The following is a 57,671-nucleotide window of genomic DNA, read 5'->3' as shown; positions in this document are numbered from 1 at the left end:
TCAGCAATCTGATGACGAGGATCGTCTTCGACGATGCTCTGTGCCAGATCATCTTTTCGACTCCGAGTCGCTTGGGCTGCTCTGTCAGCTGGTGTCGGAGTTCATCGTCGTCGTCTCCCCGTCGTCGTACATCCTGCGTCGGGTCTGCTCTGCTGCCCTTGAGGAGGAGCCCTTGTCATCCTTCGGCAGGAGGTGACCGGCAGCACGTGCACACTGCCCGTCAACCCATTGCAGGCCGGCGAGTGATACCAGGCTCCTCCGCGAGGAGGACACGTTTCGTCTCCCAGGTGGACGCTGAGAACGCCCGACCATCTCTAGCTTGCTTTGTGGCCGGTTGCGTTCCGGCTTCAAGGGCGTTGCGCGGCAACAACGCTGACCAGCTGGGAGTTTGCTTGTGTTGTGGTCGTGCGATCGCCTCCTTCGGTTGCCCGTCGTGACCGCGGTGAGCGGGCTGGCGGCGATGATCAGCCTTACGCTGAGGGCCGATCATCGTCGATGGGCCGGGCTGGGAGTTGACGTGCGGCGGGTGATGGTGTGGCTGAGGTCGCGGCCGGTGGCGTTCGACCTGGCCCTGGTCGCGTTCTTCGCATGGGCGGCGTTGCCGTACGCCGTTCTGGACCGGTCTCCGTTGTGGCTGCAGGCGCTGATGATCATCGGACTGGTCGGTCCTCTGCTGATCAGGCGCCATCATCCAGGCACAGCAGCGACGATCGTGCTGGCCACGATCGTGGCGGAGTTGGTGACGTCACCGTGGGGCTCGTTCGTGCCGACGGTGAACCTCACCCTGGCGCCGATCCTGTACTCGGTGGTCGTCTACGGCAGGCGGTGGCAGGTGTGGCCGGTGCTCGCCTGCAGCGCGATCCTCGTCGCCTGGTGGGCGGCGTCCGTTGATTTCAGTGGTGAGTCGTGGCGGCAGTCCACCGCCATGATCGGATTCGTGGCGATGTTGCTGCTCACCTGCTGGCTGCTGGGAGAGTTCGTCTCCGCCCGCCGGGCGTATCTGCGCGCGGTGGAGGACCGGGCGGTTCGCGCCGAGCGGGAGAAGGAAGCGCTGGCACGTGCCGCGGTGGCTGAGGAGCGCACCCGGATCGCACGGGAGATGCACGACGTGGTCGCCCACGCGGTGAGCATGATGGTGATGCAGGCCGAAGGCGCTCGGATGTCTCTGGTGAGCGGCGGCGATCAGGTCGAGCAGGCGTTGCGCGACATCAGCCGCGGAGGTCGCGACGCAATGGGGGAGTTGCGGCACATGCTGCACCTGCTGCGTCAGGAGCCGACCGGGACCACACCACAGCCCACGGGCGCCGATCTCCGCGGCGCGGTGGACTCGATTCGCGCCGCCGGTCTGGACGTGGAACTCCACGAGCGTGGCGGACCGGAGGGTGTGTCGACAGGGCTCGTCGTGCAAGTCGTCCGAATTGTGCAAGAGGCGTTGACCAACGTCCTCAAACACGCTCTTCCTCCCGCGTCGGCTGAGGTGGTGGTCGACTGGGGACCTGTCACAAGCGGTCGGGAGGTGCGGTTGCGAGTGCGCAACAGCGCCGGCACAGCGGCAGGACAGCCGCTGGTCGACCTTCCTTCCGGTGGGCACGGTTTGCCCGGTATGCGGGAGAGGGTGTCGATGTACGGAGGCACACTGCGCACCGAGCGAACCGCGGACGGAGGGTTCGTGGTCGAGGCCGTGCTGCCGGTCGGTGGCGCCAAAGCGGGAGGGGTCAGCTGAGCATGAGCCAGGCACGCGTGCTGATCTGCGATGACCAAGAGCTCATGCGCAGCGCTCTGCGCATGATCGTGAACAGCCAGGACGACCTCGAACTCGTCGGCGAGGCCGCCGACGGTGCGCAGGCGGTGCGACTGGCGGCTGAGCACCGTCCGGATCTGGTGTTGATGGACGTCCGAATGCCGGTGCTCGACGGTGTGGAGGCCACTCGACGTGTGTGCGAGGTGAGTCCGAACACCAAGGTGCTCGTGATCACCACGTTCGACCTGGACGAGTACGTGGAGCAGGCGCTCCGCCATGGCGCGAGCGGCTTCCTGCTCAAGGACGCCACCAGTGAGGAGATGCTGGTCGCGATCCGCGCTGTGCTGCGAGGCGACGCGGCGATGGCTCCCGCCGTGGTTCGCCGCTTGGTCGAGCGGCACCTCAGCACTCCGGTGGCGCCACCGCCCGACCCGCGCCTGCACCGCTTGACCGACCGGGAACGCGAGGTCTTCGGTCTGCTGGCCAAGGGCGCCAGCAACGCCGAGATCGCGGATCAGCTGTTCCTGGGGGAGACGACGGTCAAGACGCACGTCAGCAGGGTGCTGTCCAAACTGGACTTGCGTGATCGAGTCCACGCTGTGGTCCACGCCTACGAAAGTGGCTTCGTACGCCCTGGTGAGTGAGCGTTCTCGTCAGTTCGGGGAAACGTCCTCCGGCAGGATGACTCAGTATCCGTCCGCCGGCGGTCATCACGGACTCGAGGACTGACGCGATCGGTATCGTCCACGCGAGACCGTTGTCGTCATGAACGCGACACAGTGGAGGACGTTCACCGAGGCGGCTTTGCGATCGCCGCGGTTGGTTGGCGCTATCGCTCCGAGCTCTTCGCAACTCGCGGAACGGCTCGCCACGGTCGTCCCCGACCGCGGACACCCGGTTGTGGTGGAACTCGGACCAGGTACCGGCGCCGTCACCAAGGTGATCGCCGCAAGGCTGGGTGGTCGTGGCCACCAGATCGCCGTTGAAGCCGACACCGGGATGTTGTCCTTCTTCCGACAGCACCACCCCGGGGTCTCCGCACACCACGCCGATGCCGCGGACATCCAGACCGTGCTGGAGGTCGAAGGCCACGAGCACGTCGATGCGGTGATCTCGGGACTGCCGTGGACCCTGTTCGGCCACGCCAAGCAGCAGCTGTTGCTGGAACGGATCACCGAGGTGCTTGCACCAGAAGGCGTGTTCACCACGTTCGCCTATCTGCAGGGACTGGCCCTACCCGCAGGCAGGCAGTACCGCCGTCTGCTGCAGCGGACGTTCGGAGAGGTTCTGCCCACCAGGACGATCTGGGCGAACATGCCGCCGGCCATCACCTACGTGTGCCGCAGGCCCCGCCGATGACTCGCACTCGCTGGTGCGCCTGTTTGCTGTTCACACCCCTACCGGCGATCCTCTGCCTCGCAGCCGGCATCGGCCGTCCCAGCACCGGCAGCGTTGTTGTCGGCCTGCTGGTGCTGGTCTCCGCTGTGGCGCATCTGGTGCCTGTTGCGGTCGCACGATCAGCTCGTGCCCAGCCGTACCGGCTTCGTTCGCCCGTTGCGCGGCGTTCAGGGTGACCCTTCCTCCGGCCGGAGGAGATACCGAAATCCGGTGTCCTCCTCCGAGAGGATCCAGTGAAGCCTTGAGCCCGACGCGTCGGCAGGCGCAAAGGCACAGGCTTGTGTCATGTTCACCGACTGGGCGCAGACCTTGGCAACGTTTCCGCCGCACATCGTCATGCTCGTCGCCGCGGGCTTGCTGTTCGTCGAGACGGCGTTGCTGATCGGTGTAGCGATCCCGGCGGAACTGACGCTGCTTGTGTTGGGGCTGCTCAGCTACGAGGGCGTCGTGCCACTGGTGTGGTGTCTGCCGATCTGCATCGCGGCCGGCATTTCCGGTGATCAAGCGGCTTACTGGACCGGACGACTCATCCGAGTCAAAGCACCTCGCGGCCGATCGGTGAAGCTGCGTGATTATCGGACACGTGCCGAGAACCTGTTGCTGAGGAGGAAAAAACTCGCGATCTTCCTCGCGCGCTGGATCCCGTTCGTTCGCACTTGCATGCCGGTCACTGCGGGCATGTCCAAGATCGACCCCGTCACGTTCACGGTGTTCGCCGCGGCCGGCGTCATCACCTGGATGCCGGTCACGATCCTCCTGGGGCATCTCGCGGGCGGTTCCCTCGAGGTCGCGGCGAACTGGGCGGGTCGGGGAACGGTGACCCTCTGCGCCGTGGCATTGGTCGTGGTCGTCATCGCAGTCGCATACCGCAGGAGAACTCGTCGATCCAGTGTGGACGTGGTGACGGTCGTACGTCTGACGGCCTCCGTTCAGGGCAACCGGCGTCGTCTGCACGCAGGACTTGAAACGAATTGCCTTGCCGGTGCATCCATCGCTCGCCCCTCGGTCGTACCTGGTGTGACATCCGCTCTCGACGAGGGGAACGACCTTGAGCAGTCGGCTGATCCGCATTGTCTCCGCAGCCGCCGTGATGGCGGCCGTCACCGTGGGCACGGCCTCGCCCGCTTCTGCCCAGCAAGCCTCGCAAGTGTCCGTGGTGCACGGAATTCCGGGGCAGCCGGTCGACGTCTACGTCAACGGGAAGAAGACGCTGGAGAACTTCCAGCCTGCCAGTGTCGCGGGACCACTCGAACTCGCCGCGGGCACGTACGACGTGGCGCTGACCAAGCCGGGTGAAGCCGTCGGTAGCCCGATCCTCCAGAACAAGTCACTCGCCGTACCGGCCGGGAAGAACCTTTCCGTCGCCGCGCACCTGGACGCGTCGGGCAAACCGGTGCTCACCGCATTCGTCAACGACACCGCGATGATCGCGGCCGGAAAAGCGCGCTTGGTGGTTCGCCACACCGCCGCGGCACCCGCGGTGGACGTGCGGGCCGGTGGCAAGCCCGTCTTCACGGGCCTGACCAACCCCAACGAGGTCAAGGCCGACCTACCGGCGGGAACGGTCAACGCGGATGTCGTGCTCGCGGGCACGACGACTGTCGCGATCGGACCGAAGGACGTCGACCTGAAGGCCGGCACCTCGACCGTCGTCTTTGCCATCGGGTCCGCCGAGGGCAAGACGCTGGGACTGGCCGCACAGACGATCTCCGGTCTCGGAGGAGCGCCGAGCGGGATGCCCGCGGGACGCGGTCCCGTTGAGGACGGCGGCTCGGTACCGCCGCTCCTGTTCGGTGGTCTGATGGTGCTCGGGCTTGTCGTGGTCACCCGTCGCGTAGTCAGGAACGGTTCGCTGTGAAGCGTTGGGCCGGGTTGGCGGCCGGAGCCGTCGCCGGCGTCGCCGTGGTGGTCATCTGGTCCGCGAACTCGGGCTCCGACACCTTCGGCGCTGACGCCGTACGCGACCTCATGACCGCCGGCTCGGCCCCGCCGTCCACGACGGTTCCGTCAGTTCCTGTGCAGCAGGGACTTGCGGCTTCTCGTGCCCCGGTGGAGCCGGTCGAGCTCACCATCGCCACGATCGGGCTCACCGCACGCGTCGTCCCGACCGGCGTGGACGACAAGGGCGAGTTCTCCGTTCCGCCCAGCGTCGACGAGGTCGGGTGGTACCGGTTCGGCCCAGGGCTCGGTGAGTCAGCCGGATCGGTGGTGATCGGCGGCCACGTGGACGACGCCACGTCCGGGCCCGGCGCCTTCTACCGGCTTCGTGACCTGGTCGCGGAAGACCAGGTCACGGTGGTCGGGCAGGACGGGACGACGCGGGTCTTTCGCGTGGTGGCGAAGGAGCAGGTGCCCAAGAAGGGCCTGGACCTGACGCCCTACTTCTCCACGGAGGGCTCGGTTCGCCTCACGTTGTTCACCTGTGGCGGGCAGTTCGACGGCGCGGAGCGTTCCTACGCGGACAACATCATCATCACCGCGGTCCCGATGTGACCAGCATCAACGCACGAATCCTGGTCTGATCACTTCTGCATCACCGTCTTACGACCAGCAGCTTGCAGCACAACGGTGCCGGTACGCGCTGATGACGAGTTTGCGCATCCCGCCTCTGCTCGTCGGACCGGCACCCACCGCAAACGACTGCGTTGGTCCGCCGGGTTCAAGCGGGACGGACATCCCGAGGGTCGTTGAGCCGCTCTTCACGAGTTCATGACCGAGTCGAGCAGGTTCCTGGCGATGTCGCGCAGTTTGATGTTCTCGTGCTGTGATCGCTGCACGAGCATGTCGAAGGCCTCGTCCGCCGAGCACTTGTGCACGGCCATCAGAACGCCCTTCGCCTGGTCGATGACGGCACGTGTCACCAGGGCTCGTTCCAGCGACTGGATCTGGTCGTGGAGACGCTGCGAGTGCTGTGCGCTGGCGATGGTGGCGGACGCGGTCGTGGTGAACAGGCGCATGAGGCCTTCGTCGAACGGGTCGAAGGCCTCGGCGGTGCGACTGTAGACGTTGATCGAGCCGAGGTGCTGTGCCTCACCGCCGTCCCCCGACGGCAACACCACTGGTACCGACAGGTAGGCGCGGATGTCGTGGCTTGCCGCGGCTGCTTCGAACTCCGGCCACTCGTCCTGGTGTTCGCCGACGACCGCGCGGACGGCTTCCAGGGTGCGGGCGGACTGCATGCACGGGCCGCGGTCGGCGCTGAACTGCTTCTCGTCGATGTCGACGAGAATCGGGTCCGTAGCGGCAGCGGTGCGGGGTTGCTGCTGTGTCATGACGGTGAGGGTCACCGCGTCGGCGTCAGCGATCGCGTTGATCGCGGTTTCCGTCAATTGCTGCAGCGCGTCGTCGGGCGACTCGTCGCCGGTGAGGGCGGCTCGCAACACCTCGAGCGCGTCGGCGGTTTCGTCGAGGCGCTCGAGAGGATCGGGACGGTCGTCGTCGACCGATCCACCAGATGGTTGCGCAGAGTCGTGCGCCTCGCCGGCCATGCCGAGCACCCTTCGTTGGGAGAAACCCAGGGGCGCCAGCTGCTCGACGCACGTCCACCGCATGATACGGCTGTCGGCAACCTCGCATTGGAACAGCGATGTGACGAGCGCGACCGGCCCGGCACCGGGTTGCTCGACGTCTCGCGCCGGGACCGGCCGAACCACCCGAAAGCGGGCCTACCGTGCTTGCGCGCGCGTCACGGTGACTTTGCTGTACCCGATCATCTAACTTTCTCGCCTGAGGGACATCCGGTGATCATGGATCACCGCGTCTCGCGGCTTCAAGCTTCGACACCGTGCTGGAGTCCAGCTCTCACAGCGCCTGGAGGCATTCGGTTTCGTTGCGGCGGAAGACGCCGACAGCGCTTTCGAGAGCGGGGCTACCAACCTGTTCCCTCCTTATGGTGCCTTCGGCGGGAGTACCAAAGGATGGGAACGGGTCTGACCAGCGGTTATGTGTCGGCAGTCTAGTGGTGGAGTCATCGTTCGGCCTATCCGCGCCCGAGTAGTAGTACCTGGGGACGGGTCGTCGGACCCGTCCCCGCGGCAGGCGATCCAACTCCATCTGAGCGACGGTCGTTCCTCGGAATCAGCCTGCGCCACGACCACTCGACGTGCTCGGTGTCTCCAACTGCTTTTTCAGGACCCGGGCTTCACGGTCGGGAACTCGCGGATCCTGCACGGCCCCAATGGGTACTGCGTGGAGTTCCCGGAGAACGCGGACGGCACCTTCGCTCCCGCCGAGCACTTCCGCGCCTCGCTGACGAAGACGCCCGAGGGCGGCTACGTCGTCACGTTCAACGACTCCGGCGAGCGGTGGCTGTTCACCGGCAAGGGCTGGTTCGTCTCGCAGACCGACCGCAACGGCAACGCCAACACCAACCGCTACCGGCCGGACGGGTCCCTGGCGTCGATCACCGACTCACAGGGCCGTGTCACCACGTTCAACCGCGACGCCCAGGGCCGGGACTCCTCGCTGACCGACCCGACCGGGCAGACGTTCGGCAACTACGTCTCCGACGACGATCTGATCAGCGAACTCACCGACCGGGCGGGGAACAAGGTCAAGTTCGGCTACGACACCGACCGGGACCTGCTGACCTCCGTCACCGACGGCCGCGGGAACACGTGGAAGCTCGAGTACGACCCGGAATACTCGCAGATCAGCAAACTCACCGAACCGACCCGTGACGGCACCGGCGCGTCCACCATCTACGCCGACGACGGCGTCGACAAGACGAAGGTGACCGACCCGAACCTGCACAGCTCGGTGCACGAGTTCGAGTCGCCGGGGCGGCAGAAGAAGGCCACCGACGCCCTCGGCCACGCGCAGTCGCGCACCTGGACGGCCAACAGCGACGTCAACGTCACGACCAACGGGTTGCAGCACTCCACGACCTACGACTACGACCCGCAGCAGAACCTGATCGGAACGAAACTCGCGACCGGTGCGAAGAACGTCGTCGGCTACACCGACTCGGCGCACCCGTACCTGCCGACGCAGATCACCGACGCGTCGGGCAACCAGGTGACCCGGACCTATGACGGCAACGGCAACGTGACCAGCATCCGCTCGACGGGCTTGAACGCGGACCTCGAAGTGCTGCGCTACACCGAACGCATGGGACTGGTCGAGTCCAAGAAGGACGGCAAGCAGGCCGAGACGACCTACGAGTACGACGACTACGGCAATCTGACGAAGGTCGTACCGCCTGCTCCGGCCAGCCGACGACATTCACCTACGACGCGCTCTCGCGCGTTGACAGTGTGACCGACGGCAACGGCAAGAAGATCGTCTACGGCTACGACAAGCTCGACCGCGTCACGACGATCACGCACAACGGCATCGTGTTGCAGTCCAACGGCTTCGACGCGAACGGCAACCTCACCAGGACACAGACACCCGATGCCACGAGGGTCTTCGACTACGACCCGCGCAACCTGCTCGAGAAGGTCACGCGTGGCAGCGAGGTCGTGTCCTACACCTACGACAAGGCGGGCAACGTCAAGACGCTGACCACGCCGACCGGTGTGGCGAAGTACGACTACGACGAGGCGAACCGACTCAAGACGTTGCAGGACTCCTACAGCGGCACGACGACTTTCGGCTACGACGACGCCGATCGGCGCACCTCGACGACGTTCCCCGGTGGCGCCGTGCAGACCACGGGCTACGACAACTCCGGGCGCCAGACCTCGGTGACCGTCACCCGGCCCGGTGGTGGTGAGCTGCTGAAGACCACCAACCGCTACACGAAACCCGACGGCGCCGACACCGACAAGATCCAGAGCAAGACCAGGGGCAGCAGCACCCGCGCGTTCACCTACGACGGCGCCGGCAGGCTCAAGACCGCGCCGGGCACGACCTACAACTACGACAACGCCACGAACCTGCTCGCCGGCGAAGGCCGCACCTTCACCGTCAACGCCGCCGACCAGGCCACCAAGGCGAATGACGCGACCGTGGCGTTCGACGGCGCCGGCAACCACGCGTCCACGACCAACCCGGACACGCGGTTCACGTTCAGCCCCACCAACCAGGTCCTCACCGGCCACGCCGGCACAACCCAGGTGCTCCACGTCCGCTACGACACCAGTGACCAGACCCAGCCCAGGACGATCACCGAGACCGCCGGCGGCAACCAGGTCACGCACATCCTGACGCACACCGCCCTGGGCGTCACCGAGACCGTCGACAACGGCAAGCGCTCCAGCTACACCCGCGACACGCAAGGACTGCTCATCGGACTGAAGGACGGCGCCGGCACCCGGTACGGGGCGATCACCGACCATCAGGGCAGCGTGCTCGGCTTGGTCGACACCTCCGGCAACCTGGTCGCCGAATACGACTACACCCCGTACGGGGCCGTCACAGCCACCGGTGCCGCTGCAGGCGCGAACCCGTTCCGCTACATCGGGGTCTACCAACTTCAACAAGGCCCGTACCTGATGGGCTATCGCGTCTACGACAGCTCCATGGCCCGATTCCGCTCACCGGACCCGACCGGCCAGGAGACCAACCCGTACAACTACGCCAAGGGCGACCCGGTCAACCAGAGCGACCCCACCGGTGCCTACAGCGGGGCAGACCTCGGCCAGGATGTTGGCGCGGGCCTGGCAGGAATCGGCTCCGCCATCGTCGTCGGCGCAGCCTGCGCCGTCACCGCTGGAGTGGGGTGCCTCGTCGGCGGCGCCGTCGTCGGAGCGACGTTCGGCGCCCTGGGCGGAGGAGCGGGTGCCGCGATCGGCGGAGGTGACTCAGGCAAGATCCGTGATGCCATGATCAGCGGTGCGGTCGGTGGCGTGATCGGTGGTGTCAGCGGAGGCCTGGTGGGCAAGGGAATCAGCAAGCTCATTTGATCGGATCGTGAGGAGTGAGATGGATCCGAGGATTCGCAACGGCCTGGTGGCCATGTTCCTGACGAGTGCTGCTGGAGTGGCCACCCTGCTGCTCGAATGGCCACTGGTCGTGCCGATCGTGTTGTTCCTCGGCGCATGTTTGGCGGGCGCGTACGTGGTGAAGCAGTCGCTGCGCCACCGCTGATGCAAGACCGGAAGGGGCACCGATCGGCGTGGCCGGTCGGCACCCCCTTCCGGTGGTCTCAACCAGGAGAAACCGACTTGATGAAGCTAAAGCTCCCGCTAACAGGTCCTTGTTGAGGCCAGTGGCGGCGGCATTTTCGCTGGCGGTTGGTGATCTCGATATGTGTCGCCGCCCTGGCCGGACCTCGGGGAGGGCACCATCCTGCGCGAGGCTGTGAATCCCAGGCTGCTCGTCTTCCTGCCCAGGTGTACTCGACGCTGGCGGGTGGGTTGGTCTCGGGTTCGGCGTTGAGCCGGGCCAAGAGGTCGGCGTTGGGTCAGCGGCGAGGCCACGATGGAACGTGCAGGTCGGAAAGGGAGAAACGCGGCCTTGCCAGTGACCACGGCCGCCGAATTCGGCCCGCTCGTCGCAACATGACTGACGCGAACTTCTGCGACTCCCGGCCACGCTGACGGTCGGCAGCGCTAGGCGTCCACTCAGCGAGGATCACAACACCCCTCTGCCCGGAAGGGTCCTCTCACGTGTACGTAGAGATGGTCGTCCTTGCTCAGCGAGCGATTGCAACGAGGTGTGTTACCGACGAGGCTGGCGCCCTCGCGCAGAGCTGGTCGTTCGCGCTCATCGAGGATCGCAACCGTTCGGCGCGATGTGGTGAAACCCATGGTGCATCGCGCAGCGCTAGGCGTCCGTGCTCAATGAGGATCGCAACGCCGCGGTGGACGACAATGAGATCGACGCCGCCGGACAGTACTCTTGCGGATATTATCCACCCAAATTGGGGCTGTAAGCGCGCCTTTTCTTTGTTGATCCGGAATGACTCAGGATACTGCATTGCTCGCGTGCCGCGAAATGTCGGTCGAGTTCGCTGGCGCCCGCGTCTTATGTGGCGCTTACCTGGCTTCAGCTGCCTTAGAGCGGCATGCCAGTCGTCCCACGCTTCAGCATAATGACTGTTCAGTGTAGGTGAGCTCATGTCGGGACGCTGGCATATTGTCCGACTGTCGTCGCATCGGCATCATTTGGCGTGCCTGCACGGCATTAGCCGTATGTGCAAGTCATGAAAGATCATGAATCGCAAACGGGGGGATTTCTTGATGATCCGAAGAACTCTTTTTCGTCGTCCGGTCAGTCTGGTGGCGGCCGTGATGTTACTGATTTCGGGGCCTGTTCTCGTGGCTCGGCCGGTTCCGGCGGAGGCCGCCGCGGTGCTGACCTCGACTTTGACCGGGTCACGTCCCTCGGCGACTCGGATCCCGTTCTCCATCTCCGACACGGTGTCCATGTCGGTCGATGTCGGTACCGGGAATCTTTTGGTGACCACTTCCGACCTGGCACTGCCCGGCATTCAACATGATCTTCAACTGGGCTTGACCTACAACAGCCTGCGCCTGGGCGCCGGGACTGCACTGCCGTCCGGGGCAGCGGGCGCAGGCTGGGCGATGCGGGTCGGTCAAGACACCAAGATAATTCTCAACTCCGACAACTCCGTTCTCTACCTCGCCCCTGAAGGCCGAGAGGGCTTGTTCCAGCCGTCCGGCGGGACGGCCTACACGTCGCCGTCCGGTTTCAAGGTCGCGATGGTGAAGACCGCTTCGGGCTGGACGATCACCGACCACGACAGCAATTCGGTGTCCACGTTCGACTCGGCCGGACGACTGGTGTCGATCAAAGACCGCAACGCCCAGAGCTCCACGTTCACCTACACCTCCGGGAAGCTGAGCCAGGTCGTGTCGACCCGCGGCGGTGCTGGTGCCCGGACGGCGAACCTCACCTGGTCGGGCAACCTCACCACCATCTCCCAGACCGGCGATGACGGCACTGCCCGCAGCGTTGTCTACACCTACACCTCGGGCAAGCTGACGAAGATCACTGACCCGACCTCGAAGAACACCCAGCTCGGGTACGACGCGACCACCGGTGATCTGACCACGATCACCAATGGCGCAGGCAAGCAGACGGCGATCCAGTACGACGCCACGCACCGGGTCAAGAAGGTGACCCAGGAGAACCCCGCCGGCGCCGCGGTGACCCGGTTCACCTACTACTCGGCAGGGGAAACGCTGGTCGCGAGCCCGAACAACACCGAGGCCACCCCCTCCAACGGGCCACAGACCGACTACTTCCTCAACGCCCAGGAACTGGTGACGTCCGTAGCCGACCCGCTCGGCCGCAGCCGCGCCAAGACCTACACCCCCTTCGCCGACATCGCGACCTCGACCAGCGGTACCGGAGGAGTCACGACCTTCGCGCACGACCCGGCCGTGAACTCCGGTGAGTCACTGACCGGCGTCACCGCACCGACCGGCGTGAGGACGACCTCGACCTACGCCAACACCGGCGCCGCCAAGTACTTGCCGTCCGGGGGCACCGACAGCCAGGGCAATTCCAAGCTGTTCACCTATGACGGCGCCGGCAACCCCCTGAGCGCGGCGAACACGTCCGCGACCGCGACCGCGAAGGTCGACTACAACGCCGACGGCACCCTGAACACCTCCACCGACCCGCGCAACACCGTCACCGACTACACCGCGAACACCGATCACCAGATCACCGACATCACCCCTGCGGCCGGTTCGGGTCTCGCGCCGATCGTGATGTCCTACGACGGGTTCGGGCGCCTGCACGCAGTCCGTGACGGCCGCGCACTGCGCACGATCTACGCCTACGACCGCGCCGACCGGGTCAAGACGATCCAGTACTCCGACGGCACCCCCGATGTGGCGTTCACCTACGACGGCGCGGGCAACGTCCTCACCCGCACCGATGCCTCGGGCACGACGACCTTCGCCTACGACGCGCAAAACCGGATCACCTCACGCACCGCGACCTCCGGCGGCGGCACCCTGTCCTACGGCTACGACAAGACGGGCAACCTGACGTCGAAGACCGACGCCCGCGGCACCACCACCTACAGCTACGACGCGGCCAACCAGGTCACCGAGATGACCACCCCCAGCGGGCAGAAGACCGCCTTCGCCTACGACGACGACGGCAAGCGCACCGACACCTGGTTCGCCACCAACACGGCACGCACCACTTTCGCCGCCCACACGAAAACCACCTTCGACAAGAGCGGCCGCATCTCGCGAACCTGGACCGCACGGGCATCCAACGACGCGACCAAGACCTTCGACACCGGCTTCTGCTACTCGCCCCGCATCTCCGGGCAACCATGCCCGTCGACGTCGGCCGGCACCGACACCGGCCTGATCAAGTGGTCGACCGACAACCTCACCGGTGCGGTGTCGCTCTACAGCTACGACACCTCCAACCGGCTCACCGCGGGGTCGAACTACGGCGGTCACGACTACGCCTACACCTACGACAAAGCCGGCAACAGGCTCACCACGAAGATCGACGGCACCACCACGCAGACCCTGACCTACAACACCGGCAACCAGATCTCGAACGCCGGTTACAACCACGACGCCGCCGGCAACCGGACCGCCGACCCCATCCAGGGCACCTTCACCTACAACGCCGCCGGACACACCACGACCCGCACTCAGGGCTCGTCCTCGAGCACCTACACCTGGGCCGGTGGCGACCAGAACGAACTCGTCTCCACCACCACCGGTGCGGACACGACCCGCTACGTCTACGGACGTAACAACGCCTACGGTGTCCCGGTACTCCAGTCGTTCACCAAGAACGGCCAAACCAGCTACATCGACACCGACCCCACCGGCACCCCCCTGACCTTCCAGCGGCCTGATGGCACCACGCACTACTACGCGCTGGACAACCAGAGCAGCCCCGTGACCCTGATCGACAGCAGCGGCGCAGTGACGGCCACCTACACCTACGATCCCGCCGGACGACAACTCACCGCGACCGGCACAGCGTCCGCCGCCAATCCCATCCGCTACGCCCAGGGACTGCTGGACGAGATCACGGGCTGGCTCAAGCGCGGCGTCCGGTGGCACGACCCGGCGACCGCCAACTGGACCGCGCTCGACCCCATCAGCCTGATCCTCGAGCCCGACATGGCAAGCAGATACGCCTACGTCAGCGGCAATCCCGTCAACCGGATCGACCCCACCGGCCGCAACATCGACCCCTCGGAAGCGTGCATCATCGGCGCGACGACTGGCGCCATCGGAGGCGCGGTGGCCGGCGCCGCGGCCGGCGCAGGCGTGTTCTCCATCCCAGGCGCCATCGGCGGCGCCGCATACGGCTTCTCGGGAGGATGCCTGGCTGGCATCGCGGGATACTGGCTGGAGCAGAAGTTCGACGAAGACTGAGACCCGGTACAGCTCTTGTTGCCGCCACGAACAAGTTCGTGGCGGCAACCTGGGCCGCCGTCGTTGAGTCGGAATCGGCTCGTGGTTGATCATTGACGGAACGGTGTTTGCGATGTCCGCCCCGCCGCGGCAGGCGCTCCTCATCGGAAAAGACGCCGGCAATGCGGTCGGCATCCGGGTTGAGCAAGCTGTCATGAGTTGCCGCGATAGGAGGCAGACCCACAGCAAGTTTGGCGGCGGGTTCGGTTCAACGAGTTCACGAAACGCGAGGCTTCCTTGCTTTTGTCAACTATGGCCGCCTGCGTGACACCTGTGACCTGCGCTGATTCGAAGCTTGCATGTACGCCAAGGCGCTGCGAGGGATGCCGTCGACGCGTCGACGGTTGATCACCCGGAGCGGGGGTGCAGGCACGGCCTTGATGATCATGAATTTGCTGAGCTTCGTGATTATTGCGAGTGCCCGTGCCTGCTGCGCAATCATGGCTGATTGCGGACACCGACCGACCGCAATGCGTCCTACTGTGCCTACATGAATGACATGCAGGCACCAGAACCTGAAGGACGGAACACCGTCAACGGCTTCGTGATCACGGACCACGCGGCCGATCTCATCGAGTTCCTGCAGCATGTCTTCGACGCCGTCGAAGACCCAGAGGCGCGAGCTCCCGACTATGCCGCAGGCGACGGTTCCTTGATCCACGCAGAAGTCAGGATCGGGAACTCTCTCCTGATGGTCGCGGACAGGAAGGCGGACTGGCCGTTCACCCCTGCATTCACGCAGGTGTACGTTTCCGACCCCGTTGCCGTGCTCACCCGAGCAAGCGAGCGGGGAGCGACCGTGATCACGGACGTGTCCCCCTTCTACGGCGGCTACGACATCGCGCGGTTCCGAGACCCGTGGCAGAACCTGTGGTGGCTGTTCGCGCCAGCCAAGGCCGGCCATCTCGCTGAGAACTGGGATGAGGGCGACGGGGACTGGGAAAACGCGGAACCTAACCCGGTGTATACAACACTGGTCGAGGCGATGCGCACATTGACCGATCCGCGGGGCGCCGATTTGGGTCTGCATCTTCCCAAGATCTGAACGGCAACCGACAGTCTGCTGCTGAAGCATCATGTTCAATATCAACGGGTTCGCGGCGGTCAGCGGCCGCTGGCCGAGAATGCGTGGATGACCTCGTGTGCCAACGATCCGGTGGTTGCGGCCCTGACGGCTACCCCGGACTCTGGTGGATGAGCCGGTCGGTCGTCCAGGCGCAGCAGGCCTCGGCTCGCCGCGAACGGTTGCGGACGAAGCCCGGTTTGAACACCGCCCCGGATTCGAAGCGGGTCTATCGGCTGCGGAGCTACACGTCCTGCGTGCATTGCCATCGGCGGCTGATCAGCAACGCGAACCACGCCGGGACCATCCACTACGGCTGCCAGCCCAAGAAGGCCTACCAACCTCACGGACATCCACCCATGTTCCGCGTGCGCGAGGACGAGCGGCTGATCGGCGTCAACAGGTTCCTGGTGCACGAGGTGTTCGGTCCCTACTGACGCAGCTGTTCGCGGCCGGAAGGGCCGATCAGGAGCAAGGCATTGGAAGGCGACCGGGAGAACCAGATCGCAGCAGTGGAACGAGCGCTGCGCGAGAACCGGACGAACGACCAACCTGCTTCTCAGCCTGGAAGTCGCCACCGAGGTGCTGCTCGACTACCTGCCCATCGTCGGGGTCGACCTCGACCTTCTTGCCCGACGAGGTGTCGTGACCGTTGTGCGAGGCGGTCGCGGCCCTTCCGAAGCAACGCTCTGTTCGTGGCGAGCAGCTCTGTGTGGTGCCCCCGGCAGGGCTGCACACAGACGGTCCCGCGCCTGACCAGCGAGTATCCGGCGAGATGCTGGTGATCGAGGGTAGTTTTCAGGTCGATGACCCTGGAGGCGGTGCCTGATGAGCAGCGCAAGGCACACCTCGACGGCGAGTTCTGGCGCTGTCGTTCGGGTGGTCACCGTGATCATGGGAACGGTCGTGGGCCTCACGTTCTTGTTCGGCTTTGGCAACGTCCTCAACCTTGCTCTGCGGCTCGGCGTGACGCCCTGGGTCGCGCCGCTCATAGCGCCCGCGGTTGACCTCTCGATCCTCGGACTGGTTCTCGCGCTGCGGCACCTGGCGCTAGTCGACGCACCACCAGATCTGCTTCAGCCGGCCCGGCGGCTGTTGATCTTCGCGAGCACGGTGAGTCTTGCCCTGAACGTGGCGGAACCTCTCATCGACGGGCAGTACGGCAAGGCTGCCTTCGACGCGGTGGGCCCGCTGCTGCTGATCGGCTGGGCGGAGGTCGGCCCAAATGTCCTGGGAGCAATCAATGTTGCTACTCCGTCGATGGTTGAGTCTATCAGCGACGTCGAGACCCGCCGTTGCCTGGCAGAGTCGGTTGTGGAGGCCCACTCATCGTTGAATCCAGGTGAGGGGCAAGAGTCACTTTCTCAGCAGCCAAGCGTGCGAGCGACTTACGGGCACCCGATCGAGCAGCATCTCGATCGTGCGCGCGAGGAGGATGTCGCTCACCGTGCTGAACATCAGAAACCGATCTCCGCGGAGAACTTGCGCGCCCGGTTGCGCATCGGAGCTATCCCGGCACGTCAACTGGTCAAGATCATTCGCGCGGAGTTCGACGCGAGTGCCGCGAGTGATCGGGTGGGCGGAATGCCTCAGCGCGACGCTGAGAGCCTTGACATGGCTGGGGTTGCCTGAGGGTGTCTTCGTTCGCCGCTGCCTTGGACGAGGAGAACAGCCCTGCTCCGGCGCGGGGCGGACGAACTTCTTAGGGGAGGTACGCGGGAACCAGTTCGCGTAGCTGCGCTGGGTCGTCGTCGGAGACGAACCTGTAGCTCTGGGGCGGTTGGAACTTGGCGGCGTCCCGTAGCGCGGACAGCGGCCAGGGGGCAGCAAGCCTTCGCGGCTCTCCAACGTGGACGGCGGTGGCGAGTTCAGAGCCTTCGAAGTACTCGTCGTACTCGGCCTTCAGCAGTCCGACGTGCTTGCGGTGGCGTCGCCAGATTCGCGCCGGCGTGTCCGTGTCGCGACCGACGAGTACGGCTGTGCCGACGACGGCCATCACGGGCGAGCTCGCGTAGAGGATCAGGTGCGTTCCATCCGGCGCCGACAACCTGGTGCGGCGAAGTTCGATGGTTTTGGAGCCGTCCAGGATGGCTTCCGCGAATCGCGGACGCAGCGACATCAGCAAAGGACGCACAGCAGGTGTCCATGTGCTCGGTTCCACCGCTGTAGCAGTCACAGGGGGTGACCTTAGCGGTCGGCGGTCAAGAAGTGATGTTGCACTGCGATGATCGCGGAGAGCGTCACCGCTTTGGCGGGTTCGCCAGTTCGTAGATCGCGGCGAACGTTGCGGTCGGCATCCGGACGGGTCCCTGGATCTGTTTCGGACCGTCCATCGACTGGATCAGGTCGAAGTACTCGGGCCAGCGGATGTGACGTGGGAACAGTTCGGTGTAGGAAACCCGAAGTGCTTGCGCGCTACCACGTTCGCCGGCAGCACCGTCGATGTCCGCGAAGGTGAAGACCCCGTAGTGCGCGAACTGCTCGTGGAGTTCCAAAGGCGCTCCGATGTCGATCGCGTCGAGCAGAGACGTGCCGATGAAGCGTCCGCCACCGGTTGAGGCGTCCTGCGTCAGGTACCACAGCAGGCGGCCGGGGGCTTTGAGCACGCTCGGGTGATTACCGCGGTAGTAGACGTGCTCGCGGCCGAGAGCCAACGTGGTCGGCCGGTGAGTAAGAGTCTGCGGTTCGCCGAGGAGTTCAGCGCTCCAGCGCGGCTGGATCGCTACGGCGAAATGCGGTAGCTCGCTATCGGTGATCTTGGCGGGCCACCAGGTCCGTTCGTACTGCGCGGCCGATTCGGGGGCGAGGTGAGGCGGAAGCAGGGCGGCAGGCCCGAGGCCGACTTGGGCCTGTGCTGCGGAGACGGCGGAGCTGACCTGGGTGCTGCTTCCGGCGGCTTCGATCACCCAGCTGTGCCATGTGCCGTTGATGCGCTGGTAGCTCTCATGGCTCGCTGCACGCTCGATCGCGGGCGAGAGGTACGGGTCTTCGATGCGCACCACACGGGCGCCCTGGTTCCGTGCTTCCAGCCGCAAGGTCCAGAGCAGATAGCGGGCCATCGTGTCGGCGTCCGGGTGGTCCAAGACGCGCAGCAGCGGTGCCTTGAGGACCTGGTCATCGACGATCGAGGCGTAGCAGCCGACGGCCGTACCGTCGCCTGCGCGCACAATGGAATGGGAGCGGGGCGCGCGGGCCAGCGCGTTCAGTCGGGACTTGAGTTCCTGCCTCGTCTCGCCGCCACGCCTGTCCAGGAAGGTCAAGAGCACGGCCTCGGACTGCGCGTTCGCGAGCTCGGTACTGAACGAGCTGCCGGCCAGCGTCCGGGGCTGGTAGGCCACCGAGTGGGCCAGTTCGTCGAGGTGCACGACCAGGTGGTGCGGGTCGATCACGCGCAACGCCGCGAGTTCTGGGAAGGCGACGAGCCGCGCGAGCAGCGGAGCTACCTGAGAGCGCAATCGTTCGTCCCAGGTCAGGAACACCTGGATGCCTGCCGCGGCGGTCTCGGCGAGGTGCCACAGGTCTCCTGCGTCCTGCGGGGTCAGCGCACGATCAGGGGCGGCTGATCGCACCGCGTCGAGCAGCACCTCATGTAGTTCTTCGGCTCGCTTCGGTGGCCCGCTCGGGCGCCGGTAACGCGCGGCGACGTCGGCCAGCCTGCTTAGCGAGTCGGCCGAGTGCCGGTCGAGGTCGCGTTCGAGTCCGTGCGGCACCACCATCTCGATCCGGTCCGCTACGTCGGGTGCTAGCAATACCAGCGACCGCTCCGCCTGGGGATGGTTCTTGCGGGTGTGCAGGTCCATCAGGATATTGACGTCGATCGCCACGGCTAGCTCTGTTGGCTCGTCCACCGGCGTGAACAGGTTGGCGTGCCCATGGTCGAGCCACCACACCGTCATCGGAGCCTTGTCCTCCCCGCGACCGCGTGCGCGCCCGAGGTGTTTGAAGCCGAGCCCGCGCCACACACGCTGGATGTCGGCGTAGCTGTCGCGGCACTTCGCGCGGACGCCCAGCCTCGCCCGGTGCCGACGACTCACCTCGTTGACGAGCAGCTGCGCCACGCCCTTCTCCCGGAAGGGCTTGTCGACGCAGAGGTGCACAAGCGTGACCTCGTTGCGCGGCAGGCGGAACAGCGCGTAGCCGACTAGTTCACCGTCGCAGGTCGCCGCGAGCAGGCAGCTTTTTGTCGCGTACTCGAAATACGCTTCGCGCGGGAAGAGGCCGAGCGTCTTCTTGGACCTGTTGCCGAGTTCGACCGTGCGTTCGATCATCGCGGCGTCGCTACCGGCCACGACCTCGATGACCACGTTCGGGGACTTCGTCGACATCATCGCAGTGTGACTCACCTGCGTCGACCTCGGCCCGTATGCGCTGATCAGTCACCTGACAGGCCTATTTGCAGGCGCACAAGTGTTCGGTTCTATGTGAATCGCGGCGTCAGTCGCACTGATGTTCGCGTGCTCTGCATAATTTCTGTACCGAAACCTGGCAATCTCGGATATGTGCTGGCCAGCTGTTCCTCGCGTGTGAATTTCAACCGCATTGACGAATACGGTGGCCTCAGCAAGATCAACAACTACGACGTTGGGGCGTTCCAGTGCTCCGCGGGCAGTTTGGGGCGATGTCCCTCGAGGGCGGCATCATCGACGCATGTGACAGTGCCGACGTGATCACCATTGGCGGCCGCGCCAGTCCGAAGGCCTGCGTCGCCGCCGTGCACGCGATCGCGAACACGAACTGGCCGCTCGTTCGCCGTTGACGCAGCAAGGCTGGTGCACGTGACGAACCTAGATCCATAAGGTAGTTGAATCGGTCTGCTGTCGAGTCGTAATGGCTCGCTTGTCAAACCCACATCGGCATGTCAACCTGGTGAGGCGCAGCAGGACGGCGCTCCCATTTTGGGCGACTGGATCGCAGTAGACGTCAGCAGTTGCTGACGCCTGCGATCAAGTAGATGGGAGCACCAGATGACCTGTGGACCTACCTCTTCCTCCGGCACCAACCCTTCTGTGGGTAGCGCGTGCCCGCAGCACCTGGCCACCGCCACGGCGGCGCCGGAGTTCATCAGTCTCCGCACCGCGGTGATCTTGCTGATCGCCTTCGTCTGCGGGGTTGTCGCCGGCTCGTTGACCTTCCTGGCGTACGGCAACGCTCCTGGAGCAGTGCTCGCCGGTCTCGGTGCTGTGGCTGGTGCGCTGATCGTCGCGCACACGTTGGTCCGCTAGTGCGAGCGGCTTAGTGGGCCCAGGTTGTCAACTGGGCCCACCAGGCCGCGCGGTGTCGCCTGTTCACTCCCGCACGGTCCGGGACAGCAGGACTGATCAAAGCAGCCGCCAAACACTCCGCCCTCAACGATCACGGCACGGCGATCATGCTGAAGCCGGATATCGGCGGGTGCGCACGCACCGCGAGGCTGATTCGTTGCGGCGCAGTCATTTCAACCGTGGACCGAACAGTCTGCTCGTAAGCGAAGACTCATGGCTCGCAGCATGGTTCTGCGGCCCCAGGCATATCGATTAGGTGGCTTCGTTCAGGTCACATTCGTCAACCCAGCGTGCCAGCAAGCTCAGCGCCGCCAGCCGTTCCAGAGCAGCCTGTTCCGCGAGCTCACCGACGCCGTGCGCGGCGTTGTTGCGGATCGTCATCTGGATTCCGGGTGCGAGGAACCGCAGGCCCGAGTTCATCGTGCTGACGTCCTGGTCTGCCGGATCTCCTGGCCAGCGAAGGCGGGGTTTGCCCGGTTGTGGAGGCCTGTCGGAGAAGATCTCCTGCCACAGCGGCGTTGCAGCCAGGTCGAAGCGCTTGGTGCGGGACTTGACCATCATGACGACTGACTCGGCTGCGCCGGCCACAGCCTCCCGGAAGTGACCGTCACGCCACAGCCGTGCGGCCGCACCCCAGACCACCGGGTGCATAGCCGCAGCACCCACTGTCGGCGGCATCTCGGCTTCGGCCTCAAGAATCAGGCCGTCCAGCCTGCCCAAAGCCTGATCGCAGGCGCCGAGGACATCGGGAGCCTCCAGTACCGGTTTCGGTTGTGTGATCGTCTGCCAGGCGGCGATCGGATCGACTACTCCGACGCCTTGCACCTTGACCCAGGTGTTGGTGAGCCCGACCGCAGCACCGGCCAGCCCAGACAGTCGCGAGACCTTCGCTCGAAGCCGCTCGATTTCATCGGGCTCAACGCCTTCGCGGGGAAGTACCGCTGGGGCTATCCCACGGGCGATACCTCCCCAGCCCCCAGGACCCTCGTTGCGCACGTGCAGCTCAAGGAATTCGTCCAGCGCGGCGCGGAACTCCTTTACCGCCGCGGCGATCGACCTCAGGTACACGGGGTTCTTGCGTGCTTCCACCTGACGAATCGTGCCATGCCCAGCACTTCACCTGCACACCTATAAACGTGGTTTTGAGGTGTGTCGACCTGGCAGTCCCTGCTTGGCCGGTGCGTTCGGAGCAAGTAGAAGGTTCTGTGCGGTGGCACCACGATCGCGGATGGGTTTCCTCGACTGCCGGGAAATCAGGTCGCCCGAATGAGCTGTTCTGGCTTGAACCCCTCGACGTACAGCTGACCGAGTTGCTGCCAGTCGCTTGCCGAGACGTTCTCGTCGGCCAAGTCTTCGAGAAACTCTTCGAAGGACCAGTCCTGCATGAGAACGGGCTTAGTCCAGGGGCCGGCGTCCTCCCAGGCAGCGAACACGCCCTTGCAGCGGGCGGACCGCCGCTGACCAAGCCAGAACAGGTTGCCTGGGTCGTGAAAGCTTGTGATACCAGGGAACTGGTCAGCCCTAGGCCACTTATGCCAGGCGGCGTTGAAGTTCAACTCCAGGTGCATCTTGCTGCTCGTCAGTGCTGTGACCCCTGCGGCCAGAACGGAGACGGCCATGGCCTCCACAACCCGCTTGACCTGCTGGTCCCTGGTCTCGCTCATGTTCCCGAACCCTAAACACGCTCAGCTCGCTGTCCCCGGAATCGCGCGGACACGATCGGGTGATCTTCCGGCCCTCGCGTTGCCGGGGGATCGTTTCTGTCGGTGCTGGCTGCTCAGCTGCTGGCATGACGAACGATCGATCAGAGCTCATCAGGCAACTCCGGCTCGGCTAGGGCGACAACCTGGGGCGGCTGCTGGCCGGGAAGGCGACGAAGAGTTCGTCACCTTCCCGGCATAAGGTCCGAACATCTGACAGAGCTGGCGTGGCACCCCGTCTAGCGGCGGATGCGGTCGCCCACGCCGGGGCTCACGCCTGCAACTCACAGAAGGGCGCCGCTGCTTCCGTCCAGCCATCGCAACTGACCTTCGCCAACGCAAATTTCGTTGAATCGCACCGCTCTTAGCGGCTTCCATCCCGCGACTTACGGACCACACTGAGACCGTGGACAGGCAGGCAGTTCACGATGACTTCGAGCGTGCGAGGACGACTTTTCGCACGCTCCTGGACGGTGCTGCGGTCGACGTGCTGCGACGTCGTTCGGGTGGCACGCGGTGGACCAACCGGCAGCTGCTGTTCCACATGCTGCTCGGGTTCCTGATCATGCATGCGTTGCTGACCTTGACCAAGGCGATCTCCCGGTTGCCAGCGTGGGTTGGCCGTGGCTGGGCCACGCTGCTCAACGCGGGCACGAAGCCATTTGACGTGGTCAACTCCGCGGGCTCCTGGCTCGGTGGCAGCGTGATGCCTCGAATCGCGATGATTGCTCTGTGCGACCGCACCATCGCGGCGTTGCATCGGCGACTTGGACGGAGAACTCCGTCAGCCTCGCACGAGGTGTGCCGTACCCAACGCGTTGGGATCCGTTCTTCCACGAGTTCATGACGGTGGCGGACTTGTACCGTTTTCCGGTGCAGCACTTCGACTTCCACCGCGAGCAGCTGTCCTTCAGCTGATTGACATCACCTGAGCAGTCGATGCACCACATGTGCGGCGTCGCGGCCGACTCCGCGCAGGGTGGCGGAGGAGAGACTACGTTGCCATTCGAGGCCGACGAAGCCGAGTCCGCGGTGGCGGCGGGACAGGCCACGATCGTGTCCGGTGCCGAGCTTGGCCAGATAAGGGAGGTCGGGGCGGTATCCGGTGGCCAGGATGATCGCGTCCACGTGCTCGCGCTGCTTGTCGGGCCAGACGACCTTGGAGCCCTCCAGTGCGGTGAACATCGAACGACGGTCTGGGCGGCGCCGGTCGAGGGCGGTGCGGTAGACGCCGGTGTCCAGGACCGGGGTGGTGAAGCCGTCGGGCAGCAACGGGCCGATCGGGAGGTAGTCGAGGCCGGTGCGGTCGAGCCAGAAGTGGAGGTCGCGGCCGAACGGGCGTTGTGCGGAGAACTTCACCGGTTTGCGGGTGGCGAGTGTGACATGGGCGTTTTCGGCGAGTTCGGTGGCGATCTGGATCGCTGAGTTGCCGGCGCCGACCACGATGACGCGCTGACCGTGGAACGGCTCGGTGGTGCGGTATTGCGCGGCGTGCAGGACGGTGCCGGGGAAGTCTTCGAGGCCTGGGAGAGGGGGCGGTGTGGGTTGCCAAAGCCTCCGGTCGCGGCGAAGACGACCGGCGCCGTGAAGGTGCCTTCGGGGGTGGCGACGCGGTAGTCGTTGTCGTGCAGGACCTCGGTGACCCGGTAGCCGGTGCGGATGTCGGCGTCGAGGTGTTTGGCGTACGAGCGCAGGTAGTCGACGACTTCGTCTCGATGCGGGTAGTGCTCGGGATCTCCGGGGAACGGTAGGCCGGGTAAGGCGCTGTATCTGGCTGGGGAGAACAAGGTCAGGCTGTCGTAGTAGTACGGCCAGGAGCCGACGGGGTCGTCGCCGGCTTCGAGTACGAGCGGGTGAAGGCTTCGCGTGATGAGGGCGTGGGCGGCGGCGAGGCCGGACTGGCCGCCGCCGATGACGATGGCGTTGTGGCTGTTCATGGGCACCTCGAAGTAGCCGTCGCCGAGGGCGGCGACGGTTGGTGGTGGGCGGGGAGTTAGTTGGCGGTGCGACGTTCGAGAAAGACGGTGTCGCGCCACACACCGTGGTGCTGCGCGATGCGTTCGCGGACGCCGAGGGTGCGGAAGCCCGCGGAGTGGTGCAGGGCGAGGCTTGTGCGGTTCTCGGGGAAGATCGAGGTCTGCAACGTCCACAAGCCTGCCTCGTCGGCGGCGGTGACCTGCTTGTGCACCAGGGTTTTGCCGACGCCACGGCTGCGGAAGCCCTTGCCCACGTAAACGGACGTCTTGGCGACTCCTGCATAGCAGTCCCGTGTGGACGCTGCGGTGAGCGCGGCCCAGCCTGCGACCTTGCCGTCGACCTCGGCGATCCAGCGGTGGTCCGGGAGCCATTTGGCGTCCAGCGCCCTGCGCAGGGGAACCTCGGTTTCGAACGTTGCGTCACCCGTCGCGATGCCTTCGCCGTAGATGCGGCGCACGGCGTTCCAGTCGGAGATTTCCAGCGGGCGCACCAGGACGTCCGCCGGGAGGTCGGTCGGGCAGCAGGGGCGCGGTGCGAGCATGCCCATGACGACGTCGGCGGCGTGGGGCAGGCCGGTGCAGCACGACGGGTTCACGCTGACGTGGGTCGCGGTGCCCTCCCTGTGCTGGCGCAGGAAGCCCACCTCCACGAGTTTGCGCACGTGGTGTGAGCAAGTGGACTGGCTGATGCCCACCAGTTCGGTCAGCTCGCCGACGGTCATCGAACGTCCCGCGGTCGCCACGGCGTGAAGCAGGCGCACGCGGGTCGGCTCGGCGAGGCACGCGAACCAGTCCGCGTAGGTCGCGGCGTCGTCGGCAGGCAGCACGGCCGGCGAGGGCGCTGTCGTCGTCATGGGCTGAAGTATCGACGCAGATCGATGGTTGCGTCAATCGATCCGGGTCGATAGAGTCCGCCGTGTTGATTTGAAATCCATCGATTCAAGGGGTGTGTGGTGAGCGAGTTGCCGGTCGTCGTGGTGGGTGCCGGACCTGCGGGTTTGTCCGCGGCGGCGAACTTGGTCGAGCGGGGCGAGCAGGTGCTCGTGCTGGAGGCGGGCGCTCGTGCCGGTGCGGCCGTGTCTGAGTGGAACTACGTTCGGCTGTTCTCGCAGTGGAGTGAGCTCGTCGATCCGGCGGCCGAGCGCTTGCTGAAGGAGGCCGGTTGGGTGCGGCCCGACGGTGACGCCTACCCGAGCGGTGGGGAGTGGGTGGAGAGCTACCTGCGGCCGCTGGCCGAGGTACTGGGCGATCGGGTTCGGTTCGGGGCGCGCGTGGTGGGCCTGGCTCGCCGTGGCCGAGACCGGATCGTCGACTCCGGGCGCGAGGACGAGCCGCTCACCGTGCACGTGCAGACCGCCCACGGTGAGGAGCGGATCACGGCACGTGCGGTGATCGACGCGTCCGGCACGTGGGGCTCGCCGAACCCGCTCGGTGGCGACGGACTTCCCGCGGTGGGAGAGAAGGCCGCAGCCGCGCAGATCACTTACCGCGTGCCCGACCTCGTGGCAGAGCGCGCTCGATATGCGGGCAAGCGGATCGCGGTCGCCGGTAGCGGTCACTCCGCACTGACGGCCTTGGTGGTCTTGGCGGAGCTCGCCGAGCAGGAGCCGGACACGGAGATCGTCTGGCTGCTGCGCCGCGGAGCGGTCGGCAACGCGTTCGGCGGTGGCGAGGCCGACCAGCTGCCGGCGCGCGGTGCGTTGGGTCTGCGCGCGAAGAAGGCGGCCGAGGCCGGGCACATCACGACCGCGACCGGGTTCCGCACGGCGGCTGTCGAACGCGGGGAGGACGGAACGCTCACGCTGGAGTCGTTCGACGGGCACAGGGTCGAGGGTGTCGACGAGGTCGTCGTGCTGACCGGGTTCCGGCCCGACTTGTCGTGGCTGTCGGAGATTCGCCTCGACCTGGACCCCGTGCTACAGGCGCCGAAGAAGCTTGCGCCGCTGATCGACCCGAACGTCCACTCTTGCGGCACCGTCTACCCGCATGGTGAGGCCGAACTCCGTCACCCCGAGCCGAACGTCTACCTCGTGGGCATCAAGAGCTATGGTCGCGCGCCGACGTTCCTGTCGCTGACCGGGTACGAGCAGGCTCGTTCAGTCGTGGCCGCGATCGCCGGTGACCACGAAGCCGCTGGACGGGTTGAACTCGTGCTGCCCGAGACCGGGGTCTGCGGTGGCGCGGGCGTGTTCGACGCGCCGGAGACGCAGAAGAACGAGGGCGGCTGCTGCGGTTCGCCGGAGAACGGTGTGCTGACGATCGGGCTCGCGCCTAGTGCCCGCTGACACCGCGGCAGTGGAGCCCGGCACCGACGCCGGGCTCCGCCGAGTGCTGATCGTCCTGTGCACCACGGAGATCATCAGCTGGGGGATCCTGTACTACGCGTTCCCGGTGTTGCTGCCGACGATCGGCGAGCGGATTGGTTGGTCGCATGCCGCGATCACCGCTGGGTTCTCCGCGAGTCAGATCGTGGCGGGACTCGTCGGCGTTCCGGTGGGCAGGCTGCTCGACCGGCACGGGCCGCGCGCGATTATGACCACCGGTTCGATCGTCGCGGTGCCGGCGGTCGTTATGATGGCGACCGCGCGATCGCTGGCGTGGTTCACCGTGGCGTGGCTGCTGATCGGTGTCGCGATGGCCGGGGTGTTCTACGCTCCCGCGTTTGCCGCGCTCACGCGCTGGTATGGCGCGAGGCGGGTGTCGGCGCTGACCGCGCTCACATTGGTCGCGGGATTGGCCAGCACGGTGTTCGCGCCGCTCACCGCCGTGCTGAACACCCACTTAGACTGGCGCGGGACCTACCTCGTTCTCGCCGGTGTCCTCGCGGGCACCACAATTCCGCTGCACCTGTTGGGGCTGCGGCTGGCGTGGCCGGAGATCGAGCACGAGGCGAAGCACCATCCGTCGGTGGTGGCACGAAGCAGGCCGTTCACCGTGCTGACGATCGCGATGAGTCTGGCCGCGTTCAGCGTCTACGCGGTCGTGGTCAACCTCGTGCCGTTGCTGACCGAACGTGGGATGTCGACATCAGCGGCCGCGGTGGCCTTGGGCCTCGGTGGGGTGGGCCAGGTCCTCGGTCGGCTCGGCTACACGAGATTGACCGCGAGGACGTCAGTGCGCACGCGGACCGCACTCGTCCTGCTGGTGAGTGCGGTGGTGACGACGTTGCTCGGGCTGTTGCCCGGCCCGGCGCTGCTGCTCATCGCCGGTTCGGTGCTCGCTGGAGTCGCGCGCAGGATCTTCACGCTGGTGCAGGCGACCGCGGTCACCGACCGGTGGGGTGCCGTCCATTCCGGACGGTTGAGCGGGCTGCTCGCCGTGCCGGTGATGCTGACCGCGGCGATCGCGCCGTGGGCGGGCAGCGCCATGGCCGGGTGGCTCGGCGGCTACCCCGCGGTGTTCGTGGTGCTGGGCGTGATCGGGGTGCTGGCGGCCGCGTTGTCGACCGCCAGCGTCCCGCGTCGCTAGTCGAGCAGTTCGGCGACCAGGCCGCGCACGCGGCGGTCGATGTCGTCACGGATCGGCCGCACCGCGTCGATGCCCTGGCCGGCCGGGTCGTCGAGCTGCCAGTCGAGGTAGCGCTTGCCGGGGAACACCGGGCAGGTGTCGCCGCAGCCCATGGTGATCACGACATCGGACGCCTCGACGTCCTCGGTCGTGAGCTTCGACGGGACCTCGGCGGTGATGTCCAGGCCCCACTCGGCCAGGGCGGCCGCGGCTGCGGGGTTGACCTTCTCGGCAGGTTCGGAACCTGCTGAGCGGACGGCGATGCGGCCCATGCCGTAGTGCTGCAGCAGTGCCGCCGACATCTGCGACCGGCCGGCGTTGTGCACACAGACGAACAGCACTTCGGGGGTCTTCGACACGTCAGTTCTCCTTGTTCCCAGCGGATTTCTCAGTCGTGGAGCAGTTCGGACAGCAGGCCGCGCACGCGGCGGTCGACGTCGTCGCGGACATCGCGGACGATGTTGAGCGAGGCGCCCGCCGGGTCGGCGACGTCCCAGTCGAGGTAGCGCTTGCCGGGGTAGACCGGGCAGGAGTCGCCGCAGCCCATGGTGACCACGACGTCGGCGGCGCGCACAACCTCGTCGGTCAGCGGTTTCGGGAACGCCTCGGTGAGCTCGATGCCGAGTTCGGCGAGCGCGTCAGTGACGGTCTGGGGATGGTGCCAGTGGGCTTGCTGCCTGCCGAACGCACGGAGACCTTGCCGAACGCGTGGTGCTCCAGCAGTGCGGCGGCGATCTGGGAGCGGCCTGCGTTGTGCACGCAGATGAACAGCACCTGCGGCACCGTGATGGTGGTCAGGCCGTCGGCGCGGCCTTGGTCGGTCAGCCTCTGCTTGGCGAATCGCGCGGTCAGGACCGGCAGATAGGTCGTGACGGTGGCGTTCTCGGCGAGCAGGTCGTAGGTCTCGTCCACGACCTTGGCCACGGTCTCGCGGCCGAACACGCCGTGGAACTTGTCGGAGAGTTCGTCGGTGATCCGGAGCAGCTGGGCGCTGAGCTCGTGCTGGGGGAGTCCGCTGGTGCGGGACATCAGATCTCCTTGGACCGAAGTTCGTCGATGCAGATCACACTCGGTGTATCGACTTTTGTCAATCCAAGCGGCTATGGTCTTGCCCATGACCAGCCCGGACCAGACGCTGCTCGGCTCGACGACGGCCGCCCGCCTGTTCAAGGCACTGGGCGATCCGATCCGCGTCGACCTGGTCGGCCTGGTCCGACGGACCGAAAGCCAGGAAGCTTGCTTCTGCGACCTCGCCGAACAGTTCGACATGCCGCAGTCCTCGCTGAGCCACCACCTCAAGATCCTCGTGCAGGCCGGAGTCCTCAGCCGGGAACGCCGCGGCACCTGGAGTTGGTACCGCATCGACAACGCCGCCATCGACATCCTCGCGGCCGTGCTGGCACCGGGCGGGCCGCTGCGCGACTCCAGCGCGTGCTGCGACTGACCTGACCGAACCGCCCCGACCCGGCTCCTCGTCGGGCGGTGGTCTCTGCCCACACCCAGGAGAATCAGTTGACCACCAAGGAAACCGCGGCACCGGACGTGCTGCACCGACTGTCCTTCCTGGACAGGCTGCTGCCGATGTGGATCGGCCTTGCCATGGTCGTCGGCCTCGGCCTCGGCCGCTTCGTACCGGGCCTGCAGGGAGTGCTGGAGGCGGTGAAGATCGGCGAGGTGTCGCTGCCGATTGCCCTCGGCCTGCTGCTGATGATGTACCCGGTGCTCGCGAAGGTCCGCTACGACAAGCTCGACACCATCACCCGTGACACGCGCACGATGGTGCTCTCGCTGGTGCTCAACTGGGTCCTCGGCCCCGCGCTGATGTTCGCGCTGGCCTGGATCTTCCTAGCGGACTTGCCCGAGTACCGCACCGGCCTGATCATCGTCGGCCTCGCCCGGTGTATCGCGATGGTGATCATCTGGAACGACCTCGCGTGCGGTGACCGCGAGGCGGCCGCGATGCTCGTGGCGTTGAACTCGGTGTTCCAGGTGATCATGTTCGGCGTGCTCGGCTGGTTCTACCTCGACCTGTTGCCGGGCTGGCTGGGTCTCGACACCGCCTCGGTGGACTTCTCCGCGTGGGAGATCGCCCAGTCCGTGCTGATCTTCCTCGGCATCCCGCTGCTCGCCGGTTACCTCAGTCGCAAGCTCGGCGAGCGCTCGAAAGGCCGGGAGTGGTACGAGTCGAAGTACTTGCCGCGCGTTGGCCCGATCGCGTTGTACGGCCTGCTGTTCACGATCGTCATCCTGTTCGCGTTGCAGGGCGAGACCATCACGAGCCGCCCGCTGGACGTCGTCCGGATCGCGCTGCCGCTGCTGGCCTACTTCGCGATCATGTGGGCTGGTTCCTACGCGCTGGGCAAGGCCTCCGGGCTGTCCTACGAGCGGACCACGACCTTGGCGTTCACCGCGGCTGGCAACAACTTCGAGCTCGCCATCGCCGTCGCGATCGGCGTGTTCGGCGTGACCTCGGGGCAGGCTCTGGCCGGTGTCGTCGGGCCGCTGATCGAGGTGCCCGTGCTCGTCGGGCTCGTCTACGTCAGCCTGTGGTTGCGACGTCGTTGGCCGGCCCGTGTCGAAGTCTGATGTCGTGGTGATCGGCGGCGGCCAGGCAGGGCTGGCCGCCGCCTACTACCTGCGTCGTGCCGGTCTGTCCCATGTGGTCCTCGACGCACAGCCCGTACCCGGCGGGGCGTGGCCGCACGGGTGGAACTCCCTGCGGCTGTTCTCGATCGCGCGCCACAGCTCCTTGCCCGGCTGGCCGATGCCGGCTTTCTCAGACGGTTACCCGACTGCTCAGCACGTGGTCGACTACCTCACCGCGTACGAGAAGCGCTACGACGTGCCCGTGCAACGGCCGGTCGTCGTGACCTCGGTGAGCCGTGATGGCGACGAGTTGGTGGTGCGCACCGATTCCGGGACCTGGTCCGCGCGGCACGTGATCAGTGCGACCGGCACCTGGTGGCGGCCATTCCGGCCGCTGATGGAGCTGCCGGGCCGCCAGCTGCACACCGTCGACTACCGCGACCCGCAGGAGTTCGCCGGGCAGAAGGTCGTCGTGGTCGGTGGCGGCAACTCCGGTGCGCAGATCGCCGCCGACCTCCTGCCGCATGCCTCCCTGACGTGGATGGCTCGTCGGTCACCGCGGTACATGCCTGACGAGATCGACGGCAAAGCGCTGTTCGACATCGCCAGCCGTCGCGCGGGAGGGGTCGGCGAACTCGGTGACATCGTGGCTGTGCCGCCGGTTCGAGAAGCTCGAGACAGCGGCCTGCTTGTGGCCACACCGATGGACATCGCCGCGCTTTCCCAGGCCGATGTCGTGATCTGGTCTACCGGGTTCCGGCCTGCGCTCGGTCACCTCGGGCCGTTGCAACTGCGCAACGAGCACGGACGCGTTGCGGTGGACGAAACGACTGCGGTGGGGGAGCCGCGTCTGCATCTGCTCGGGTATGGCGGCTGGACTGGTGCCGCATCCGGGACCCTGATCGGCGTCGGGCCCACCGCGAAGGCCACCGTCGCGAAGATCGCCGCATCACTCGACTGATGCTTCGCCCTGTCAGACGCGCTACGACTACGCGGGGGCACGGTCTCCGCTCACGCTGGCCAGCAGCACGGCCATCCGGTCGGCGGTTTCAGGGCGCGCCCGGTAGTAGACCCACGTTCCGCGGCGTTCTGAGTCGACCAGGCCGGCCTGCTTCAACAGCTTGAGATGATGCGAGATCGTCGGCTGTGAGAGGTCGAACGCCGGAGTCAGGTCGCAGACGCACACCTCGCCGGACGGCCCCGACGCGATCATCGAGAACAGGCGCAGGCGCACCGGGTCACCGAGCGCCTTGAACACCGTCGCCATCTCCTCGGCCTGCTCCTTCGCGAGTGGCTCCTCTGACAGCGGTGCACAGCAGCCCTGACCTTGGTTCGACATACTTCAATATTGACGCGACTTCGCCTCCGGTGCAAACATGACATAGACGAACGTCTATACAACCTGGAGGGGTGCCGCTCATGAGCGAGCAGACCGAGCTGCGCGAGACCGTCCGAGCCCGCTACGCCGCCGCCGCGATCGCCGTCACCGCAGGCGGCGGGAGCTGCTGCAGCGGTCAGGCCGCCGAGGTCGACGAGACCTTCGGCGCCGCGCTCTACCCGGCGGCCCAGCGCGACGAACTTCCCGCCGAAGCGGTCGCTGCCTCGCTCGGCTGTGGCAATCCCACTGCGGTCGCCGAGCTCCGTGAAGGTGAGCGCGTGCTCGACCTCGGCTCGGGCGGCGGCATCGACGTCCTGCTCTCCGCGCGCCGCGTCGGCCCGACCGGCAAGGCTTATGGCCTCGACATGACCGACGAGATGCTCTCGCTGGCGCTCTCGAACGCGGCCAAAGCCGGCGCCGCCAACGTCGAGTTCCTCAAGGGCAACATCGAAGCCATCCCGTTGCCCGGCAACACCATCGACGTCGTCATCTCCAACTGCGTCATCAACCTCTCCGTCGACAAGCCCGCCGTCTTCGCTGAGACCTTCCGCGTGCTGCGCCCCGGCGGCCGTCTCGGCATCTCCGATGTCGTCGCCGACGACCACCTCACCTCGGCTGAACGAGCCGAACGCGGCTCCTACGTCAGCTGCATCGCTGGCGCCCTCACCTTTGCCGAGTACCGCCATGGCCTCGAAGCCGCTGGCTTCGCCGATATTGAGATCACTCGAACCTTCCAGGCCGCAGATGGCATGCACTCCGCCGTCGTTCGGGCTTCGAAGCCGCTCGATGTCGTGTCTCCCGCAGTGCGAGTGCAGAGCGCCGGTTCTTGCTGTGGTGTTGATGCGTGCTGCGAGGCGGATGAGCAGTCGACTGACCCGAACGTCACCACTGCGGAGGCGAAGTCAGCTGCAGGGTGCGCTTGCCAGTAGCCGGCGACGATGGGGGATGTTTCCCAGGCCTGACATAGGTCTCCCCCATGGGTTGATGCGCGGTCGAAATCGCTGCTATTCGCATGTAGCGCAATAGATGGTGGCCTTGTGATGTTGCGGTCACAATCGGTGCATGGGGGAGTGGAAGCGGGTTGTGCCGCAACAAGAGTTGGCAGAACGAGTGATCTCTGCGGTCGTCTGCGTCGGGGCTCCGCTGGCGATCGTAGTGGTCGTCCTGCTGGCGCCCAGTCAGGTGATCTCGTGGTCGGTGATCGTGTCTGCGCTTTTGGTCGTGGGCGGGTTCGTGGTGCTGGCTTGGAGGTCGGCGCGAGCAGGCGTGCACTTCGGTTCGCGCGGTGTGCTGCTCTACTACACAACCCGACGCTCGGAGGTGATCCCGTGGAACGAGGTCGCGCGGTTCGAGGCGTGCACGGTGCGGTTGGCGAACCTGCCAGTGGATGGGGCGGCGGTATACCTCGTGGGGCCACTGGGCGACTTGCGCGAGACTCCGATCAAGCAGTCCGTCGGCCCTGTCTGGGATGGAATGGCGTACTCGTCGCGAGCTGACGTGATGTTGTCCTCCAAAGAATTTTCTGCGGTGGCCGACGAACTCAACGCGGCGGCGAGGACGTTCTCCGCCGGCCTTTCGAAGTAGCTCGCTCGTCTGGAGTGGAACTTGAGGTTCAGGCTTAGGTGGATAGTGGTCGAATCCACAACGCCACATAAAGCAGATTATGTGACGCGGATCACTAATAACTCAGGTTGACCTTGGTGGGCACTCCAACCCTTACCTTCGCCTCTGCTGTCGGACTGTTCGGGGTCGCGCCGGTGACGGCTGCGGGTCGAGACGCAGAGGGGAACCTATGTCCAACAAGGCGAAGGGCGGTCAGCGGGAAGCCGGTAACGGGTCCGGCTTGTCCTTGCTGACGGTGTGCCTGACGGTTGTGCTGTTCCCGCTGGCCATCACCGGTTCGTCGGTGGCGCTGCCGGCGATCAACGGCGAGTTCCACAACTCGTTGGCCGCGGGGCAGTGGGTGGTCAACGGCTACAACCTGACCTACGCGGCGTTCATGCTGGCGACCGGGTCGCTGGCTGACCTCTTGGGCCGTCGGAAGATGTTCCGCGTTGGTGTGGCGCTGTTCGTGCTCGGCTCGCTGGCTTCCGTGCTCGCGCCTGGGATTCTGGTGCTCGACCTCGCTCGAGTGGTGGCGGGCATCGGTGCTGCCGCAGCTACGACCAGTGGCAGTGCGCTCCTGGCCGACATCTTCGAGGAAGGGCCGGCGCGGGCGAAGGCGTTCGGCATGTTCGGCACCGCGGTCGGCCTCGGTCTCGTGTTCGGGCCCAGCGTGTCCGGCGTGTTGATCAGCTCGTTCGGTTGGCGCTCGGTGTTCCTGCTGCCCACCATCGTCGGTGTCGTCGTGCTGTTGCTGACCAAGGTGTTGCGGGAGTCGCGGAATCCGCAGGCGAACCGGGTCGACTGGGCTGGAACCATCACGTTCACGGCCGCCCTTCTGCTGCTGATCTTCAGCCTCATTCAAGGGCCGCAGTGGGGTTGGAGCGATCCCGTTGTAATCGCGACCCTCGTCGGCACGGTGGTGGCCCTGATCGCGTTCGTGATCGTGGAGCGGCGGCAGAAGCAGCCCATGCTCGATCTCGCTCTTCTTCGGCAGCCGAAGTTCCTGGGCGTGTCGCTGGCGACGATCCCGGTGGTGTTCGGCTTCGCTCCGCTGGTGATCTACCTGCCGTCGTACCTGGCCTCGGTGGACGGGCTCGCGGCGGCGCAGATCGGTGCGGTGATGCTGATGCTGACCGTGTTGGCGCTGGTGTTCCCCGGCGTCGCGGGCATGGCGGTGAAGTGGGTTCCTGCGTGGGTGCAGATCACGCTCACGGCGGCGCTGGCGGCGGCCGGCTTGGCATGGCTGACCATCATCGAACCGGGTATCGGGTACCTGAACCTGTTGGGGCCGCTGGCTTTGATCGGTATCGCGGTGGGCATCTCCTTCGGTCTGCTGGACGGCGCCGCGGTCAGCAGCGTCGACTCCACGCGTGCCGGGATGGCGGCAGGCATGTTCAACACCGTTCGGCTCACCGGCGAGACGATCTCCATCGCCGTGGCCGGCGCCTTGCTCGTGAGCTTCACCCAGAATGCGGTCAGTGAGCGTGCGGCTCAGTTCGGTCCGTACTCCGACGACCCCAACGGCCTTGCCAACGCGCTCAACCAGGGCGACCTCGCTCGTGCGGCCGAGACTATCCCTGAGGGCCAGCGCGAGGCGTTCGTCAGGGCCGCGGGGGAGGCTTTCGCGTCCGGTCTGCACGGTCTGCTCTGGGTGATGGCCGCCCTATGTGCCGTGGTGTTCGTCGTCATCGCCCTGCTGCTGCGCGAACGTCGCTCCACGACGTCGAAGACCGCGAGCGCGGTGCGCTGACGAGTCGTTTGCAAGTGGCGTTCGCCCTTCGCGTAGCAACGACGAGGGGCGAACGTCTTCAGGTCTGACCGCCGAGAGGTGCCTGCTTCAGCCCTGTGTTCCCGAGCGGCGCTCGTCGAAGCCGGGCGGCGACTTGTCGTGCGATGTGCTGACTGTTTTCGAGGGGCCACATGCTTCGGACGCTGCTGCCACGAGCAAAGGGCAGCCCTCGACCTGCGGGCACTTGACCAGTTGCGGGCAGCCGCACTCGAGGGTCGAGTTGAGTGTGTTCAACCAGCCCTGGCGCTCTTCGATCTCGCGCTGGATGCTGGTGCGCCGATGAGCCGCGATCTCCTGCCACGAGCCGCCCGACTCCTCGGCCTCGTCGAGCAGTGAAGAGATCTCGGTGAGGCTGAAGCCGATGTTCTGGCACGTGCGGACCATGGACAGGCGGTCGAGCACGTCGCGCGGATAGTGCCTCTTGCCGCGGATCTTCGGGCCTTCCTCGATGAGGCCCACCCGCTCGTAGTACCGCAGTGCGGACGACGCCACCCCTGCGAGCTTCGCCACTTGGTCGATCGGTAACAAGTCCCCTGACATGATCGTTCCCCCCGGCTCGATCGATCTACCCGAACAGCCCTGCCGCGCGGATCGGCAAGTCTCATCTGTCGGTAAGAGATCCATCTTCAACGTTACGTGTCCGGACCGGAAGTACGCCGTTCCGCTGACAGTTGAGGGGCGATGCGGGAGCCGCCGACACACACGGTAGCCGTCGCGCTCTTGCCGTCCATTCGCCGTTCGGAAGCTGCCGGTTATTTCACAGCGGACCAGCTCACAACGTACGGGCGGACACAGGAGAGCTGCTGGTGAGCCGCCGCAGTGGCAGCGGAGCAGGGGAAAGACGGTGAAAGTCCCCTCCGGTCAGACTCCAGCTCCTGCTGGAGCTCCGAACACGTCGAGGAAGAGGTCGGCCGCTTCCTTGGGCGCGTGCGCCTCGAAGATCAGTTCGCCGGCCGCGAAGTGCAGCGTGAAGTCGAAGAACGAGCAGCAACGCTGTTCAGCCGCGGCCAGTTCAGCTGCTTGACCCGCCAGCGCGGTCGGGAGCTTCCACCGCAACCCGTTGGTCACGCCTTCGGGCTGGGCACCGCCGAGCAGCTCGCGCCACTCACTGACCCGCTCCACTTGCTCGTTGCCCGTCAGGGTGCACGCGATCGGCGCGCCTAACACCGGTTGGATGCTCAGCAGACGTGCCGAGTGCAGAGATGCCATCCGGCTCGCTTCTTCGGTCATGGCTCCAGAATAACCTTGGTGCGAACTCCAAGCTGCATTTGACGCCTGATAGGCGGACCTCTTTCGAGGTGTCATTGCCACGAGCATGGCGAAGGCCGCAGAGTCTTTGCCTGAGGCGGGATCTCTGCGGCCTTTGGAGGAACGGGTCGAGCCGTTCAGTCGATGCGAGCGGTGATGGCCACGCGGTTGAACGCGTTGATCACGGCGACCACCCAGACGACCTGCTGAGTGAGGGCGGGGCCCCAATTGGCGATGGCGGCATCGAGGATTCCGTCGTCCACGTGAGTGTCGGCGACCAGGGTGATGCTCTCGGCGAGAGCGAAGATCGTGCGTTCCTGCTCGGTGAACGAGGGGTGCGTCTGCCAGTCGGCGACGTTGTCCACGCGGTCCTGGGCCTCACCCGCGTTCACGGCTTTCTGGATGTGCATGCGCACGCAGTAGGTGCAGCCGTTGACCTGGGAGCAACGGAGCTTGATCAGCTCCACCAGGCCGAGGGGCAGTACCGCGTCATCATCGACGGCCTTCGACAGATCGGTCATCGCGGCGAAGCCAGGGCCGGCGAACGGGTCGAGCGTGGGCATCGTGTCTCCAACGGCGAGGAATGGGGGATGGCGGCGGTGTCACCGAGACGGGGGGATCCCGGTGACACCGCCGCCGAGTAGCGGCTGGTTCGTGGTCGCCTCGGTCAGTCGCTGGTACGGCGCCCGAGCTCGACCTGTTCTGCCGCCTTGCCGGAAGATCCGCAGCCACAACTGTCGCCGCATCCGCCGTCGGAGGATGCGGGCTGTTCCAACGGCACGACCTTCGGTGCCGCCGGCTGGACGGCCTCAACCTTGGGGCCGCACCCGCAGCCGTCACCACAACCGCCACCGTTGACCGACAGCGACTCGGTCACCGGCAGTTCGAACGGGCTCTTCGGCAGCGTTGCCGAGTGCTCGACCGATGCCTTGGCGGGTGCCGTCACGGTCGTCTTCTGCTTGCTGCCCTTACCACCCCGCAGCAGACGCAGACCGTTGGCGATGATCACCAGGGCGAACGCCTCGTTGATCAGCACACCCTGAGTCAGGTTGAACGCACCGATCAACGCGGCCACGACCAGACCGGCGATGACGATCAGCGACACCGTGACGTTCTGCGCGATGATCCGATTTGCGCGTCGCGCCAGCTGCACGGTGTACGGCAGCTTGGTGAGGTCGTCCGACATCAGGGCGACGTCAGCGGTCTCCATGGCCACGTCCGTCCCCGCCGCACCCATGACCACCGCGACGTTGGACGTTGCGAGAGCGGGTGCGTCGTTGACGCCGTCGCCGACCATGGCGACGGTGCCGTGTTCCTTGCGCATGGCCGTGATCGCGGCGCTCTTGTCGGCCGGCATCAGCTCGGCGCGGACGCTCTCGATGCCGAGCTGGTCGGCGATCGAGCGGGCGACCCGCTCGCGGTCGCCGGTGAGCATCGTGGTGTGCGCGACGCCGAGTGAACGCAGTTCGGTGATCGCGGCCTTGGCCTCGGGCCGAAGCTCGTCCGCGACGCCGAGGAGGCCTATCAACGCCCCGTCGGCGGTGACGGCCACCGGGGTGGCACCCGCCTGCTCGATCTGGGCGAGCGCCGCGGCTGCCGACGGGTCCCTGCTGTAATCCGCGACGCGACCCACCGCGATCAGTCGACCGTCCACAGTGGCCTCAGCGCCCTTGCCCGGCACGATGGTCGCGTCGTCCGCCGGCCGGACTTCGATGCCGCGGTCCCGCGTGGCGTGCACGATGGCGTCGGCGATCGGGTGCGTCGCGGCGCTTTCGACCGCGGCGGCCAGGCGCAGAAGTTCCCGGTCGTCGTTGCCGTCCAACGTGTGCACGGCCACCAGGGCCGGGCGTCCCAACGTCAGGGTGCCGGTCTTGTCGAACGCGACCGCCTTGAGCCGGCCGAGTTCCTCGAGATACGCGCCGCCCTTGATGAGCACACCGTCGCGTGCGGCGCGTGCCACCGCGGACACCACGCTTACGGGCACGGACAGCACGAGCGCACAGGAGCAGGACACGATCAGCACGACCAACGCACGGTAGAACGCGTCGGTGAAGGTCAGGCCGAACACTAGCGGCCCGAGGATGACCATGAGGATCGCGACGCCGATCATCGCCGGGGTGTAGATCGCGCCGAACTTGTCGGCGAACCGCTGCGCCCGGCCGCGGTTCTGCTGCGCCTCCTCGACCTCGCGGATGACGCGGGCGAGAACGGTGTCCTGGTACTGCTTGGTGACCTTGACGCGCAGGGCGCCGTCACCGTTGAGGGTGCCGCCGAAGACGTCCTCGCCCGGCACGACCTCGACCGGCATCGACTCGCCCGTGATAGCGGAGGTGTCGACCCAAGAAGCGCCCTGGGTGACCTCGCCATCCGTGGGCAGCCGGGCGCCGGGGCGCACCAGCACCAGGTCGCCGATCTGCAGTTCCTCGACGGGAACGGTCTCCACGGCACCGCCGATGGTGAACCGCTCGGCCCGCCGCGGGGCCAAGTCCATCAGCTTCTGGATCGACTTGCGCGCCCGGTCGGCGACGAAGGTCTCCAGGATGATGCCGAGGGAGAAGATCACCACGACACACGCGGCCTCGACGAACTTGCCGAGGGGGATGGCGCCGAGAACGGCCACGACCAGCAGCACGTTGATCGTGAACCGCTTGTTGCGCAGCATCGTCAACGCGTTGCGGCCGGGGTAGATGATGCCGAACGCGATGGAGACGATCGCCAGGCCGTTCGCGAGGGTGATGGCCTCGGGCGCACGTCGGGTCACGATGTCGGCGGCGAGCATGAACAGCGCCGCGAGGCCGAGCAGGATCATCTCCGGGCGCAGCCACCAGCGAGACTTCTTCTGCGGCGCCTCGTCCACTACCGCCGGCTTCTCCGGTTCGAGCGTGAACCCGGAAGCGGAAGCGGTGCGCAAGAGCACCGCGTCGTTGAGCGTCTTCGGCGCTTGGATGGCGAGCACGCCGGACGCGGAGAGCATCTTGACGTCGCGCACGCCCTCGACCCGTCGCAACGGCGTGAGGTCGCTGGCGCACTCGACGCAGCCCGCGAGGACGCGGTAACGCCGCACTTCCAGGTCAGCCTCGGCCGGAGCGCCCGCCCCGTCGGTTAAGGGTTGTGTAGTCAAAGCAGGTCACCCGCCTGTTCGCATAGGGAAGACCACCTAGCGCAACCGACGGTAAAGGTTGGACCGCACTCCAAGGTCAAGCCCCAATTTCACCGCTTGACTTGAAGCCGAGTTCAACTTCGAGACTTGCGCTGCCACCGTGTGTGAAGGAGAGATCGGTGACTTACGTGATCGCTGAGCCTTGTGTCGACCTGATGGACAAGGCGTGCATCGAAGAGTGCCCCGTCGACTGTATCTACGAAGGCGACCGGATGCTCTACATCCACCCCGACGAGTGCGTCGACTGCGGCGCGTGCGAGCCGGTCTGCCCGGTCGAGGCCATCTACTACGAGGACGACGTGCCCGAGCAGTGGGCGGCTTACACCAAGGCGAACGTCGACTTCTTCGCCGAACTGGGATCGCCGGGTGGTGCCTCGAAGATCGGAAAGGTCTCGGCAGACCCGCCGCTGATCAGGGATTTGGCCCCACAGGGTGAAAAGGCCTGACCCAGCTCACCGGAAGGACCTACATCTCACGCCGCGGCGGCGTTGACGCGCGCCCGGAAGACGAGGGGGACACCATGACCACCACCAATCCCATGCCGCCCATCCTCGGCGAGCTGGCACGCACGGAGATCAGGGTCCGGCTCGTCGGGAACAACGAGCTGGAGGTCAGTGCGCCGCGTGGTGCGCTGACCTCGCAGCTGCGCGATCGCATCGTCGCCGACAAGCCGGCGATCATCCGGTGGCTTTCCGGAGCTCCGCGCTCCGCGCACGCGCTGCCTCAGGTCGTGCCGGACCCTGGTGCGGCCGATGAGCCGTTCCCGTTGTCGGACCTGCAAACCTCGTTCCTGGTGGGGTCCGCCGAGGGTCTGGAGTACCACGTCCGGCCGCACCAGTACATGGAGTTCGACCTGGTCGACCTGGACGTGGAGCGCTTCGTCGAAGCAGTGAACCGCAACCTGATGCGGCAGAGAGACAACTTGGTCGCGGTCACCGAGGACATGAGGCTCCGCCGCATACCGGATTTCACGCCGCTGGCGCCGGTGGTGCACGACTTCCGTGGCATGTCCGAGGAACAGACGCAGCGTGGGCTGCTGCGCATCCGCGAAGGTGTACGGCGCCGGCAGCTGCCCTTGGACCGGTGGCCCTGGCTGGACATCCAGTTCAGCCTGCACGGCGATCGCGAAGCCCGGATTCACTACAACAACAACAACTTCTTCAGCGACGGCATGGGCACGAGCCGCTTTCTGGACGCCGTGTTCGGGCTCTACCGCGACCCGGAACTCGTGCTGCCGGAGCTGGAGATCAGCTTCCGTGACTGCGTGGTCACGCTGTCGGAGATCGAGCAGTCAGTGCTGGGGCAGGAGTCCGAGAAGTACTGGCGGGACCGCATTCCGGAGTGGCCGGACGCACCGTCGATCCCCATGGTGACCGGTGCGCAGGCCCAGGGCAGGTCAGAGCTCAACCGACGTGAGCTGGTGCTGTCCGCCGAGCAGTGGACCGCGCTCAAGCGGCGTGCGCGAGCGCATGGCCTGACCGACAGCAACGTGATGTACGCGGCCTACGCCGAGGTTGTCGCAACCTGGAGCGGCCAGAAGCACTTCCTGCTCAACAACATGGTCACGCACCGCCTGCCGCTGCACCCGCAGATCGGCGAGATCATGGGCAACTTCGCTTCCCTGTACCCGCTGGAGGTCGACTGGCAGGGCGAGGAGAGCTTCGAGGCCAAGGCCCGGCGATTGCGCGCCCAGGTACTGCGGGACATGCAGCACACGCACTGGAGCGGCGTGAAGGTGCTCCAATCGCTCAACCAGTACCGCCGCACGCCCGGCCGGGCGGCGTGCCCGTTCGTCATCAGCAGCGGCCTGTTCATGGGCAAGTTCGACCGCCCCACCTACTCGACTCTCGAGACACCACAGGTCGTGCTCGACTGCCAGTTCTGGGAGCAGGACGACGGCACGATGTGGATCGCCTGGGACGTCATCGAGTCGATGTTCCCCGGCGGGGTGGTCGACGCGATGCTCGACGCGTTCCACAGGCTCGTGGTCGGACTGGCGAACGACGACACGTGGTGGCAGCGCAACACATTCGACCTCGTTCCTGACCACGACCTGATCGCCCGCCGCGAGCTCAACGCGTTGCCGCACCACGTCCCCGAAGGGCTGCTGCACGACGCGCTCGCCGAGCGCGTCGTCGACTCGGCCGACAAGATCGCCGTGCGCACCCCGACGAACACGCTGACTTACCGCGAGCTGCACGAGCAGAGCACGTACGTCGCAGCTTCTTTGCGCAACGCGGGTATGACCCCTGGCCAGCTCGTGCCAGTCGTGCTGCCGAAGGGCTGTCGGCAATCTGTTGCCCTGCTGGGAGTTCTATCCGCCGGTGGTGTCTACGTTCCCGTCGATCCCGACTGGCCGGCGGATCGGATCTCGCACCTGTTCAAGGCGACCGAAGCCGAACACGTCGTCACCATCGAAGCCCTCCGCGAGCAAGTCGCGGACCTGGGGGACGTGACCGTCCACCTGACCACGGAGAAGGTTGCTCAGCTTCCTGCTGAGCCCGTGGCACGGCGGGATCCGCAGGACCTCGCTTACGTCATCTACACCTCGGGTTCCACGGGTACGCCCAAGGGCGCAGCCCTCGACCACCGCGGTCCGCTGAACACCGTCATCGACATCAACGAACGCTTCGGCATTGGCCCGTCCGACGTCGTGTTCGGCATTTCCTCGCTCTGCTTCGACCTGTCCGTCTACGACGTGTTCGGCACCGTCGCGGCCGGGTCGACCCTCGTGCTGCCCGACCTGTCCGAACTGCACGACCCACGAGCCTGGGTGTCCACGATCCGATCGGCTGGAGTCACGGTCTGGAACTCGGTGCCGGCGTTGATGCAGCTCGCCGTCGAAGAGGCCGAGGCGACCGGGCTGGAACTGCCGTCGCTGCGAGTGGTGATGCTCAGCGGCGACTGGATTCCGGTCGACCTGCCTGACCGCATCCGCCGTGTCGCGCCGAACGCCCGCGTCATCAGCCTGGGCGGTGCGACCGAGGCGTCGATCTGGTCGATCTACCACCCCGTCGACGAGGTCGACCCGGCCTGGACCAGCATCCCCTACGGCAAGCCCTTGGGCGGGCAGACCTGGCACGTGCTGACCGAGACTGGCCGAGACACCCCGACCTGGGTACCAGGTCACCTCCACATCGGCGGGGTCGGCGTGGCCGTCGGCTACTTCGACGACGACGAACGCACCGATGCCGCGTTCGTCACCCACCCGACGACCGGAGAGCGGCTTTACCGGACCGGCGACCTCGGCCGCTACCTGCCCGACGGCACGATCGAGTTTCTCGGCCGCGCCGACTTCCAGGTCAAGATCCAGGGCTTCCGGGTGGAGCTGGGCGAGATCGAACACGTTCTCGCGCAACACCCGGCAGTCTCTCGAGCCCTGGTCACCGTCCGCGACACGGTTGCCGGCCGCCAGCTCGTCGGTTTTGCCGCTGCGTCCGATGTGGATGGTCAGGAGCTGCGCGCGTTTCTCACCGACCGCCTGCCCCGATACATGGTGCCTGCCAACGTCACCGTGCTCGACCGGCTGCCGCTGACCTCCAACAGCAAGGTCGACCGACGCGCTCTCGAAGCGCTCGCACCGGTGGACGGCGAGCCCACACAGGAGTACGTCGCTCCACGCACGGCTCTCGAGGCCGAAGTCGCAGCCATCTGGGCCGCGGTGCTCGAACTGCCCCAGGTCGGTGCGTTCGACGACTTCTTCGACCTCGGCGGCCAGTCCTTCGCGGGACTTCGGGTGATCAGCCAGATCTCCCGGCAGCTCGGCAAGCGCCTCTCGCTGGGCGTGTTGTTGTCCGAGCGCACCGTTGCGGCGCTGTGCGAGCACCTGAGTCAGGCTCGATCCTGGTCACCACTGGTGCAGCTGCGCGAGAACCCCGGTGCGCCGAGGATCTTCCTGGTCCACCCGGCCGGCGGCAGCGTGCTGGCTTACCGGTCGCTGGCCGAGTCGGTCGACGCCGAGTGGTACGCCCTGCAGGCTCCGGGCCCCGACTCTGGCCAGGAAGTGCCGGCCGATGTCGAGGACTTCGCGGTTCGCTACGTCGAGGAGATCCGACGGGTGCAGCCGCACGGGCCGTACGTGCTCGGCGGCTGGTCTTCTGGTGCGGTCATCGCGGCACACGTGGCGCACAAGCTGGAACTTTCCGGCGATCGGGTGTCCCGCCTGTTCGTCTTCGACTCACCGGTTCCCGTGCCGGTGCCCCAGGTAGACCCGGTGTCGATGCTGTTGTGGTTCCTCGAGGACCTCGACATGGGCTTCCGAGCCGAGGACGCGACCGCGGACGAACGCACCGCGCTGCTCGCTGTCGCGGAGGAAGAACGCCTGGGTGCGGGACTGGAGCTGCTCGAACGCCGCTCCGGTCGGGCGGTAGCGGTCGACGAAGCACACCTGCAACACACCTACGCCGTGTTCACCGGAGTCGTGAACGCGTGCCATCGCCACAAGCCCACCATCATCGGCGCCGACGTGCTCGTCGTCCGAGCCGCCGACGGCGCGGTCAGCGAGTTCGCCGACCACCCACACGCTGTGGATGCCGACTGGGGATGGCGCACCCTCACCACCGGCGCGGCAGCCGGAATCCGCTTGTCCGGCACCCACTACACGTTGCTGACCGAGGAGAACGTCGCCCGCGTGGCAGCCGTGGTGCGCGTCTACCTCGAACAAGGGCTGGAGGCCCTCTCGTGAACCGCGACTTCCCTCTGCTCGTCGACGTACTGCGTGACCACGCCGTCAAGCGAGCGGACGACACCGCCCTCGTCGTGCTGGCCGACGGCGAGACCGAGCACACCCGCTTGTCCTACGCCGAGCTCGACGCCCGTGTCCGCCGGCTCGCCGCGCGGATGCAGATCGTGGGTCTGGCCGGCCAGCGCGTGATCATCCTGCTGCCCACCAGCGTCGAGTACGTCGTCAGCATCCTGGCCTGCCTCTACGCCGGCGCGGTGCCCGTGCCGCTCAACCCACCCACCAAGAGCACCCACCGCGAGCGAGTCGACCACGTCGTCGAGGACTGTCGGCCCGCTCTGGCGATCGTCACCTCCATCGCCGGGCCGATGGCACACCTGCCGGAGGAGTACGGCTGCGACCTCTGGCCGGTCGACGATCTGTTCAAACACACCGAGCTCGACTGGACTCCGCCCGCCGTCGGCCCCGACGACGTCGCCTACCTGCAGTACACGTCGGGGTCCACCAGCCGTCCGCGCGGTGTGGTGGTCAGCCACGACAACATCGTCTACCAACCGGCGTTGTTCAGCACCGGTCTCGGCATGGACGCCCGGGACGTCGTGGTCACGTGGTTGCCGCTGTTCCACGACTTCGGCCTGATCGCCGGACTGTTCATGCCCCTGTTGCTGGGCGCCACCACGGTGATGATCCCACCACCGGTCTTCGTGCAGCGACCACTGCGTTGGCTCACCGCCATCAGCAAGTACCGCGCGACGGTGTCGTTCAGCCCGAACTTCCCGCTGGACCTCTGTTGCGAGCGCATCACCGCGGAGGAGAAGGCCACGCTGGACCTGAGCAGCTGGCGGGTGCTCGCACTCGGCGCCGAACCGATCCGGGCAGACACCCTCGACCGGTTCGCCGAGGCATTTGCCTCCTGTGGCTTCCAGCCGAGCACGTCGCGGACGGCCTACGGCATGGCCGAGTCGACGCTGGCCGTGTCCACGCATCCGCCTCGAAATGGGGTGAGGGTGATCGAGGTCGATGTCGAGGGCTTCGCCCACGGCCGACTCGACGTCGTTCCGGACGGAACGGCAGGCCCACGTCGTCAGCGCCTGCTCAGCAACGGACGATCGCTGGGCGACACCACCCTGATCATCGTCGATCCGGAATCCCACCAGCCGCTGCCGGAGGGCAGCGAAGGCGAGATCTGGCTGAGCGGTCGCACGATCGCGACCGGTTACTGGAACCGCCCGGACGACACCGCGGAGACCTTCGGTGCACGCCTGGCCGACGGCACCGGACCGTACCTGCGCAGTGGTGACCTGGGTGCGCTGATCGATGGTGACGTCTACATCACCAGCCGCCGCAAGGACCTGATCATCATTCGCGGCCGCAACCACCACCCGCAGGACATCGAGCTGACCATGACGGACGCGCACCCCGCGCTCAGCCGTGGCCTGGGCGTGGCGTTCTCCGTCGACCGCGATGGCGAAGAACGCCTGATCGTCGTACAGGAGCTCAAGCGAACAGAGCGGGGCAAATACGACCTCGACGAGGTCGCTCGCCGCGTGCGCGGTGCCGTCACCGATGAACACGACGTCGCTATCGACGCTGTTGTGTTCATCCGGCCCGCTTCGCTCCCGGTGACCACGAGCGGCAAGGTCCGCAGGCAGTTCACCAAGCAGGCCTACCTGCAGGGGGAGCTCAAGGTCGAGCACATCTCCGGCCCCAGGACCGCTGACAAGACATCGAAACCCGGCACGCTCGCCGAAGACCGCGACACCGCCTCCGTTGTCGAGTGGTTGCGGGCCGCCGTTGCAGCCAAGGCCGGTCTCGCGTCTGCCGACGTCCCGATCGACGTGACCTTCGGCAGCCTGGGACTCGATTCGGCTCAGGCACTCGGACTCAGCGGCGACCTGGCGGTGTGGCTCGGTAAGCCTGTCAACCCCGCGACCCTCTACGGCAATCCGACGATCCTGCGCTTGGCCGTAGCCCTCACCACCGACACCGAAGCACCGGCAGTGGTCGACCCCGTCTCGCCGAACGAACCGATCGCCGTGATCGGCATGGCGTGTGCGTTCCCCGGAGCCGACTCGCTCGACCACTACTGGTCCCTGCTGATCGAGGGACGTGACGCGATAGCCGAGGTCCCAGCCGACCGCTGGCCGACGGACTCGTGGTACCGCGAAGGCTCTCCGGTTCCGGGGCACAGCAACACAAAGTGGGGCGGGTTCCTGCCCGACGTCGCAGGATTCGACGCGCGGTTCTTCGGCATCTCCGCCGAGGAGGCCGGCGCGATGGACCCGCAGCAGCGACTGCTCCTCACGACGGCCTGGCGCGCACTCGAAGACGCCGGGGTCTCAGCGGACGCAATCGCGGGCTCCAACGCCGGAGTCTTCGTCGGCATCAGCACCACGGACTACGGCCGCCTCATGGTCCGCGACCACGTCGAGCCCGGCGCGTACAGCGGCACTGGAACATCGTCGAGCATCGCCGCCGGCCGCATCTCCTACTTCCTCGACCTCACCGGACCCAGCACCTCGATCGACACGGCGTGCTCCTCATCCCTGGTGGCCGTGCACAACGCATGCGAGAGCCTGCGGAGGGGCGAGTGCGACACCGCGATCGTGGGCGGCGTCAACCTGCTGCTCGATCCCGATGTCATGGTGGCGTTGTCCCAAGCCGGAATGATGTCCGCGACCGGCAGTTGCAAGACCTTCGACGCCGCGGCCGACGGCTACGTGCGCGGCGAGGGCTGCGGCGTGGTCGTGCTCAAGCGCCGAAGCGACGCCGAACAGAACCAGGACCGGATCTGGGCTCTGGTGGTGGGCTCCGCGGTGAACCAGGACGGCCGAAGCAACACCCTCACCTCGCCCAACGCCCTGGCACAGCAGGCGGTGATGCGACAAGCGCTGGCCGGCTCCGGGCTGACGTCCGGCGACATCGGCTACGTCGAAGCCCACGGCACGGGCACAAGCCTTGGCGACCCCGTAGAAATGGCCGGGATCGCCGCCGTCTACGGCACCTCTCAGACCAAGAACCCGTTGTGGGTGGGTTCGGCCAAGACCAACCTCGGGCACCTCGAGGCCGCTGCCGGTATCGCGGGCCTGGTCAAAGCGGTGCTCGCGGTGGAGCGCGGACTCGTCCCACCACATCTGAACTTCGACGTGCTCAACCCGCACATCAAGCTGGACGGCACTCGGTGCGCAATCCCGACCTGGCCGCAAACGTGGTCCGATGAGGCGGGGCCGCGAGCGGCCGCCGTCAGCTCGTTCGGATTCAGCGGCACCAACGCACACGTGATCGTTCAGCAAGCGCCGCAACGGGTCGTTCAAGGTGACCACGCGGTCAGCTGGAGGATGCTGGCTTTCTCCGCCAAGAGCGATCACGCGCTCGCCGCATTGACGGACGCCGTGGTCGACGTACTGGACCAGCCGGAGCACGCCCCCGACTTCGCCGCTCTGTGCGATGTCGCTCGACGCCGGACGCGGTTCCCTCACCGAGCGACCGTTGTCGCGCGCACTGCCGCAGAAGCTGCAGACGCACTGCGTGAACACCGCGCAGGCACCCCGTCCGCGTTCGTCCTGAACGGCAAGGTCTCCGACACGGGACCGGGACCGCTGGCATTTCTCTTCCCCGGCCAGGGATTCGCGCGTGCCGGGATGGCCAAGTTCCTGTACTGGCGGCATGAAGCGTTCCGCGACGCCCTCGTCGAGGTTGACACGATCGTGCGAGGCGATCTGGGTGGCTCGCTCCTTCCTGTGCTGGCAGGCGAAGAGGGGGAGCTGCTCGACCTGGCACAGACCCGCTTCGGGCAACCCGCCATGTTCGCCACCCAGTACGCCATCGCCAGGCTGTGGCAGGGGTTCGACGTCGAACCCGACTACCTGATCGGTCACAGCCTCGGTGAGTTCGCCGCCGCGGCGGTCTCCGGCGTCCTCACCCTGGAGGATGCGACGGGCCTGGTGCTGTTGCGTTCCCGCCTCATGCAGGACACCCCGACCGGGGCCATGTACGCCGTGCGCACGCAGCACGTCGAGGAACTGCTGCACGAGATCAAGGGCGACATCGCTGTGGCGGCGTTCAACGGTCCGGACGACGTCACCATCTCCGGTCCCGAGGGCGTCACCGAGGAACTCGCCGCGCGTTGGGTCCAGCGCGGCGCCAAGGTGACGCGATTGGGTGTCAACCGCGCATTCCACTCACCTCTCATGGAATCGGTGGTCGACGCGTTCGCCGAGCAGGCGCAGCAGGTCCGCCACCGCGAAGGCCACGTACCGATCATCTCGACGCTCACCGGTGAACTCCTGCAGACCTCGGAGTTGACCGGAACGCATTGGGTGGACCAGCTGCGCCGACCAGTCCAGTTCGCCGAGGGCTTGAAAGCACTCGGCCGGCTCGGCGTCCGGCACTTCGCGGAGATGAGCCCTGAGCCCGTGCTGTCTCCGCTCGGGCCGCGCAACCTACCTGACGCAACCTGGCTGATCAGCGGTCACCGGCAGGATGAGGACAACCGTCGGCTGATGCTGTCCCTGGCGGAGTGGCACAGCTCCGGGGGGACTGTGCTCGCTCAGGGAGTCGATGCTCCGGTGGATCCGGCGGCGCTGCCAGGCCACCCACTGCGCGCGGACCGCCACTGGTACACCCCCGGAACGAGCAGGAAGCGCATGGGAGCGGGACACCCCTTGCTCGGACACCGGGTCGACCTCGCCGGCGCGCCCAGTGAGTGGTTCTCCTCCGAGATCGGCGAGACCCGGCCCTGGTTCGTCGAACAGCACCGAATCGGGGGAGTTGCGCTGCTGCCCGGCGCGGCGATGATCGAGTGGATCACCGCCGCGGCGAAGTCCGTGCTCGGCGGCGACACCTGGACCCTCGAGGACGTCCGATTCACCAGCGCCATCGCCCTTGAGCCAGGTCGGCCGGAATCAGTGCAGGCGGTTGTCGACCCGAACAGCGGGGCGGTCGACTGCTTCGCTTGGGACGACAGCGGCAAACGTTGGACGCCCAGGGCACGAGCCGCTGCCGTGAGCGGAGGTGCCGGAGCGTCCGAGCTGCAGCGACCGGCGGAGGAACTGACGGGCGGGATGGCGCGGCAGGACGTAGACGCGCTGTACGCGCGGTTCGCCGCGGCAGGAATGGCGTACGGGCCGGCATTTCGCGGGGTCCAGCAGCTGTGGCTGGGGCGTGACGAGGCCGTGGGCCAGATCAATGTCAAGATCGGGCGCCCCGACGACCAGGCGTACACGTTGCACCCTGTTGTGCTCGACGCCTGCCTGCACGTCGTCGCGGCCTTCATCCCGGACCTGTCCAGTCCTGTGGTTCCCGTCGCGGTGGAGCAGGTCGTGGTGCACGCTCCGCTGCCAGGTGAGCTCTGGTCCCACGCCAGGTCTCGCGGCGTGCAGGACTCGGGTGAGTATCTCGTGGACGTGTCGTTGACCTCGAGCTCCGGTGCTGTCATGGCCGAACTGCGAGGCCTCGCCCTGCGGCCGATCGGGGTCGCCGCTCATACCCCGCTGAAGCAGTACACAGTGGACTGGGTGTCGGCAACCACATCGCCCGCGACAGGTGAGACCGGATGCTGGCTGCTGATCGGGTCCGATGAGAAGTCTGCCCGAGAGTGGCGGGAACGGCTGCGGGCCAACGGGATTACCGCTGCCCTGTACGCGGGGGAAGATGTTCCGGACGACCTCACCGGAATCCTCGTCATCGGGGCGACGTCGCACGGCGACGACTTCGCCGGGTTCGAGGAATCCGCGCGGCACGCCGGTCTTCCCCTCAGGGAGGTGCTCCCCGGGCTGGCGGCTCGGCGGCCGACGATCATTCTGTGCAGCGAGCGTTCACCTGGCGGACAACCACGTTTGGCGCAAGCCGCAGTTGCCGGAATCGCTGCGGCCCTGACCGCTGAGTACCCAGACCTCCCGGTCGTCCAGGTAGACCACGACGGGAGTGTCGCGCCGGCGGACGTGGTGGCTCGCGCCATCGGGCTGGACGGCTCGGGTCGACTCGCGATGCGCGACGGCGAGTGGCTTCAGGCGCAGCTGCGAGCGACTGAGCCGGACGACTTCGACTTCAAGCTCCGTGCAGACGGCACGTACCTGATCACGGGCGGCTGGGGTGCGCTCGGTCGAGTCACCGCTCAGCACCTGGTCGATCGCGGTGCACGACACGTCGTGCTGCTGGGGAGGAACCAGCCGCTGCCGGATCCTGAATGGGTCATGGAGCTCCGCGAGCAGGCGAATGTCGTGCTGCTGACCTCCGACGTCAGCAACGAAAACGACCTGAGCAACGCACTGACCACAATCTCCGACGACATGCCGCCGCTGCGGGGGATCGTTCATGCCGCAGGTACCACGGACGACGGTGCGTTCGCCGACCTCGACTGGTCGCGGTATGAACACGTGCTGGCAGCCAAGGCCCGCGGCGCCTGGAACCTGCACCGCCTCACCCAGGACATGCAGCTCGACCTTTTCGTAATGTTCTCGTCGTTCGCCTCACTCATCGGATCGGCCGGGCAGGCGAACTACGTCGTGGCCAACGCGTTCCTCGATGCGTTGGCGGACGTGCGGCGGACCAACGGGATGTGCGGCACCAGCGTCAACTGGGGACCGTGGTCGGGTGCCGGCCTCGCGGCGGGGGAGGAGTTGGCCAAGAAGCTCGCCCGCGGTGGTCTGCACGGCATCAGCGGGGACGAGGGCGCGACTGTGTTGTCGGCTGTGCTGACCGGTAGCCACACACAACTCGGTCTCGCGAAGGTCGACTGGGACAGCTACCTCACCGTGAACGGCGGCTCGGCGGACAACACGCTGCTCTCGGACTTCGTCCAGGCTGCCGGGCCGGAGGCACCGGCAGCTCAAGAAATGAGCGAGTTGGTCCTCTCTGATCCTGAGAGCGCCGAAGCCCACGTGACCGACATGTTGTTCCGTGAAACGTCGGTGTTGCTGGGGCTGAGCGCTCTCGATCGGAAAGAACTGCGAGGCAGCTTCGCCGAGGCGAAGCTGACGAATCTCGGTCTTGATTCCCTCATGGGCCTGCGATTGCGGGACCGGTTGCTCACCGGTCTGTCCGTCGCGTTACCGGGAGAAGCGTTCGTTGACGGCAGCACCGTCCGTGACATCGTGAAGGACCTGTGCAAGCAGATCGCACTGAAGGCCGTCGTGCGGGAGGAGGAATCACCCGACTCCGACGACCTGGAAGTGGTCCGGTTGTGATCGTCTAGCGCTGGCCGGTTTTCAGCAGCGAATCCGCAGCGGACGGAGACCCTGATTCTTGGGTCTCCGTCGCCGGCCTGGTAGGCCCGAACATGATCACGAGCACGCCAACGAGGCAGATCCCGACACCGATGAGGTCCCAGCGGTCAGGGCGGAACTTGTCCACGAGCACGCCCCACACCAGGGCGCCGATGATGAACACACCGCCGTACGCGGCGAGAACCCGGCCGAAGTTCGAGTCGGGCTGCAGAGCAGCCACGAAACCGTAGAGGCCGAGTGCCATCACTCCGCCTGCGATCCACAGCAGGCCGCGGTTCTCCCGAAGGCCCTGCCAGATCAGCCACGTCCCGCCGATCTCAGCGAGCGCAGCCATCACGAACAGGACCAGGGTCTTGATGAACATGGCCTAATGATAGGTCACGCTGAAGTGATGTCTGACCACTCTCAGTATTCGGGAAGTGATGGTCCGGCTCGAGTCATGATCGAAAAGAGTCATGTTCACTCGTTCGCGCTGTTTCTCCAAAGATCATGCGCTGCTGATGGGATGGATCGGCCCCTGCGCGGGAGGTAATCTCCTTCGTCCAAGTTGGCTGCATGTTCGGGGGGACATATTGGCTGAGGACTTGTTGCCGATCGACAAGGTCGCCAAGGAATCCGGGCTGGCCGCCTCGGCGCTCCGCTACTACGAACGCTGCGGTGTCATCGGCCCCGTGGTGAAGATTCGCGGTAAGCGCCACTACTCCCGCGCGGTTCTGCATCGCCTGTCGGTCATCAAGGTCTGCCAGGCGCTCGGCTTCAGTCTGACCGAGATCGTCTGTCTGCTCGACGGTGGTGACGAGTCGACGTGGAAGGAGCTGGCGGTCAGGCGCCGGTCTGAGGTCGAGAAACAGATGGACGCTATGCGCGAGGTTCTTACCATGCTCGACTCTGCTCTTGGCTGCTCGTGTGACCGCCTGGCGAACTGTCCTGATATGGGTCCGCACGGTCGATTGGCGGTCAAGGCGCCGCAATCCCGGTCGGGGCTTGTGGATATCGGCCGCACGTGAGCCGAAGCGAGGCCTCCTGGAAATATTCCGAGGATTATGCGCGGATCTCGTCATTTCACGCGATCGTCACGAGCGGTGAGGTGGAGTAGGATAAGGGTATGGAATCTGGACAAATGACTGTGGCGGGGCTGTCCCGGCGCACTGGGGTTCCGAGCGACAGCATTCGGTATTACGAACGCGTCGGTCTCCTGCCAGAACCGCCGCGCACGGATGCCGGCTATCGGCGGTACGGCGAGGACGCTGTCGACCGCCTGCAGTTCATCCAAGGGGCGCAGCGACTGGGGCTCAAGCTGCGCGAGATCAACGACCTGCTCTCGATCCGAGACACGGGGACGTGTCCGTGTGGCGATGCCGCGGTGCTGCTGCGGGATCGCATGGAAGAGATTGACAACGAGATGCAGCGCCTTCAAGCGTTGAAGAGCGAGCTCTCGGTGATGGTCAGCCAGCTGCCCAGCGCTGACTGTCCGGACCCTGAACCGGGTGTGTGGCGCCCGCCGGTCCAGATCGCCGGCTGATCCCGCATCGCACGAAGGGGCGCCCGACCAGTTCGGTCGGGCGCCCCTTCGTCATGTGGGGATCAGCTCGACGTCCCGGCGCGTTCCACCGCGCGGGCTCGCGACTTGCGGGTGAAGTACGAGATCGGGATCACCGCGAGGGTCACACCCAGGCCGACGAGGATGACGTCGACACCCCATTGAAGGCCGCCGACCACGAGCAGCACGGTGTTGAAGACGAACAGCGCCACGGCGACACCGACGAATGCCTTGCCCAGGCGGAAGCCGTCGTCATCGTCGCGTCGGAAGCGGCGCAGCGTCAGGTAGGCGATCGGCAGCAGCACGAACACCACCAGGTAGCCGAAGGTGGCCGCGGCCACCACGCTCACCACCTTGGTGCCGAAGACCACCAGCATGATGATGATGACCACCGCGTCGAACGCGATGGAGCCCACCGGAGCGCCCCGCTTGTTCGTCCGGCCGAACACCTTGGGCAGATGGCCGTCCTGTGCCATCTGGTGGATGGTCCGCGAGGAACCGATGATGAAGATCTCGGCTCCCAGCACGAGGACGGCGGCCAGGCCGAGCCCGACGATGTACTCGCCGGCAGGGCCGAGCGTCATCACACCGATCTCCGCGAAGACCGCGAACGGATCACGTTGCAGGCCTTCCACACCGACGAGGCCGAACATCGCGATCGGCACGAGCGTGAACGCGGCGATCGCGATCGCCGCCGAGATCGACATGACCCGCTTCATGTATCGCTCGGGACGCTTGATCTCGGCGCACACGGTCGAAGCCATCTCCGCCGCGTAGGCCGCCCAGGTCGCGATGAACGTCCACTTCAACAGAATGCCGACCACGCCCCAGCCGCTGGTCGGTGCGTCGTCAGGGAGCTGCGTGGGTAGAACCCTTGCCGCATCGAAGGATTCCGGGTGGAACACCGGCGTCAGAATCACGATGAGCACCACCGCGAGTGCGACCACGGCCAGCACCGCGTTGACCATTGAGGACAGCCGCAAGCCGAGCGCGGTGACGAAGTACAGGGCGATGCCGATGAGGACCGCCAGAAGGATCACGTTGCCGCTCGGCCAGAACAACGACTTGAGGTAGGTCGCAGCCAGGATCAGGTTGACCGCGATACCGGGAGTCCACGCGAACCAGTACGACCAGGACGACAACGCTCCGAGCGTGGGCGAACCGTTGGCGGTGGCCCGGTAAGCGAACTGGGCGGTGCCGCCCGCACGCCCGGTGAACCTCGACGCCAGCTCGGCGATCAGAAGGCACTGCAGGGCGCCCACGAACGCCGTGGCGATCCAGACCCAGATCGACGCGTTGCCGATTTCCGCCGCCATCTCGGCCATGGAGACGGCGATCATGAGCGAGGCGCCGACGGCGACCAGGATCGACGTCCACCAGGACGCGGTCACGGGAAGCTTGCTGCGGCCTGGGAACACTGCGTCGTTGGCATGGCTCGTACCTCGTGGCCGTTCCATGGTCGAGCGGCCGGATAACGAACCTTCGTGTGTTCGAGACACGAGACCTCCTTGTGGGCGGCGTGACAAAGCAGGCCGATCGACGGCCACGCAACCCCGGATGTCCCCCATTGCTGCCAGTCATCACCGTCGTGCACACACGACGTGGACGTTCGCAGCGGCCAAAACTCGCGACTAGCTCCGGCCGGTTGCCGAACCTAGGACGAACCCCTCGGTCGCCGCAACGCAATTGCGCAGACTCACTGAAATGGCGGTATCCGCAATGGATCTGCGTTAAGCGGCGTTGCTCCACCTGGTCCAGCTGAACGGCAGTTTTGGCCGGTGAGAAGCGGGCGAGGAGCAGGGGTTGACTTGAAGCCAGGTTCAACTACGAGACTACGACCAGCAAGCAACCCCGGATGGCCAAGACACGACACACTGGATTCCCGCCGCGACCGGGAGCACAGCCTCAGGCGAAGGTTTCGGCAGTATTACCGCGAAGAATCGCCGACAGACCTAAAAGGACAGTTCCGTTCGTGACGCCGAACGGTTGCGAACACGCGCGCCCACTCACCGGGGATGCGCATCTCGTCGACAGCGTGGAGGGCAGGCTGGCATGGCAAACCTTCTGAAGAAGGCTTACAACGCCACGTGGGGGAAGTACGTTTTCGCCGGGATGTACGACAAGTTCCTGGCGAAGGTGGAAGGCTACGGACTGTCGGAGAAGCGTGCGGAGTTCCTGAAGCCCGCGTACGGCCGGACCATCGAGCTGGGCACTGGCACGGGCCTGAACCTGCCGCACTACCCGGACGCCGTCGATGAGCTGATCCTCACTGAGCCGTACGCGCCCATGGTGATGAAGCTGGAGGAGAAGACCCGCAACCACCCGCGGCGCGTCCAACTGGTCGTGGCCGGCGCGGAGAAGCTGCCCTACCCGGACGGGTACTTCGACACGGTCGCCGCAGCGATGATCCTCTGCACCGTGCCGGACCCGCAGCCGGCGCTGCGCGAGATCGAGCGGGTGCTGAAGCCGGGTGGGCAGTACCTGTTCCTGGAGCACGTCCGGAACAAGGACCCGAAGGTCGCTCGCAAGCAGGACATCATCCAGAAGGGTTGGTACTGGTTCGGCAACGAGTGCCACTGCAACCGGCCGACGGTGCAGACGTTGCAGAACTCGTCACTGGAGATCGCGGAACTCCAGGAGACCAAGATGCCGGGTGCGTGGGAGTTCATTGAGGCGATGGTCATCGGCAGGGCCGTCCGTCCCCTGACGCCCAAGGCCTCCGTGGCAGCGTCGGCCAACAGCCACGCTCACGCTGACGAGAACTGCGACTGCTGAGCAGACCTGGATCACGGCGGGCCGTCCCTCGGGCGGCCCGCCGGACCGCTTCCCGGACCTTTCAGCGAGGACAGGTCGTGGCATCGTGCCGAACATTCGCATCACCGGGCTCGCCGAGATCAGCGGACTCACTCCGCCGACGATCCGGTTCTACGAGCACACAGGACTGCTTCCAGCCGCGTCCCGGACGTCCAGCGGACATCGTGTCTACAACGACCGTGATGTTGACCGGCTGAGGTTCATAGTTCGTGCCAAGCACATGGGCTTCTCGCTCGATGAGATCCGTGAGCTGATCCACAGCTGTGGCGACAATCCGACCGCAGTGGATCTCGACCGGGCACTGGACACTCTTCGCACAAGAATCGCGGAGGTCAACGAGAGAGTCGCCGAGCTGTCCGCGTTCTCAGCACAACTTCTGACCAACTTGTGGGCCATTCGCACACAACGTCTGATCGACACCGCGTCGGCTGAACAGGTATGCCGAGAACACTGGGCGCAGGTGCTGTCGCTCCCTCACACCCGCCAGGACAGCGATGACCTGATCACTCTCACGTTTCCGAGCAGTCCCGCGCTGGTCGTCAGTCTGACCGGACTCGTGGCACACGAGTCTGTTTGTCAGCCGCAGGCCGCGATCCTTCTGCGCTGCAACATGACTACCACCGTGCTGGAACTCGGCGAAGCGGAAGTCACCCGTCACCTCATCGATGATCTTTTCTCGTTGATCGCGGAGGATCTCGCCGTTAACGAACGATCTTCCGCGGAGGACGGTTCTGATTCGCAGGTTGCATCCGGTACCGGGGTACAGGTTTAACCTCGACACGTGAGTACAGACGACCAAGAAGCTGGCGAGGCCGAGACCGCCACCTCGAATCGCGTAGTCAATGCTTTGCAGCGCATGGGGTTCAGCCCTGACGAGACCCGGATGCTCCTGGAGGGCGGCGCAGGGCGCGGGCATGGGTTTTCCGAAGTTGCAAGGGCCAAGCTCGCTGACGTCGAGTCGGAACTGGCGGACCTGAAGATCGTCCGCCAGGCGTTGCTCGATGCCACCGCAGGGCGAACAAGGCGATGGGGCCAACCGGAAGGTTGACCCCCATCGTCGGTCTTGTCGTTGCTAGTAGCGGTAGTGCTCCGGCTTGTACGGGCCCTCGACGTCGACGTCGATGTACTCGGCTTGCCCCTTGGCCAGCTTGGTGAGCTTGCCGCCGAGTGCTTCGAGGTGGATGCGGGCGACCTTCTCGTCCAGCACCTTGGGGAGGCGGTAGACCTCGTTGTCGTACTCCTTGAACTTGGTGAACAGCTCGATCTGAGCGATCACCTGGTTGGAGAAGGAGTTCGACATGACGAATGAGGGGTGACCGGTGGCGTTGCCCAGGTTGAGCAGGCGGCCCTCGGACAGCACCAGCACGGAGTGACCGTCCGGGAACACCCACTCGTCGACCTGCGGCTTGATGTTGACCCGGCGGACACCGGGGAACCGGGCGAGGCCCGCCATGTCGATCTCGTTGTCGAAGTGACCGACGTTGCCCACGATCGCCTGGTGCTTCATGCGCTCCATGTGCTCGACACGCACGACGTCCTTGTTGCCCGTCGTGGTGATCACGATGTCTGCGCGACCGATCACGTCCTCCAACGTCTGCACCTCGTAGCCGTCCATGGCTGCCTGCAGGGCGCAGATCGGGTCGATCTCGGTGACGATGACGCGGGCGCCCTGGCCGCGCAGGG

49 protein-coding genes and 4 pseudogenes (1 of these 53 running past the window's edge) are annotated in these 57,671 nt (G+C 66.1%); 32 read left to right on the top strand and 21 right to left on the bottom strand.

The genetic code is table 11. The annotated features are described in order from the left end of the window. On the bottom strand, window positions 1–52 hold the 5' portion of the coding sequence (locus IE307_RS20650; RefSeq protein WP_191300008.1) for a hypothetical protein. 422 nt of this gene lie to the left of the window's left edge; the window shows 52 of its 474 coding nt (coding positions 1–52); it begins with the start codon at window positions 50–52; the stop codon falls past the left edge of the window. 381 nt (window positions 53–433) lie between these two features. On the opposite strand from IE307_RS20650, the gene IE307_RS20645 reads away from it, so the two are divergent. The 6 genes and pseudogenes from IE307_RS20645 to IE307_RS20625 all read left to right on the top strand — a co-directional run bounded on the left by IE307_RS20645 (window position 434) and on the right by IE307_RS20625 (window position 5,632). Continuing rightward, on the top strand, window positions 434–1,723 hold the full coding sequence (locus IE307_RS20645) for a sensor histidine kinase (RefSeq protein ID WP_191300006.1): 1,290 nt from the start codon (window positions 434–436) through the stop codon (window positions 1,721–1,723). A gap of 2 nt (window positions 1,724–1,725) precedes the next feature. Next, entirely contained in the window at window positions 1,726–2,385 is a 660-nt protein-coding gene (locus tag IE307_RS20640) for a response regulator transcription factor (protein WP_191300004.1), read from the top strand. 121 nt (window positions 2,386–2,506) lie between these two features. Then, window positions 2,507–3,100: a class I SAM-dependent methyltransferase gene (locus IE307_RS20635; protein ID WP_191300002.1), complete on the top strand. Its 594-nt coding sequence runs from the start codon at window positions 2,507–2,509 to the stop codon at window positions 3,098–3,100. A gap of 324 nt (window positions 3,101–3,424) precedes the next feature. Further along, window positions 3,425–3,892, top strand: a pseudogene (locus IE307_RS46875) (DedA family protein); the annotation flags it as partial. Between the two features lie 337 nt (window positions 3,893–4,229). Next, window positions 4,230–4,997 carry a DUF4397 domain-containing protein gene (locus IE307_RS20630; RefSeq protein ID WP_191300000.1) on the top strand — a complete coding sequence of 256 codons (768 nt, stop codon included), beginning with the start codon at window positions 4,230–4,232 and terminating at the stop codon, window positions 4,995–4,997. Next, a complete protein-coding gene (locus tag IE307_RS20625; protein WP_229904921.1) occupies window positions 4,994–5,632 on the top strand; it encodes a class F sortase in 639 nt (212 codons plus the stop codon). Before IE307_RS20630 ends, IE307_RS20625 begins: the two co-directional genes overlap by 4 nt. 206 nt (window positions 5,633–5,838) lie before the next feature. On the opposite strand, the gene IE307_RS20620 is transcribed toward IE307_RS20625, so the two are convergent. Beyond that, window positions 5,839–6,690, bottom strand: a complete 852-nt coding sequence (locus tag IE307_RS20620; RefSeq protein ID WP_229904920.1) for a GAF and ANTAR domain-containing protein — start codon at window positions 6,688–6,690, stop codon at window positions 5,839–5,841. Window positions 6,691–7,327: 637 nt separating this feature from the next. Here IE307_RS20620 and IE307_RS20615 point away from each other — a divergent pair. From IE307_RS20615 to IE307_RS20585, 7 genes are all read left to right on the top strand, one after another. Next, window positions 7,328–8,398, top strand: coding sequence for an RHS repeat domain-containing protein (locus IE307_RS20615; protein ID WP_191299998.1), 1,071 nt, complete (start codon window positions 7,328–7,330; stop codon window positions 8,396–8,398). Beyond that, window positions 8,395–9,987: an RHS repeat protein gene (locus IE307_RS20610; protein ID WP_191299996.1), complete on the top strand. Its 1,593-nt coding sequence runs from the start codon at window positions 8,395–8,397 to the stop codon at window positions 9,985–9,987. Before IE307_RS20615 ends, IE307_RS20610 begins: the two co-directional genes overlap by 4 nt. 19 nt (window positions 9,988–10,006) lie before the next feature. Then, window positions 10,007–10,171, top strand: a complete 165-nt coding sequence (locus IE307_RS20605; protein ID WP_191299993.1) for a hypothetical protein — start codon at window positions 10,007–10,009, stop codon at window positions 10,169–10,171. Window positions 10,172–11,265: 1,094 nt separating this feature from the next. Beyond that, window positions 11,266–14,415 (top strand): RHS repeat-associated core domain-containing protein, encoded by a 3,150-nt coding sequence (locus tag IE307_RS20600; protein ID WP_191299991.1) that lies wholly within the window; start codon window positions 11,266–11,268, stop codon window positions 14,413–14,415. Window positions 14,416–14,944: 529 nt separating this feature from the next. After that, window positions 14,945–15,499 carry a VOC family protein gene (locus tag IE307_RS20595; RefSeq protein ID WP_191299989.1) on the top strand — a complete coding sequence of 185 codons (555 nt, stop codon included), beginning with the start codon at window positions 14,945–14,947 and terminating at the stop codon, window positions 15,497–15,499. Window positions 15,500–15,648: 149 nt separating this feature from the next. Beyond that, window positions 15,649–15,954 (top strand): hypothetical protein, encoded by a 306-nt coding sequence (locus tag IE307_RS20590; RefSeq protein WP_191299987.1) that lies wholly within the window; start codon window positions 15,649–15,651, stop codon window positions 15,952–15,954. A gap of 451 nt (window positions 15,955–16,405) precedes the next feature. Continuing rightward, window positions 16,406–17,149: a hypothetical protein gene (locus tag IE307_RS20585; protein WP_229904980.1), complete on the top strand. Its 744-nt coding sequence runs from the start codon at window positions 16,406–16,408 to the stop codon at window positions 17,147–17,149. Between the two features lie 70 nt (window positions 17,150–17,219). Here IE307_RS20585 and IE307_RS20580 read toward each other — a convergent pair whose 3' ends face one another. Together IE307_RS20580 and IE307_RS20575 are read right to left on the bottom strand one after the other, a co-directional pair. Continuing rightward, window positions 17,220–17,651 carry an ASCH domain-containing protein gene (locus tag IE307_RS20580; protein WP_229904919.1) on the bottom strand — a complete coding sequence of 144 codons (432 nt, stop codon included), beginning with the start codon at window positions 17,649–17,651 and terminating at the stop codon, window positions 17,220–17,222. A 106-nt stretch (window positions 17,652–17,757) separates the two neighbouring features. Next, on the bottom strand, window positions 17,758–19,842 hold the full coding sequence (locus IE307_RS20575; protein WP_191299983.1) for a GNAT family N-acetyltransferase: 2,085 nt from the start codon (window positions 19,840–19,842) through the stop codon (window positions 17,758–17,760). Window positions 19,843–20,135: 293 nt separating this feature from the next. Between IE307_RS20575 and IE307_RS20570 the strand changes: the two genes are divergently transcribed. Continuing rightward, entirely contained in the window at window positions 20,136–20,273 is a 138-nt protein-coding gene (locus tag IE307_RS20570) for a hypothetical protein (RefSeq protein WP_191299981.1), read from the top strand. Window positions 20,274–20,523: 250 nt separating this feature from the next. Then, the gene (locus tag IE307_RS20565) at window positions 20,524–20,739 is read left to right on the top strand and encodes a hypothetical protein (protein WP_191299979.1); all 216 of its coding nucleotides are present in this window, start codon (window positions 20,524–20,526) and stop codon (window positions 20,737–20,739) included. A gap of 291 nt (window positions 20,740–21,030) precedes the next feature. Here IE307_RS20565 and IE307_RS20560 read toward each other — a convergent pair whose 3' ends face one another. Both IE307_RS20560 and IE307_RS20555 read right to left on the bottom strand, forming a co-directional pair. Next, entirely contained in the window at window positions 21,031–21,867 is an 837-nt protein-coding gene (locus IE307_RS20560; RefSeq protein ID WP_191299977.1) for a TIGR02391 family protein, read from the bottom strand. Between the two features lie 164 nt (window positions 21,868–22,031). Continuing rightward, complete coding sequence (locus IE307_RS20555; protein WP_191299975.1) at window positions 22,032–22,442, bottom strand: hypothetical protein; 411 nt, start codon at window positions 22,440–22,442, stop codon at window positions 22,032–22,034. Between the two features lie 442 nt (window positions 22,443–22,884). On the opposite strand from IE307_RS20555, the gene IE307_RS20550 reads away from it, so the two are divergent. Then, window positions 22,885–23,325: a DinB family protein gene (locus IE307_RS20550; protein ID WP_308436378.1), complete on the top strand. Its 441-nt coding sequence runs from the start codon at window positions 22,885–22,887 to the stop codon at window positions 23,323–23,325. A gap of 77 nt (window positions 23,326–23,402) precedes the next feature. On the opposite strand, the gene IE307_RS47470 is transcribed toward IE307_RS20550, so the two are convergent. The 4 genes and pseudogenes from IE307_RS47470 to IE307_RS20540 form a co-directional block, all read right to left on the bottom strand. After that, on the bottom strand, window positions 23,403–23,837 hold the full coding sequence (locus IE307_RS47470; protein ID WP_308436392.1) for an NAD(P)/FAD-dependent oxidoreductase: 435 nt from the start codon (window positions 23,835–23,837) through the stop codon (window positions 23,403–23,405). Between the two features lie 57 nt (window positions 23,838–23,894). Beyond that, window positions 23,895–23,975: pseudogene (locus tag IE307_RS47465) on the bottom strand (hypothetical protein); the annotation flags it as partial. A 98-nt stretch (window positions 23,976–24,073) separates the two neighbouring features. Beyond that, window positions 24,074–24,415, bottom strand: a pseudogene (locus IE307_RS47460) (NAD(P)-binding domain-containing protein); the annotation flags it as partial. A 56-nt stretch (window positions 24,416–24,471) separates the two neighbouring features. After that, window positions 24,472–25,308: a helix-turn-helix domain-containing GNAT family N-acetyltransferase gene (locus IE307_RS20540; protein ID WP_191299973.1), complete on the bottom strand. Its 837-nt coding sequence runs from the start codon at window positions 25,306–25,308 to the stop codon at window positions 24,472–24,474. A gap of 99 nt (window positions 25,309–25,407) precedes the next feature. Here IE307_RS20540 and IE307_RS20535 point away from each other — a divergent pair, with 99 nt between their 5' ends. Continuing rightward, window positions 25,408–26,739, top strand: coding sequence for an FAD-dependent oxidoreductase (locus IE307_RS20535; RefSeq protein WP_191299971.1), 1,332 nt, complete (start codon window positions 25,408–25,410; stop codon window positions 26,737–26,739). Next, window positions 26,729–27,922 (top strand): MFS transporter, encoded by a 1,194-nt coding sequence (locus IE307_RS20530; protein ID WP_191299969.1) that lies wholly within the window; start codon window positions 26,729–26,731, stop codon window positions 27,920–27,922. The genes IE307_RS20535 and IE307_RS20530 overlap by 11 nt, the downstream gene beginning before the upstream one ends. Here IE307_RS20530 and IE307_RS20525 read toward each other — a convergent pair. Genes IE307_RS20525 through IE307_RS47450 form a run of 3 tightly spaced genes read right to left on the bottom strand, consistent with a single transcriptional unit; the run spans window position 27,919 to window position 28,990 of the window. Next, window positions 27,919–28,320 carry an arsenate reductase ArsC gene (locus IE307_RS20525; RefSeq protein WP_191299967.1) on the bottom strand — a complete coding sequence of 134 codons (402 nt, stop codon included), beginning with the start codon at window positions 28,318–28,320 and terminating at the stop codon, window positions 27,919–27,921. The two genes, IE307_RS20530 and IE307_RS20525, sit on opposite strands and share 4 nt — an antisense overlap. Before the next feature lie 29 nt (window positions 28,321–28,349). Beyond that, window positions 28,350–28,580 carry a low molecular weight phosphatase family protein gene (locus tag IE307_RS47455; RefSeq protein ID WP_308436390.1) on the bottom strand — a complete coding sequence of 77 codons (231 nt, stop codon included), beginning with the start codon at window positions 28,578–28,580 and terminating at the stop codon, window positions 28,350–28,352. Further along, entirely contained in the window at window positions 28,547–28,990 is a 444-nt protein-coding gene (locus tag IE307_RS47450; RefSeq protein ID WP_308436377.1) for a three-helix bundle dimerization domain-containing protein, read from the bottom strand. The genes IE307_RS47455 and IE307_RS47450 overlap by 34 nt, the downstream gene beginning before the upstream one ends. A gap of 85 nt (window positions 28,991–29,075) precedes the next feature. On the opposite strand from IE307_RS47450, the gene IE307_RS20515 reads away from it, so the two are divergent. The 3 genes from IE307_RS20515 (at window position 29,076) to IE307_RS20505 (ending at window position 31,508) form a co-directional block, all read left to right on the top strand. After that, complete coding sequence (locus tag IE307_RS20515; RefSeq protein ID WP_229904918.1) at window positions 29,076–29,405, top strand: ArsR/SmtB family transcription factor; 330 nt, start codon at window positions 29,076–29,078, stop codon at window positions 29,403–29,405. A 68-nt stretch (window positions 29,406–29,473) separates the two neighbouring features. Then, window positions 29,474–30,547, top strand: coding sequence for an ACR3 family arsenite efflux transporter (gene arsB / locus IE307_RS20510; protein WP_308436376.1), 1,074 nt, complete (start codon window positions 29,474–29,476; stop codon window positions 30,545–30,547). Further along, on the top strand, window positions 30,534–31,508 hold the full coding sequence (locus tag IE307_RS20505; RefSeq protein ID WP_229904917.1) for an ArsO family NAD(P)H-dependent flavin-containing monooxygenase: 975 nt from the start codon (window positions 30,534–30,536) through the stop codon (window positions 31,506–31,508). Before arsB ends, IE307_RS20505 begins: the two co-directional genes overlap by 14 nt. 27 nt (window positions 31,509–31,535) lie before the next feature. Here IE307_RS20505 and IE307_RS20500 read toward each other — a convergent pair whose 3' ends face one another. Then, window positions 31,536–31,886, bottom strand: coding sequence for an ArsR/SmtB family transcription factor (locus tag IE307_RS20500; RefSeq protein ID WP_191299963.1), 351 nt, complete (start codon window positions 31,884–31,886; stop codon window positions 31,536–31,538). 80 nt (window positions 31,887–31,966) lie between these two features. Between IE307_RS20500 and arsM the strand changes: the two genes are divergently transcribed. The 3 genes from arsM (at window position 31,967) to IE307_RS20485 (ending at window position 35,280) form a co-directional block, all read left to right on the top strand. Continuing rightward, the gene (gene arsM / locus IE307_RS20495; protein WP_191299961.1) at window positions 31,967–32,854 is read left to right on the top strand and encodes an arsenite methyltransferase; all 888 of its coding nucleotides are present in this window, start codon (window positions 31,967–31,969) and stop codon (window positions 32,852–32,854) included. Between the two features lie 133 nt (window positions 32,855–32,987). Then, on the top strand, window positions 32,988–33,509 hold the full coding sequence (locus IE307_RS20490) for a hypothetical protein (RefSeq protein WP_191299959.1): 522 nt from the start codon (window positions 32,988–32,990) through the stop codon (window positions 33,507–33,509). Window positions 33,510–33,717: 208 nt separating this feature from the next. Further along, the gene (locus IE307_RS20485) at window positions 33,718–35,280 is read left to right on the top strand and encodes an MFS transporter (RefSeq protein ID WP_191299957.1); all 1,563 of its coding nucleotides are present in this window, start codon (window positions 33,718–33,720) and stop codon (window positions 35,278–35,280) included. An 87-nt stretch (window positions 35,281–35,367) separates the two neighbouring features. On the opposite strand, the gene IE307_RS20480 is transcribed toward IE307_RS20485, so the two are convergent. From IE307_RS20480 to IE307_RS20465, 4 genes are all read right to left on the bottom strand, one after another. After that, the gene (locus tag IE307_RS20480; RefSeq protein ID WP_191299955.1) at window positions 35,368–35,829 is read right to left on the bottom strand and encodes a helix-turn-helix domain-containing protein; all 462 of its coding nucleotides are present in this window, start codon (window positions 35,827–35,829) and stop codon (window positions 35,368–35,370) included. 351 nt (window positions 35,830–36,180) lie between these two features. After that, window positions 36,181–36,549 carry a hypothetical protein gene (locus IE307_RS20475; RefSeq protein WP_191299953.1) on the bottom strand — a complete coding sequence of 123 codons (369 nt, stop codon included), beginning with the start codon at window positions 36,547–36,549 and terminating at the stop codon, window positions 36,181–36,183. A gap of 155 nt (window positions 36,550–36,704) precedes the next feature. Beyond that, entirely contained in the window at window positions 36,705–37,130 is a 426-nt protein-coding gene (locus IE307_RS20470; protein ID WP_191299951.1) for a carboxymuconolactone decarboxylase family protein, read from the bottom strand. 104 nt (window positions 37,131–37,234) lie between these two features. Then, window positions 37,235–39,631, bottom strand: a complete 2,397-nt coding sequence (locus tag IE307_RS20465; RefSeq protein WP_191299950.1) for a heavy metal translocating P-type ATPase — start codon at window positions 39,629–39,631, stop codon at window positions 37,235–37,237. 215 nt (window positions 39,632–39,846) lie between these two features. Between IE307_RS20465 and fdxA the strand changes: the two genes are divergently transcribed. From fdxA to IE307_RS20450, 3 genes are all read left to right on the top strand, one after another. Then, window positions 39,847–40,173: a ferredoxin gene (gene fdxA, locus IE307_RS20460; RefSeq protein WP_191299948.1), complete on the top strand. Its 327-nt coding sequence runs from the start codon at window positions 39,847–39,849 to the stop codon at window positions 40,171–40,173. A 74-nt stretch (window positions 40,174–40,247) separates the two neighbouring features. Continuing rightward, window positions 40,248–44,411 carry a non-ribosomal peptide synthetase gene (locus tag IE307_RS20455; protein WP_191299946.1) on the top strand — a complete coding sequence of 1,388 codons (4,164 nt, stop codon included), beginning with the start codon at window positions 40,248–40,250 and terminating at the stop codon, window positions 44,409–44,411. After that, window positions 44,408–51,595 carry a type I polyketide synthase gene (locus IE307_RS20450; RefSeq protein ID WP_191299944.1) on the top strand — a complete coding sequence of 2,396 codons (7,188 nt, stop codon included), beginning with the start codon at window positions 44,408–44,410 and terminating at the stop codon, window positions 51,593–51,595. The genes IE307_RS20455 and IE307_RS20450 overlap by 4 nt, the downstream gene beginning before the upstream one ends. 82 nt (window positions 51,596–51,677) lie before the next feature. On the opposite strand, the pseudogene IE307_RS20445 reads toward IE307_RS20450, so the two are convergent. Further along, a pseudogene (locus tag IE307_RS20445) lies at window positions 51,678–51,998 on the bottom strand (YnfA family protein); the annotation flags it as partial. A 220-nt stretch (window positions 51,999–52,218) separates the two neighbouring features. On the opposite strand from IE307_RS20445, the gene IE307_RS20440 reads away from it, so the two are divergent. Both IE307_RS20440 and IE307_RS20435 read left to right on the top strand, forming a co-directional pair. Continuing rightward, a complete protein-coding gene (locus tag IE307_RS20440; RefSeq protein WP_191299940.1) occupies window positions 52,219–52,641 on the top strand; it encodes a MerR family transcriptional regulator in 423 nt (140 codons plus the stop codon). Between the two features lie 98 nt (window positions 52,642–52,739). After that, window positions 52,740–53,156, top strand: coding sequence for a heavy metal-responsive transcriptional regulator (locus IE307_RS20435; RefSeq protein WP_191299938.1), 417 nt, complete (start codon window positions 52,740–52,742; stop codon window positions 53,154–53,156). 62 nt (window positions 53,157–53,218) lie between these two features. On the opposite strand, the gene IE307_RS20430 is transcribed toward IE307_RS20435, so the two are convergent. Further along, window positions 53,219–54,565, bottom strand: a complete 1,347-nt coding sequence (locus tag IE307_RS20430) for an APC family permease (protein WP_191299936.1) — start codon at window positions 54,563–54,565, stop codon at window positions 53,219–53,221. Window positions 54,566–55,226: 661 nt separating this feature from the next. On the opposite strand from IE307_RS20430, the gene IE307_RS20425 reads away from it, so the two are divergent. The 3 genes from IE307_RS20425 (at window position 55,227) to IE307_RS20415 (ending at window position 57,036) form a co-directional block, all read left to right on the top strand. Continuing rightward, complete coding sequence (locus IE307_RS20425; RefSeq protein WP_191299934.1) at window positions 55,227–55,949, top strand: class I SAM-dependent methyltransferase; 723 nt, start codon at window positions 55,227–55,229, stop codon at window positions 55,947–55,949. A gap of 85 nt (window positions 55,950–56,034) precedes the next feature. Beyond that, window positions 56,035–56,760 carry a MerR family transcriptional regulator gene (locus IE307_RS20420; RefSeq protein ID WP_229904916.1) on the top strand — a complete coding sequence of 242 codons (726 nt, stop codon included), beginning with the start codon at window positions 56,035–56,037 and terminating at the stop codon, window positions 56,758–56,760. 9 nt (window positions 56,761–56,769) lie between these two features. Beyond that, window positions 56,770–57,036 (top strand): MerR family transcriptional regulator, encoded by a 267-nt coding sequence (locus IE307_RS20415; protein WP_191299931.1) that lies wholly within the window; start codon window positions 56,770–56,772, stop codon window positions 57,034–57,036. A gap of 24 nt (window positions 57,037–57,060) precedes the next feature. Here IE307_RS20415 and IE307_RS20410 read toward each other — a convergent pair. Then, window positions 57,061–57,671, bottom strand: a 611-nt coding sequence (locus IE307_RS20410; RefSeq protein WP_191299929.1) for an adenosylhomocysteinase, incomplete at its 5' end; no start/stop codon positions are given.

This window comes from Lentzea cavernae (genome assembly GCF_014653695.1).
GTDB classification, from domain to species: domain Bacteria; phylum Actinomycetota; class Actinomycetes; order Mycobacteriales; family Pseudonocardiaceae; genus Lentzea; species Lentzea cavernae.
This window is presented reverse-complemented; position numbering and strand designations above follow the sequence as displayed.

Coding starts and splice junctions, on each gene's coding strand:
- IE307_RS20640 (WP_191300004.1), top strand. CDS start 1,726: ATGAGCCAGGCACGCGTGCTGATCTGCGATGACCAAGAGCTCATGCGC.
- IE307_RS20635 (WP_191300002.1), top strand. CDS start 2,507: ATGAACGCGACACAGTGGAGGACGTTCACCGAGGCGGCTTTGCGATCG.
- IE307_RS20630 (WP_191300000.1), top strand. CDS start 4,230: ATGGCGGCCGTCACCGTGGGCACGGCCTCGCCCGCTTCTGCCCAGCAA.
- IE307_RS20620 (WP_229904920.1), bottom strand. CDS start 6,690: ATGCGGTGGACGTGCGTCGAGCAGCTGGCGCCCCTGGGTTTCTCCCAA.
- IE307_RS20605 (WP_191299993.1), top strand. CDS start 10,007: ATGGATCCGAGGATTCGCAACGGCCTGGTGGCCATGTTCCTGACGAGT.
- IE307_RS20600 (WP_191299991.1), top strand. CDS start 11,266: ATGATCCGAAGAACTCTTTTTCGTCGTCCGGTCAGTCTGGTGGCGGCC.
- IE307_RS20595 (WP_191299989.1), top strand. CDS start 14,945: ATGAATGACATGCAGGCACCAGAACCTGAAGGACGGAACACCGTCAAC.
- IE307_RS20590 (WP_191299987.1), top strand. CDS start 15,649: ATGAGCCGGTCGGTCGTCCAGGCGCAGCAGGCCTCGGCTCGCCGCGAA.
- IE307_RS20575 (WP_191299983.1), bottom strand. CDS start 19,842: ATGTCGACGAAGTCCCCGAACGTGGTCATCGAGGTCGTGGCCGGTAGC.
- IE307_RS20570 (WP_191299981.1), top strand. CDS start 20,136: ATGTCCCTCGAGGGCGGCATCATCGACGCATGTGACAGTGCCGACGTG.
- IE307_RS20555 (WP_191299975.1), bottom strand. CDS start 22,442: ATGAGCGAGACCAGGGACCAGCAGGTCAAGCGGGTTGTGGAGGCCATG.
- IE307_RS20540 (WP_191299973.1), bottom strand. CDS start 25,308: ATGACGACGACAGCGCCCTCGCCGGCCGTGCTGCCTGCCGACGACGCC.
- IE307_RS47450 (WP_308436377.1), bottom strand. CDS start 28,990: ATGTCCCGCACCAGCGGACTCCCCCAGCACGAGCTCAGCGCCCAGCTG.
- IE307_RS20515 (WP_229904918.1), top strand. CDS start 29,076: ATGACCAGCCCGGACCAGACGCTGCTCGGCTCGACGACGGCCGCCCGC.
- IE307_RS20500 (WP_191299963.1), bottom strand. CDS start 31,886: ATGTCGAACCAAGGTCAGGGCTGCTGTGCACCGCTGTCAGAGGAGCCA.
- arsM (WP_191299961.1), top strand. CDS start 31,967: ATGAGCGAGCAGACCGAGCTGCGCGAGACCGTCCGAGCCCGCTACGCC.
- IE307_RS20490 (WP_191299959.1), top strand. CDS start 32,988: ATGGGGGAGTGGAAGCGGGTTGTGCCGCAACAAGAGTTGGCAGAACGA.
- IE307_RS20485 (WP_191299957.1), top strand. CDS start 33,718: ATGTCCAACAAGGCGAAGGGCGGTCAGCGGGAAGCCGGTAACGGGTCC.
- IE307_RS20475 (WP_191299953.1), bottom strand. CDS start 36,549: ATGACCGAAGAAGCGAGCCGGATGGCATCTCTGCACTCGGCACGTCTG.
- IE307_RS20470 (WP_191299951.1), bottom strand. CDS start 37,130: ATGCCCACGCTCGACCCGTTCGCCGGCCCTGGCTTCGCCGCGATGACC.
- IE307_RS20455 (WP_191299946.1), top strand. CDS start 40,248: ATGACCACCACCAATCCCATGCCGCCCATCCTCGGCGAGCTGGCACGC.
- IE307_RS20435 (WP_191299938.1), top strand. CDS start 52,740: ATGGAATCTGGACAAATGACTGTGGCGGGGCTGTCCCGGCGCACTGGG.
- IE307_RS20425 (WP_191299934.1), top strand. CDS start 55,227: ATGGCAAACCTTCTGAAGAAGGCTTACAACGCCACGTGGGGGAAGTAC.